Source organism: Caballeronia humi (assembly GCF_001544475.1).
Lineage (GTDB): Bacteria > Pseudomonadota > Gammaproteobacteria > Burkholderiales > Burkholderiaceae > Caballeronia > Caballeronia humi.
The window spans coordinates 1-46,704 of sequence record NZ_FCNW02000048.1 but is presented as its reverse complement, the minus strand read 5'-3'; the positions used below and the strand labels follow the sequence as shown (position 1 = coordinate 46,704).

General features: G+C 62.0%; 45 protein-coding genes and 1 pseudogene. 11 read left to right on the top strand and 35 right to left on the bottom strand.

The window, feature by feature from the left end; translation table 11 throughout:
- Positions 1–530: 530 nt before the first annotated feature.
- From AWB65_RS28080 to AWB65_RS28040, 9 genes are all read right to left on the bottom strand, one after another.
- The gene (locus AWB65_RS28080) at positions 531–1,649 is read right to left on the bottom strand and encodes an asparaginase (RefSeq protein ID WP_087670283.1); all 1,119 of its coding nucleotides are present in this window, start codon (positions 1,647–1,649) and stop codon (positions 531–533) included.
- Between the two features lie 77 nt (positions 1,650–1,726).
- The gene (gene aspA / locus AWB65_RS28075; RefSeq protein WP_087670276.1) at positions 1,727–3,145 is read right to left on the bottom strand and encodes an aspartate ammonia-lyase; all 1,419 of its coding nucleotides are present in this window, start codon (positions 3,143–3,145) and stop codon (positions 1,727–1,729) included.
- A gap of 105 nt (positions 3,146–3,250) precedes the next feature.
- The gene (gene cuyB, locus AWB65_RS28070; RefSeq protein WP_087670275.1) at positions 3,251–4,738 is read right to left on the bottom strand and encodes a cysteate racemase; all 1,488 of its coding nucleotides are present in this window, start codon (positions 4,736–4,738) and stop codon (positions 3,251–3,253) included.
- The gene (locus AWB65_RS28065) at positions 4,735–6,024 is read right to left on the bottom strand and encodes a dicarboxylate/amino acid:cation symporter (RefSeq protein ID WP_087670274.1); all 1,290 of its coding nucleotides are present in this window, start codon (positions 6,022–6,024) and stop codon (positions 4,735–4,737) included. The genes cuyB and AWB65_RS28065 overlap by 4 nt, the downstream gene beginning before the upstream one ends.
- 178 nt (positions 6,025–6,202) lie before the next feature.
- On the bottom strand, positions 6,203–7,117 hold the full coding sequence (locus AWB65_RS28060; protein WP_087670282.1) for a LysR substrate-binding domain-containing protein: 915 nt from the start codon (positions 7,115–7,117) through the stop codon (positions 6,203–6,205).
- A gap of 220 nt (positions 7,118–7,337) precedes the next feature.
- Positions 7,338–8,198, bottom strand: a complete 861-nt coding sequence (locus AWB65_RS28055) for a helix-turn-helix domain-containing protein (RefSeq protein WP_087670273.1) — start codon at positions 8,196–8,198, stop codon at positions 7,338–7,340.
- Positions 8,199–8,234: 36 nt separating this feature from the next.
- Positions 8,235–8,792, bottom strand: coding sequence for a carboxymuconolactone decarboxylase family protein (locus AWB65_RS28050; RefSeq protein WP_087670272.1), 558 nt, complete (start codon positions 8,790–8,792; stop codon positions 8,235–8,237).
- Positions 8,793–8,928: 136 nt separating this feature from the next.
- Positions 8,929–9,114 (bottom strand): hypothetical protein, encoded by a 186-nt coding sequence (locus AWB65_RS28045; protein WP_087670271.1) that lies wholly within the window; start codon positions 9,112–9,114, stop codon positions 8,929–8,931.
- Between the two features lie 39 nt (positions 9,115–9,153).
- Positions 9,154–10,059: a LysR family transcriptional regulator gene (locus AWB65_RS28040; protein ID WP_087670270.1), complete on the bottom strand. Its 906-nt coding sequence runs from the start codon at positions 10,057–10,059 to the stop codon at positions 9,154–9,156.
- A 99-nt stretch (positions 10,060–10,158) separates the two neighbouring features.
- On the opposite strand from AWB65_RS28040, the gene AWB65_RS28035 reads away from it, so the two are divergent.
- The 6 genes from AWB65_RS28035 to AWB65_RS28010 all read left to right on the top strand — a co-directional run bounded on the left by AWB65_RS28035 (position 10,159) and on the right by AWB65_RS28010 (position 14,957).
- Complete coding sequence (locus AWB65_RS28035; RefSeq protein ID WP_087670269.1) at positions 10,159–11,109, top strand: ketopantoate reductase family protein; 951 nt, start codon at positions 10,159–10,161, stop codon at positions 11,107–11,109.
- Positions 11,106–11,492 (top strand): VOC family protein, encoded by a 387-nt coding sequence (locus AWB65_RS28030; RefSeq protein ID WP_087670268.1) that lies wholly within the window; start codon positions 11,106–11,108, stop codon positions 11,490–11,492. The genes AWB65_RS28035 and AWB65_RS28030 overlap by 4 nt, the downstream gene beginning before the upstream one ends.
- A gap of 1 nt (position 11,493) precedes the next feature.
- Positions 11,494–11,952: a MaoC family dehydratase gene (locus AWB65_RS28025; protein WP_087670267.1), complete on the top strand. Its 459-nt coding sequence runs from the start codon at positions 11,494–11,496 to the stop codon at positions 11,950–11,952.
- The gene (locus tag AWB65_RS28020) at positions 11,952–13,172 is read left to right on the top strand and encodes a CaiB/BaiF CoA transferase family protein (protein WP_087670266.1); all 1,221 of its coding nucleotides are present in this window, start codon (positions 11,952–11,954) and stop codon (positions 13,170–13,172) included. The genes AWB65_RS28025 and AWB65_RS28020 overlap by 1 nt, the downstream gene beginning before the upstream one ends.
- Complete coding sequence (gene aroE, locus AWB65_RS28015; RefSeq protein WP_087670281.1) at positions 13,172–14,005, top strand: shikimate dehydrogenase; 834 nt, start codon at positions 13,172–13,174, stop codon at positions 14,003–14,005. Before AWB65_RS28020 ends, aroE begins: the two co-directional genes overlap by 1 nt.
- A gap of 259 nt (positions 14,006–14,264) precedes the next feature.
- Entirely contained in the window at positions 14,265–14,957 is a 693-nt protein-coding gene (locus tag AWB65_RS28010) for an NnrU family protein (RefSeq protein WP_087670265.1), read from the top strand.
- 156 nt (positions 14,958–15,113) lie between these two features.
- Here the strand turns inward: AWB65_RS28010 and AWB65_RS28005 are convergent, their stop codons facing one another.
- Genes AWB65_RS28005 through AWB65_RS27985 form a run of 5 tightly spaced genes read right to left on the bottom strand, consistent with a single transcriptional unit; the run spans position 15,114 to position 21,300 of the window.
- Positions 15,114–15,965: a carbohydrate ABC transporter permease gene (locus AWB65_RS28005; protein WP_087670264.1), complete on the bottom strand. Its 852-nt coding sequence runs from the start codon at positions 15,963–15,965 to the stop codon at positions 15,114–15,116.
- A 10-nt stretch (positions 15,966–15,975) separates the two neighbouring features.
- Positions 15,976–16,890 (bottom strand): carbohydrate ABC transporter permease, encoded by a 915-nt coding sequence (locus AWB65_RS28000; RefSeq protein ID WP_087670263.1) that lies wholly within the window; start codon positions 16,888–16,890, stop codon positions 15,976–15,978.
- A 58-nt stretch (positions 16,891–16,948) separates the two neighbouring features.
- On the bottom strand, positions 16,949–18,187 hold the full coding sequence (locus AWB65_RS27995; RefSeq protein ID WP_087670262.1) for an ABC transporter substrate-binding protein: 1,239 nt from the start codon (positions 18,185–18,187) through the stop codon (positions 16,949–16,951).
- 33 nt (positions 18,188–18,220) lie between these two features.
- On the bottom strand, positions 18,221–20,152 hold the full coding sequence (locus AWB65_RS27990) for a beta-galactosidase (RefSeq protein ID WP_087670261.1): 1,932 nt from the start codon (positions 20,150–20,152) through the stop codon (positions 18,221–18,223).
- A gap of 8 nt (positions 20,153–20,160) precedes the next feature.
- Complete coding sequence (locus AWB65_RS27985) at positions 20,161–21,300, bottom strand: ABC transporter ATP-binding protein (RefSeq protein ID WP_087670260.1); 1,140 nt, start codon at positions 21,298–21,300, stop codon at positions 20,161–20,163.
- Between the two features lie 271 nt (positions 21,301–21,571).
- On the opposite strand from AWB65_RS27985, the gene AWB65_RS27980 reads away from it, so the two are divergent.
- Complete coding sequence (locus AWB65_RS27980) at positions 21,572–22,594, top strand: LacI family DNA-binding transcriptional regulator (protein ID WP_087670259.1); 1,023 nt, start codon at positions 21,572–21,574, stop codon at positions 22,592–22,594.
- A 54-nt stretch (positions 22,595–22,648) separates the two neighbouring features.
- Here AWB65_RS27980 and AWB65_RS36725 read toward each other — a convergent pair whose 3' ends face one another.
- From AWB65_RS36725 to AWB65_RS27910, 15 genes are all read right to left on the bottom strand, one after another.
- Positions 22,649–22,807, bottom strand: a complete 159-nt coding sequence (locus tag AWB65_RS36725) for a hypothetical protein (RefSeq protein ID WP_181505769.1) — start codon at positions 22,805–22,807, stop codon at positions 22,649–22,651.
- Positions 22,808–22,930: 123 nt separating this feature from the next.
- Entirely contained in the window at positions 22,931–24,565 is a 1,635-nt protein-coding gene (locus AWB65_RS27975; protein WP_087670258.1) for an FGGY-family carbohydrate kinase, read from the bottom strand.
- Positions 24,566–24,624: 59 nt separating this feature from the next.
- On the bottom strand, positions 24,625–25,353 hold the full coding sequence (locus tag AWB65_RS27970) for an SDR family oxidoreductase (RefSeq protein WP_087670257.1): 729 nt from the start codon (positions 25,351–25,353) through the stop codon (positions 24,625–24,627).
- 26 nt (positions 25,354–25,379) lie between these two features.
- Entirely contained in the window at positions 25,380–26,663 is a 1,284-nt protein-coding gene (locus tag AWB65_RS27965) for a sugar ABC transporter permease (protein WP_235007799.1), read from the bottom strand.
- Between the two features lie 14 nt (positions 26,664–26,677).
- Positions 26,678–27,481: an ATP-binding cassette domain-containing protein gene (locus AWB65_RS27960; RefSeq protein WP_087670256.1), complete on the bottom strand. Its 804-nt coding sequence runs from the start codon at positions 27,479–27,481 to the stop codon at positions 26,678–26,680.
- A gap of 67 nt (positions 27,482–27,548) precedes the next feature.
- A complete protein-coding gene (locus AWB65_RS27955) occupies positions 27,549–28,607 on the bottom strand; it encodes an ABC transporter substrate-binding protein (protein ID WP_087670255.1) in 1,059 nt (352 codons plus the stop codon).
- Positions 28,608–28,790: 183 nt separating this feature from the next.
- Positions 28,791–29,795: an AraC family transcriptional regulator gene (locus tag AWB65_RS27950; RefSeq protein WP_235007798.1), complete on the bottom strand. Its 1,005-nt coding sequence runs from the start codon at positions 29,793–29,795 to the stop codon at positions 28,791–28,793.
- A gap of 312 nt (positions 29,796–30,107) precedes the next feature.
- The gene (locus tag AWB65_RS36455) at positions 30,108–30,332 is read right to left on the bottom strand and encodes a hypothetical protein (protein WP_235007797.1); all 225 of its coding nucleotides are present in this window, start codon (positions 30,330–30,332) and stop codon (positions 30,108–30,110) included.
- Between the two features lie 26 nt (positions 30,333–30,358).
- On the bottom strand, positions 30,359–30,655 hold the full coding sequence (locus AWB65_RS27940; RefSeq protein WP_125474222.1) for a hypothetical protein: 297 nt from the start codon (positions 30,653–30,655) through the stop codon (positions 30,359–30,361).
- Positions 30,656–30,808: 153 nt separating this feature from the next.
- Complete coding sequence (locus tag AWB65_RS27935; RefSeq protein ID WP_087670252.1) at positions 30,809–32,530, bottom strand: methyl-accepting chemotaxis protein; 1,722 nt, start codon at positions 32,528–32,530, stop codon at positions 30,809–30,811.
- A gap of 365 nt (positions 32,531–32,895) precedes the next feature.
- Complete coding sequence (locus AWB65_RS27930; protein ID WP_087670251.1) at positions 32,896–33,771, bottom strand: sugar phosphate isomerase/epimerase family protein; 876 nt, start codon at positions 33,769–33,771, stop codon at positions 32,896–32,898.
- Positions 33,768–34,796 (bottom strand): ABC transporter permease, encoded by a 1,029-nt coding sequence (locus AWB65_RS27925; protein ID WP_087670250.1) that lies wholly within the window; start codon positions 34,794–34,796, stop codon positions 33,768–33,770. Before AWB65_RS27925 ends, AWB65_RS27930 begins: the two co-directional genes overlap by 4 nt.
- Positions 34,793–35,806, bottom strand: coding sequence for an ABC transporter permease (locus tag AWB65_RS27920; protein WP_087670249.1), 1,014 nt, complete (start codon positions 35,804–35,806; stop codon positions 34,793–34,795). Before AWB65_RS27920 ends, AWB65_RS27925 begins: the two co-directional genes overlap by 4 nt.
- Entirely contained in the window at positions 35,799–37,367 is a 1,569-nt protein-coding gene (locus AWB65_RS27915; protein ID WP_087670248.1) for a sugar ABC transporter ATP-binding protein, read from the bottom strand. The genes AWB65_RS27920 and AWB65_RS27915 overlap by 8 nt, the downstream gene beginning before the upstream one ends.
- Before the next feature lie 113 nt (positions 37,368–37,480).
- Complete coding sequence (locus AWB65_RS27910; protein ID WP_125474221.1) at positions 37,481–38,473, bottom strand: substrate-binding domain-containing protein; 993 nt, start codon at positions 38,471–38,473, stop codon at positions 37,481–37,483.
- Between the two features lie 236 nt (positions 38,474–38,709).
- Here AWB65_RS27910 and AWB65_RS27905 point away from each other — a divergent pair, with 236 nt between their 5' ends.
- Positions 38,710–39,765, top strand: a complete 1,056-nt coding sequence (locus AWB65_RS27905; RefSeq protein ID WP_087670247.1) for a LacI family DNA-binding transcriptional regulator — start codon at positions 38,710–38,712, stop codon at positions 39,763–39,765.
- A 39-nt stretch (positions 39,766–39,804) separates the two neighbouring features.
- Here the strand turns inward: AWB65_RS27905 and AWB65_RS27900 are convergent, their stop codons facing one another.
- From AWB65_RS27900 to AWB65_RS27880, 5 genes and pseudogenes are all read right to left on the bottom strand, one after another.
- Complete coding sequence (locus tag AWB65_RS27900; protein ID WP_087670246.1) at positions 39,805–40,875, bottom strand: ABC transporter ATP-binding protein; 1,071 nt, start codon at positions 40,873–40,875, stop codon at positions 39,805–39,807.
- A gap of 19 nt (positions 40,876–40,894) precedes the next feature.
- Positions 40,895–41,686 carry an ABC transporter permease gene (locus tag AWB65_RS27895; RefSeq protein WP_087670245.1) on the bottom strand — a complete coding sequence of 264 codons (792 nt, stop codon included), beginning with the start codon at positions 41,684–41,686 and terminating at the stop codon, positions 40,895–40,897.
- The gene (locus tag AWB65_RS27890; protein ID WP_087670244.1) at positions 41,683–42,621 is read right to left on the bottom strand and encodes an ABC transporter permease; all 939 of its coding nucleotides are present in this window, start codon (positions 42,619–42,621) and stop codon (positions 41,683–41,685) included. Before AWB65_RS27890 ends, AWB65_RS27895 begins: the two co-directional genes overlap by 4 nt.
- A 20-nt stretch (positions 42,622–42,641) precedes the next feature.
- A complete protein-coding gene (locus AWB65_RS27885) occupies positions 42,642–43,760 on the bottom strand; it encodes an ABC transporter substrate-binding protein (protein ID WP_087670243.1) in 1,119 nt (372 codons plus the stop codon).
- A 58-nt stretch (positions 43,761–43,818) separates the two neighbouring features.
- Positions 43,819–44,313, bottom strand: a pseudogene (locus AWB65_RS27880) (Na/Pi symporter); the annotation flags it as partial.
- Positions 44,314–44,523: 210 nt separating this feature from the next.
- On the opposite strand from AWB65_RS27880, the gene AWB65_RS27875 reads away from it, so the two are divergent.
- The gene (locus AWB65_RS27875) at positions 44,524–44,772 is read left to right on the top strand and encodes a type II toxin-antitoxin system Phd/YefM family antitoxin (RefSeq protein ID WP_087670242.1); all 249 of its coding nucleotides are present in this window, start codon (positions 44,524–44,526) and stop codon (positions 44,770–44,772) included.
- Positions 44,769–45,158 carry a type II toxin-antitoxin system VapC family toxin gene (locus AWB65_RS27870; RefSeq protein WP_087670241.1) on the top strand — a complete coding sequence of 130 codons (390 nt, stop codon included), beginning with the start codon at positions 44,769–44,771 and terminating at the stop codon, positions 45,156–45,158. The genes AWB65_RS27875 and AWB65_RS27870 overlap by 4 nt, the downstream gene beginning before the upstream one ends.
- Positions 45,159–45,435: 277 nt before the next feature.
- Here the strand turns inward: AWB65_RS27870 and AWB65_RS27865 are convergent, their stop codons facing one another.
- Positions 45,436–45,792 carry a DUF1090 domain-containing protein gene (locus AWB65_RS27865; RefSeq protein WP_235007795.1) on the bottom strand — a complete coding sequence of 119 codons (357 nt, stop codon included), beginning with the start codon at positions 45,790–45,792 and terminating at the stop codon, positions 45,436–45,438.
- Between the two features lie 388 nt (positions 45,793–46,180).
- Between AWB65_RS27865 and AWB65_RS27855 the strand changes: the two genes are divergently transcribed.
- Positions 46,181–46,486 carry a hypothetical protein gene (locus AWB65_RS27855; RefSeq protein WP_087670239.1) on the top strand — a complete coding sequence of 102 codons (306 nt, stop codon included), beginning with the start codon at positions 46,181–46,183 and terminating at the stop codon, positions 46,484–46,486.
- The last annotated feature ends 218 nt before the right edge of the window (positions 46,487–46,704 follow it).

The following is a 46,704-nucleotide window of genomic DNA, read 5'->3' as shown; positions in this document are numbered from 1 at the left end:
TAAAGGGCTTCACCGGCGCGTGACCGATCGTACGGAGAGGCTGCAGTCGAATTTGATTCAGTTTTGAACAGACAAGAGAAAGTGGACCGCATGGCTGATCGCCGTCGAGCCTTCGCATGAAAAATCGGTTTATCGTTTGCGCGCCTTTACCGTCCGCGTTTTAATCCGCGGATAAGTCCCATTAGCAATGCTGCTACGAATAAATTCCGAATTGTTTCAGGGCAGATCGATTGGTTAGCTGATATGCGACGCAGGGAAAGAAGTTGTCGCTCGCGGAGAAATGCATCGGCAAGCCACAAAAGGGCTCTATTCGATTTGCGCTTTGCGCGCGCCGGCAACGAGGGTACAAGGCACGCAAATGGAAAACGTTACATGCAGAAGAAACGATCGTGCGTTTTTGTCGAAATCGACTATCGTCTTCGAACGGTCACCGTGTGTGGTCATCGCTGCGGAAGCTCATTCCGCAGCCCGCCCAACCGCCGTGTCGAGCACATAAGTGAAACGACGGAAGGGGAGCCAACAAACGCCAATCACCACGTTCCGCCAAACGCCTGCTGTACTTTTTGCGAATCAGTAACACCGTTCGCAATCAGCAACTGTGTAAGCAACCGGGCCTTTTGCGGATTCAAGTCAAGCGAGACGACGAAACCTCTCTTGTCATCGTCGACCTCCACGTTTCTGTTCACGAATCCGGACATCACACGTGTCGAACGGACGACGACGATCCCCTTCCTGGCCGCGCGGTCGAGCGCAGCGAGCGCTTCCTTCGACGCGTCGCCATCACCCTCGCCCGCCAGCACGATACCCTTCGCTCCGTCGCTGATCGCGTGGTCGATCTGCAGCCCATCCATGTTGCTATGCGCATACACAATCTCGACGCGCGGCAATGGGCCGGCCGCCGGCAAGCCCAGCACGTTGCGCGCCGATTGCGGCGGCGGCGTGACAAAACGCACGCTCGCCGGATCAACATAGCCGATCGCGCCCGCATTCGGCGAAGCGAAGGCCTGCACCGCGGTCGTATTGGTCTTCGTGATCCAGCGCGGCCCGTGAATCTGATCGTTCATCACGACCATCACGCCGCGCCCCTGAGACTTCGTGCTCGCCGCCACTTCGACGGCCTCATAAAGATTGCCGGGACCATCGGCGCTCGTCGAGCCTCCGGGACGCATGGAGCCAACCAGCACCACCGGCTTGTCCGAGCGCAGCACGCTTTGAAGGAAGAACGCGGTTTCCTCGACCGTATCGGTGCCGTGCGTAATCACGACGCCGTCCACCTCGTTCCGGTCGAATGCCTCCTGAATCCGGTGCGCCAGTTGAAACCAGATCTTGTCGCTCATGTCCTGCGAGCCCACATTCGATATCTGCTCGGCGCTGATATTCGCGAGCTTCTCGATGCCCGGAACGCCCCGGACGAGATCCTGGCCGAGCACGTTGCCCGAGTTGTAACCGATCGCGGAGCGCGGATCAGCCGTCCCCGAGATCGTCCCGCCCGTTGCCAGCACGAGAATGCGCGGCGTGCCGGCTGCGGGCGCCGTCGACGCGTCCGGTGCCGCATCAGCGGCCCACGCGCTCGTTGCACTGAGGGCGCTCGCGCCCACCACAAGCCCTGCCACAAGCATTGAACGCTGCACGATGGTCTTGATGCTCATTTCCATTCTCCTCGGTTGATTGGACAGCGCAACGACGGGACGTCGCGGATCGGCGAAGCGCCCCGTCTGATGTTTCCTTACGCAGCGGACGAAATCTTCCTCGGCTGCGTCAGCATGGCGGGCTGCAGGATCTCGTCGAGTTGCAACTGGCTCAAGAGCCCCTTCTCGACTACAATCTCCGCGACGCTCCGGCCCGACGCGAGCGCTTCCTTCGCGACTTCCGTCGAGTGCGTGTAGCCGATGTAGGGATTGAGCGCGGTCACGATGCCGATCGACTGCTCGACGATCGCGCGCAGCCGGTCCCGATTGGCCGTGATGCCGTCGACGCATTTCGAGGCGAGTGTGAGGCACCCCGCCCGCAGGTGGGCGACGCTCTTGAAGAGGCTATGGGCGATGATAGGCTCGAACGCGTTGAGCTGAAGCTGGCCCGCCTCCGCTGCGAAGCTGACCGTCACATCGTTGCCAATGACTTCGAACGCGATCTGGTTGACGACTTCCGGAATGACCGGATTCACCTTGCCCGGCATGATGCTTGAGCCGGCCTGCACGGGCGGCAGGTTGATTTCCCCGAAGCCGGCGCGCGGGCCGCTCGAGAGAAGCCGAAGGTCGTTGCAAGTCTTCGAGAGCTTGACCGCGACGCGCTTCAACACACCGGAAAGCTGCACGAACGAGCCGACATCCTGCGTCGCTTCGACCAGGTTCGGCGACGTCGTGAGTTCGATGCCGGTCACATCGCTCAAATGCCGGCACGCAAGCTGCGCATACTCCGGATGCGTATTGATGCCGGTCCCGATCGCCGTCGCGCCCAGGTTGATCTCGCAGATCAGCTTCGCGGCTTCCTTGAGCCGCTCTTCGTCTTCGCCGAGCATGACCGCGAACGTGCTGAACTCCTGCCCGAGCGTCATCGGCACCGCATCCTGAAGCTGCGTGCGGCCCATCTTGAGGTCGCTGCTGAACTCCCGTGCCTTGCGCTCGAATGATGCCCGCAGCACGCCCATCGCCTCGACCAGTTGCATGATGCCCGCATAGGTGGCGATCTTCAGGGCGGTCGGGTAGACATCGTTCGTGCTCTGTCCGAGATTCACGTCCTCGTTCGGATGCAGAACGCCGTACTCGCCCCGCTGATGGCCGAGATGTTCGAGCGCGAGATTCGCGATGACCTCGTTCGCGTTCATGTTGGTCGAAGTGCCCGCGCCGCCCTGGATGACATCGACGACGAAGTGATCGTGCGCCGTGCCCGAGCGCACTTGTCTGCACGCCTGGACGATGGCTTGCATCTTGAGTTCGCTCAGTAACCCGAGATCGTAGTTGGCGAGCGCGGCGGCTTCCTTCACGCTCGCCAGTGCGTTGACGAGATTCGGATAGACCGAGATAGGGATACCCGTGATCGGGAAATTGTCGAGTGCCCGCAGCGTGTGGACGCCATAGTAGGCTGCGGCGGGCACGGCGAGGTCGCCGAGAAGGTCGTGTTCGATACGTTCGGTAAGCGTGAGCATGATTTCTCTTCCTTTCAAAGTGCGGATGATGCTGACGAACGGAGTCATCCGGCGCACGTCGTGCGCAGGCTGGTCAGCAATATCAATTGGGGTGGATCAGTCGCTTCAGGTTGCTTCGAGCAGCGGGGATGCGGTTAGCGCTGCCGCCGTGCTCGCATACGTGACGCACTGTCTTGCAAGCACGTCGGTCGGGTCGATCAGTTGCACGCGCGCGCCGTTTCGCCCGGTGAAATCAGTCTGCGGAAACAAGAGCGGCAATTCGGTACATCCGAGGATGATGACCTCGACGCCCTCGGTGATCAGCCCATCGATCGCGGCGGCGATATCCTCCTGGCACTGTCCGGTCGTAAAGCCGGCCTTCACGCCCTCCTTGCCGTAGATCGCCTCCATGACGCGAGCCTGTAAGGCGGGCCCCGGAACGATCTGCCGCAAGCCCTGCGACTCGAGCGCTTTTTCGTAGACGCCGCTCGCTACCGTACCCGACGTCGCCAGCACGCCCACTGTGCGCAGCGCTGGAAACGTCTCGCGAAGATATCGGACTGTCACGGTCAGCATGTTCACGATAGGAACGGCGAGATACGGTTGAATGCGCTCGACGAAAGCATGAGCGGTATTGCACGGGATGGCGATGATGTCCGCGCCACCCGCTTCGAGCCTCTTGCAGGTCGCATAGAGCGAGATGGTCGGGTCGGGACCGTTGCCGATCAGGTTCTCCGTGCGGTCCGGAATCTGTGGATTCTGCTCGACCATTAGCTTGATATGGTCCTGGTCGCGCCGCGCGGGTGTGGCGCGCACGATCTTGTGAATGAAATCGACGGTCGCCGCCGGCCCTACTCCGCCGACCACACCCACCTTGAAGATCGTTTCCGGGGACCCGTATTGGCCCGACACCACGTATTGTGCATAGACGAGGTTCGAATCCACCAGCGGGACCCGCAGAGGACCGATGTCCTCGGCGACGAGCGCGATTTCCGTCAGGCCCGGCACGATGACATTGGCACCCTGCGCGATGAGGTCCTCGCATGCCTCGCGCAACAGTTCGACCGGCCGGCCACGCAGATTGCCGCTTTTCACGCCGTCTGGTCCATAGACGGCCTCGGTGACGAGGTCGATGCCTTCGGCCAGGCGCGGATGAATCACTTCGAACTCGGGCGCCGCGAAATACTTTTCGAATAGGCCTATGCGCCGCGCATAGCCGGATGCCAGCACGCCGACACGGCGAACAGCAGGAAACTTCCTTCTTACATGGCTGCGGACCGCCTCGACCATGTCGACAATCTGCAATGGCGAGTTGGCCTTCAGCTCATCGATGAAAGTGTGGCTGAGGAAGCAAGGAAGCACGATCGTCGTCACGCCGCGCTTTTCGAAGCTGTTCAACAGATCGAAGATGTACAGCTTTCGTTGCGTCAACGTCTCGCTGCCTGCATCGGAACCCCGGAAGGGATGCTGCTCGAAGATGGCATCGAGATGATCCCCGTCGCTTGCCGCGGGCATCGACTTGATCAGCTTGAAGAAGACGTCCGCGCTCGCGAGCGGCCCGAGGCCGCCTACGACGCCGAACTTCCGCACGCTAGTCTGACTGCCGTCGCTCATTTCGGCTCGCCTTCGAACTGGCCGAACGTGACCGCCTGTGCAACACGCTCTTCCCGCACCGCGCGCCGGACTTCCCACTTGGCGATGACCGCCGTGGCGATGCTGTTGCCGATCACGTTCGTCGCCGTGCGTCCCATGTCGAGGATCTGATCGATGGCGAGCACCAGTACCACGCCCGAAGGCGGCAGGTGGAACATCGGTGCCACGGCCGCGACCACCACCACCGAGCCTCGCGCGACCCCGGCCATTCCCTTGCTGCTGACCATCAGGACGAGCAACATCAGAATCTGCGTGCCGAGCGGCATGTCGATGCCGAACGCCTGGGCAATGAAAATCGCCGCGAATGCCTGATACATCATCGAACCGTCGAGATTGAATGCATACCCGAGAGGCAAGGTGAAGCCGACGACTTTCTTGTCGACGCCGAATTCCTCGAGCTTCTCGGTCAGGCGCGGATACGCGGCCTCACTGCTCGCTGTCGAAAAAGCGAGCATCGCGGGCTCGCGGATCGCCTTCAGCAGCGCCCAGATCGGGTTGCCCAGAAATGCATAGCCGACCAGGATGAGCGCGGTCCACAGGAGCGCGAGACCTGCATAGAAGCTGCCGATGAGCTTGCCGTAGGTCATCAGCACGTCGAGCCCGTGCACGGTGATCGCGGAGGCGAGCGCACCGAAGACACCGAGCGGCGCGAGCCGCATGACGTAGTCGGTCAGCTTCAGCATGGCGGGCACGAGCGCATCGACGGCCGCGATCAACGGCGTCACGCGAGGGTCAGACTTGATCACGCTCAGGACGATGCCGAACAGCACGGAAAAGACCAGGATCTGGAGGATGTCGTTGCGCGCCATCGCATCGAGGATGCTGGTGGGAAACGCGTGCGTCACGAAGTCCTTGAAGTTCAGGCCGCTGGTGTTGAGGCCAGTCGCCACGTCGGCGCTCGTCTGGGTCAGGTGCAATCCTGCGCCCGGCTGGAACAGGTCCGCGAGGAAGAGGCCGAGCGCAAGCGAGAACAGCGACGCGCACAGGAACCATCCGATCGACCTCAACCCGATTCGGCGCACATCGCTCGTGCCTTCCATGCCGGCGAGGCCGGAGACGAGCGTAGCCAGAACCAGCGGCGCAATGATCATCTTCACGAGGCGCAGGAAGATATCGGTGACGACCGAGAAGTAGCCAGCAATTGCCTTGGCTTGAGCCGCATCCGCAGCCGACCGATGGCAGACGTAGCCGACAGCCACGCCGAGTACCATGCCAGCAAGAATATAAAGGGTGAGTCGATTTTTCATTTGTCTCCGTCCAAGGATGGCGCGCTAGGGTCGCGACCGCTGCGCGCTCGGGGGCTGTCAAGAACGCCAGGGATTGCGCGGCGTTTTTGTGTCTGGACGGAATCTTAGGGAAGCTAGAAAAAAGGTGAATGCTAGTCCTGCATATGGTTATGCGACTTTCGCATAACGCGGGACAACCCTATCCGGTGACGCCGGAAGCGGCGCGAAGATGACGCCAGAGCGATTCCAGAAACTCGCTGTGGTTCGATGCATCCCGGTACACCCGAAGCTCGACTTCGAGTTGCCACTCCGCGGTTCCGGCCGGCACGAGGTCGCCGGCGTCGAGTTCGGCGAGGATGGAGCTTTTCGGCAGCCACGCGACTCCTTCGCCTTCGAGAACGAGCTTCTTGACCACTTCCGCCATGTCCGATTCGTAATGAAGTCGCAAGGCAGGAGCGGCCTTCGCATGCCCCAGCAGCACTGCGAGGCAACGCCCGAAGTAACTGGTTTCCGTGTAGGAGATGAGCGGTAAAGGACGGTCGTTCGTGCCGGGCAGCCGGAATGCGGGAGCGCTTCGCTGATTGGGCTTGCAAACCGGCATGAAGGTGTCGGCACCTACGGTGAGGTATTCGTATCGCGACGGATCCAGATGAAGCGGCAGCTCGGGATGGTGATAGGCGAACATCAACTCGCAGTTGCCGTTGACGAGCATCAGGATCGAATCGTGCACGTTGGCCGGAATGACGCGGGCGCGCACCTCGTCGAAATGTGAAGAGAGCGCTCGCAGCCAGGCAGGCAGAAAGTTGAGCGCGATGGTATGGCCGGCCGCGATCTGCACCCCCTTGCCGGCGATGCGCTGCTCAGTGCGAATGATGGCGCGCGTGTCGAAGAGCTTCTCGATGATGTCCTCGGCCGCTTCGCGAAAGAGTTGTCCCGCTGGCGTCAATGTAGGCGGAAAGCTGCTTCGATTGATGAGATCGGCGCCGACCCACTGCTCGAGCGACTGAATCCGCCTGCTAAACCCGGACTGCGTCACGTTACGAAATTCCGCCGCTCGCGAGAAGCTTTGATATTGCGCGAGCGCGATGAAGTCTTCGATCCACTTGATTTCCATGACCTGTCCGTATCGGTTCCGGCGACAAGGCAGATCGGCCGCCAGGAGACCTCGAAATTCTACGCTGACGGAGTGTTCGTGGAAGCTGGCCACCGGCATCGTCACTATCGCAGTGCGTGCGGCGATGCTGAGCGTCGGCACGTCGCTCATGTCGGTCGCCCTGGTCCGCTGCTGCGAATCAACGCATCGCCGAGATCCTCACCCCACGGCCCTCGCCTTCTCAATTTCCAGCGGTCTGGCGTTTCTTCGACTCCGCTTCGAGCAATTGCAGATGGCGTGCTTCCGTTGCATCGTCGGCGGGGAACATGCATTCCAGACGAAGTTCCTGCGCGGCCACGGTTTGCGGCGTTCCAACGCTCGTCACCAGCGAAAAATAACGAAGCACGGCGCCTTCGCTGATGAAGCCCAGCGGAATGACCGGCATGGTGGGCGTATCGGACGGCGCATGATGCGCTTTCCAGTCGCGCGGCACGTCGGGATACGCGAGCAGTTCGTCGAGCAAACGCCCTGTGTCGTCGTCGATCACGTGACCGACCGATTCCCGATACACCCGCTGCAGCAAGCTTCGGCAGACGTTGTCCCAATCGGCCACGAACGGACGCATGCCCTGTGGATCGAATATCAGATGCAGCATGTTGCGCGGCCCCTGCCGCGAACTCATGTCGATGAAGTGGTTGAAAAAGCGCGGCGCGGCGTCGTTGGTCATCAGCACGTTCCAGTGACGGTCCATCACCATCGCCGGATACGGCTCGTGCTGACGAACCATCCGTTCGAGCGCGCGGACGACGCTTTGCATTTCATGCGCATTCCACGGCGCCTCTGAATACAAGGGGGCGTATCCAGCGGCGAGCAGCAGGGCATTGCGCTCGCGCAGCGGCACTTCGAGCGTCTGCGCGAGAGTCAGGAGCGTGTTCCGGCCCGGCACGCTGCGTCCGCTTTCAATGAAACTGATCTGCCTCTGCGAGATTCCCGTTTCCAGCGACAGATCAAGCTGGCTCATGCCCCGTACATCCCGCCAGTAACGCAACAGATCGCCAAGTTCGCTCGACGATACCTTCGAATTAGGATGCGTAGGGTTCATCGGAGTCCCTGACTCATGCGGATGACGAATACAGACTCAGGATGCGGGCGCGTGCCAGGCGAATTCCTCGAACGGCGCTTCAAGGACCGGCTTGGTCACGCTCGCGGTGTAGTTCGTGATCGTGGATGCGGCGACCACAGCGATGACTTCGAGCAGTTGCTCCGGGCTGAACCCTGCTTCAAAGAAGCGACTCTGTTCCGATTCGGCAAGACGCCCGCGCTTGTCGATCAGCGCGCGCGCCAGCGTCGACAGCGCGGCCAGTCCCGCGTCATCGGGCAGGCCGCCGTGCCGCATTGCATCGACATCGGCAGGACGTACGCCTTGCTTCAACGCGAGCGCGGTGTGAAATGCGACAGGCCACTCGCTGGCGTTCGTCACCGCGTTGGTCAACAACAGCGTCTGGATCTGCGGCTCCGTCAGACTGCTCGCATGCACGCGCTCGAACAGGCCGATGAAGCCGTTGATCAGCACCGGTGAAGTAGCCATCGCGGCCGCGATGTTCGGGATCAGGCCGAACGCCTGTTGCAATTGCTTTAGCACGGGCTTCGATTGCGCCGGGGCGGACTCGATCGTGTGGACGGTATGGTCGGACATCTTAACTCCTTGACTGGAAACGCCACCGGATTGGTGACGCGACAGCCAAAGAGTAGCGATGCTGGTTCATCACGCCAATTACATGGGAGGTAATCATTAGCCCACGCATACCGAAATGAAAACCCTCTCCGATGCCTTACGGGTGGACCGCCTTCGCAACAGCGGGTTGTGAAGAACGCCGCGCGCCGACGAGCAGCAACGCCGCAAGCACCACCACACCGCACAACAGAATAAGTCCTGCCACGCTGGAGCCGGAGCTCGCGGCCGCTAACGCCTTCACGTTCGGCGACACGAAATTGCCGATGTTGCCGATTCTATTCAAGCGGATAGTTCGCTCTGTGGAAGAGTCAGGCGTAACAGGTCAGCGCAAGCTGCTGAACAACTGAGCCACCACCTCGCGCAGCCAGCGATTACCCGCTTCATGGTGATACCTGGCGTGCCAGTGCTGCCGCACGGCAAAGCCGTCCACGGAAAACGGGCATGGATGGATCGACAGTTCGTTGACTTTTGCCAGCGTCTGGCCGATGTGCCGCGGCAGCGTGGCAATCAGGTCTGTCGTCTGGATGATCGCACCCAGTCCGAGAAAGCCCGGCAACTCCAGTACGACGTTCCGCTGGATCTGCTCGCGCAAGAGCGCCTGTTCCAGCAACTGGGCGCCCGTCCCCGCCGCGATCGCAACGTGTCCCTCGGCGCGGTACTGCTTCACGCCTAACCGGGTCCGCAAGCGCGGATGGTGTCGATTTGCCAGGCATACCCAGTCCTGCGAATACAACTGCTGCTGATAAATCCCTCCGCCGAGCCATGGCACATGGCCGATCGCGAGGTCGGCCTCGCCGGACTCCAGCGCCCGCTCAGTGTTCCCATCGATCCTCGCTACCTCCAGACGAATGCCCGGCGCCTGCGCGCGCATGTGCGCCAGCAGTCGGGGCAGCAGCGTGACGTGACTCGCATCGGTCAGACAGATGCGGAACCGTCTCTTCGCGGTGGCGGGATCGAAAGCAATTTCCCACGCAGCGAAACGCCGCAACGACTCCAGAATCTCGCGGCACGGCCCGATCAGGGCGTCGGCCTGCGGCGTCGGCGCCATGCCGCCGGGCGTGCGGATGAACAAAGGGTCTTGCAGAAATTCGCGCAGACGCCCGAGCCAGATGCTGACCGTCGGCTGGCTCTGTCCCAGTTGCTCCGCCGCGCGAGTAACGCTGCGTGTGTCGTACAGCAGGTCGAAAAGCTGCAACAGTTTGAGATCGGGTAGCTCGCCGGTAGTCATGGCCGTTATTCGATTTACGCAATGACCTCATTGTAGTCATTGAATTGCCACGATGAACGGCAACTTCTATCGTTGCGTCAACACATCAAGGAGACGCAAATGAAGATCGCAATCCTGGGGGCCGGCGCGCTGGGCTGCGCCATCGGTTCCACCCTGAGTCAGGGTGGTCACGAGACCTGGCTGATCGACCGCTCGGCGGCACACGTCGGAGCAATGTGCCGCGACGGCTTGTTAGTCGACGATGCCGATGGCTCCCGGTATGTCAAGGTCCGCGCGACGACGCAGGCCGCGGAAGTTGGCGCGGTCGATCTCGTCGTCGTGCTGGTCAAGTCCTTTCACACCGATTCGGCGATGCGCAGCGCGCTCGGTCTCATCGGCCCGGACACGCTCGTGCTGTCACTGCAGAACGGACTCGGCCACGAAGACGTCCTCAGCGAGATCGTCGGACGTGAGCGCGTGCTGGCGGGCAAGACCTACGTCGGCGGAGTGCTGCGCGGTCCCGGGCATATCCAGTCCGGCGTTAGCGGAAAACTCACCTACATCGGCGAGCTCGATGGGCAGATCACGCAACGAGTGCAGGCGATTGCCGAAGCGTTCAACGCGTCGGGTCTGAGGACGACCGTGAGCGACAACATCCTCGGCACGATGTGGGACAAGTTGCTGATCAACGTCGCGACGGGCGCAGTGACCGGCATTACCCGTCTCACATACGGGCAGCTTTACGAAGAACCGGTTCTCAAGGAAACCGCGCTGGCCGCCGTGGCCGAGGCGATGGCTGCTGCGAAAGCAGCCGGCATCAGGCTGTCGATGACGGACGCGGAGCAAGCGTGGACATTGGCGGCCGAAGGCCTTTCGCCTGAGTTCAAGACGTCGATGCTGCAAAGCCTCGAGAAGGGTTCGGTCACGGAAATCGACTTCATCAATGGCGCGGTCGTGCGCTGGGGCGAACGGCTCGGCGTACCGACCCCGGTCAATTCGACGCTGGTTGCGTGCGTCAAGGGCATCGAGCGCGCCATGACGGACCGGCAAGCCAAGGAGACAACAGCATGAAGAAGGCCTATCTGGAACACGTCGCCATCTGGGTGAAGGACATCCATTGGCACATTCGCTTCTTCGAAGACGTGCTCGGCATGACGATGCGCGAGGTCGACGGCACTGTCGACGAACCTCGTCAGTACTGGACGCTCGGAGGCTTGCAATTTATCCACAAGCCCGACTACGGGAGTCCCGAAGGACGGCTCGCCCATCTGGGCGTGATGTGCGAGGACCTTGAAGCAGCGCTTACCGCCGCGCAACGTTATGAAGTCAGCGAAATGCCGCAGGGACGCAACTGGATTCGCCTCCCCGATGGACTCGCCGTCGAACTGATTCAGGCGAAGCCAGTTTCGTGCGTGGCGCAGGCGCTTTCGATCAACCCGCGTGCGGAGGCATGACATGACAATCATCGATAAATACTGGGACGACGCCCGCGAAGGCGACGAGTGCACGAGTCCGGCCTATACGGTCACCAAGGAACGCATCCTGGCTTATGCGGACCTCACCGGCGATCACACGCCGGTTCACGTGGACGAGGAATACGCGAACGCCAGCCACTTCGGTTCGATCGTCGCACACGGTCTCTTTGGCTTGTCCGTCGCCGACGGTCTCAAGACCCAAAGCGAATACCGCTTCCTGCCGGGCATGTCGCTCGGCTGGACGTGGGACTTCAACCTGCCGATCAAGGTCAACGACGTGTTGCACGTCAAGTTTCGCGTCGGCTCGATGCGCGCGAGCAAGAGCCGTCCCGACTGGGGCATCGTCGTGCTGCCGTCGGATCTGATCAATCAGGACGGCCAGGTCGTCCAGCATGGCGAGCATCGTCTGATGGTGCCGCGCCGGCCGGGAGCGTTCTGATGCAGGCACGTCCTCTCGAAGGGATACGCGTCGTCGACTACAGCCACTTTCTGGCGGGGCCGTATGTCGGACGCTGTCTCGCGGCACTCGGCGCCGAAGTCATCAAGGTCGAACGGCCCGTCAGCGGCGACGCGGGCCGTCAGCACGCCACCGTGCTCGACGATGAACAGAGCGCCTACTTCCTGCAACTCAACATGGGCAAGCGCGGCGTCAGCGTGAATATGCGTGATGCGCGCGGCAAGGAGTTCATGCAGCGCCTGTGCGACTCGGCGGATGTGTTCGTCGAAAATTACCGGCCGGGTGCGCTGAAGAAGCTCGGGCTCGGTTACGACGAACTGTCCGCGCGCAATCCGGGTCTCGTTTATTGCTCGATCTCGGCGTACGGCCATACTGGGCCCGATGCGCATCGCGCAGGTTTTGGCCTGATCGCCGAAGCGAAGAGCGGGATCATGCAGATGATCGGCAATCCGGGGGAGCCGCCACCGCTGATGCGCATCTCCCTGGGCGACATGTACACCGGCATCCACGCAGTCGCGGCGATCAACGCGGCGCTCCTCGGTCGCGTGAAGAGCGGCCGGGGTCAGCATATCGACATGGCGTTGTACGACACGCTCGTGTCGATGCACGAATACGCGGTGCAGTATTACACGATGCAGGGCATCGTCCCTGAGCAGACCGGCCACGATATGCCGACGTCGACGCTCTACGGCGTGTTCCGTGCAGCGGATGGCGACCTCGTGATCGCCGCACAGGTGGACGACGCGTGGAAGCGTTTCGCGGCCTTGGTGGAAACGCATGGCGGCCCGGCTGGCTTCGGCACCGACGCACGGTTTCATACGCTCAACGGGCGCAATGCGAATCGGCTGGACATATTGTCCGTGGTGAAGCCCTGGGTCGCGGCGCGGCCGGTCGCCGAGGTGCTGAGTCTGCTCGACAGCATCGACGTGCCCTGCGCCAAGGTGCAGCGCATCGATGAAGTGCTCGCCGATCCGCAGATCATCGCGCGGGGCATGGTGGTCGAGCAGGAGCATCCGCGGTTCGGGACCTTGCGCCTGCCGAACCTGCCGTTCCGCTTCTCCGACTGCGACACGACCATCCGCGAAGTCGGCCCGGACCTCGGCCAGCACAACGCGCAAGTCGCGCAGTCGCTGGGTTTCGATGCCGCCGAAATCGACGCAATGCAAACCGACGGTGTGCTGTACTCGAAAGTGAGGCCATGATGAGCGACCAATACGCAGTGATCGGCAACCCGATCGGACACACGAAATCTCCGCTGATACATGGCCTCTTCGCAGAAGAGACACGGCAGGACTTGTCCTACACGGCGGTCGAAGGTCCACTGGAGCCGCAGGGCGCGTTCGCTGAGACCGTGCGCGCGTTCATCGCCAACGGCGGCAAAGGGATGAACGTAACCGCGCCGTTCAAGCTGCAGGCGTTCGCGATGGCGGACGAACGCAGCGAGCGCGCCGAACTGGCTGGCGCCGTCAACGCGATGAAGTTCGAAGGCGGCCGCATCATCGCCGAGAACTTCGATGGGATCGGACTCGTGCGCGACATCGAACGGAACCTTGGCTTGCCGATGGCTGGCAAGCGCGTGCTGATGCTCGGTGCCGGCGGCGCCGCGCGCGGGGCGTTGCTGCCATTCCTCGCGGCGGGGCCAGCGGAAATGGTCATCGTCAATCGCGACGTCGAGAAGGCGAAGGCGCTTGCGGCCACGGTCGGCGGACGTGGCGCCCTTCTCGCCTGCGCCTACAGAGATCTCGAAACAATGGGACGCTTCGATCTGGTGGTCAACGCGACGTCGGCCAGTCTTACCGGCGGGTTGCCACCGGTTCCGCCAAGCGTCTTCAGCCCGGAAGGGGCAGCCTACGAACTCGCTTACGGCAAGCGATTGACGCCCTTCCTCCGCTTGGCGCGCAATGCGGGCGTGCGCACCATCGCGGATGGCGTGGGCATGCTGGTGGAACAGGCAGCGGAAGCTTTCGACTGGTGGCGCGGCGTGCGGCCCGAGACGCGGACCGTGATCAATCGACTTACCGTGCCGCTGGACTAAACGTGCGAGAGTTCAGTGACGGGAGGTGCGTCGACGCTCTTGGGAATTCGTGGAGGCCGAGGTGAATCTGCCGCGATGTCTGCGCGCCTATTAGAATTGATCGAAGACCCCGATCCTCGACAGTCCTTGGGCGCCGTTACCTGTGCAACTGGCTCGCTGATCGGCGCACAATCAAGCTTGCAACACGATCGATGACAACTTGGCAACTCGGACGGTGACCACCCCGAAAATCGGATCTGTGACAGATGGAGGCGCATTCATGGGAAGCACCAATGAAGTCGTGGCGGCGGCAGTCGCCTTCGTGGGTAGCCACTTTCTGTTGTCCCATCCGCTGCGCGGTCGGGTGGTCCGCGCGGTAGGCGAAGCGGGCTTCCAGGGCGTCTATTCGCTCGTCGCGATCCTGACGTTCGGCTGGCTGATCCTGGCCTACCGCAAGGCGCCCATGACGGCACCACTATGGCCGGTAGGCAACGCACTCTGGGCGGTGGTGACCGCCGTCATGCTGATCGCGTCGATCCTTCTGATGGGCTCGCTGATCCGCAACCCCGCCCTTCCCACCGGAGGCCGCACCGGCTCGTTCCCGGAAGCCGCCCGGGGCGTCTTTGCCATAACACGCCACCCGATGATGTGGTCGTTTGCTCTTTGGGGGCTGTGCCACATCGCCGTGTTCCCGGTGGCCAAGAACATCGTCGTCGCGACGGCAATGGTCATCCTCGCGCTCGTCGGCGCCGCGCTGCAGGACCGGAAGAAGGAGCAGCTCCAGCCTGATCTCTGGCCCGCCTGGGAGTCGAAGACGAGTTTTCTGCCGTTCGCGGCGGTCGCCGCTGGCCGCGCGCGGCTCGGCGGCTTCGGCTTGCATGCGCTTTTGGGCGGTCTCGTGGTCTGGCTCGCAGCGACTTGGGCCCACATCCCGTTGACCGGCTGGGCGGCGGGCATCTGGCGCTGGCTTTAGCAAAGGCCATCACGTCCAATGCTTCCGGCCCACCTGATGTCAGGTTCGAGGCACCCGTTTCCGATGCGGCGAAGCGGGCCGAGCGAATAGACTTGCCGCATCCGTAGACGCCCCAAAGTTGCGCTGAAGTTGCGCTGAAGCTGAGGCGGCCCTCATTTACCCTTTGGTCGCTCCGAACGTCAAACCCGCCACGAAATGCCGCTGCATGGCGAAAAACATCATGACCGACGGGAGCGCTGCAAGGATCGACCCGGCTGAGACGAGATTCCACGCCGTGACCCACTGCCCCTTCAACGCGGCAACCCCTACGGTGATCGGCGCGGCTTCATCGCCTTGCGTGAGGCAGAGCGCCCAGAAATAATCGTTCCAGACGAACGTGAACACGAGGATTGCGAGCGCGGCGAGTGCCGGACGAATCAGCGGCAGGATGATCTTGAAGAACACCGTCCATTCGTTTGCGCCTTCGATACGCGCCGCTTCGATCAGTTCGAACGGCAACTGCTTGATGAAGTTACGCAGAAACAGCGCGCAGAATCCCGTCTGAAACGAGACGTGAAACAGAATCAGCGCGCCGACCGTGTTGAACAGGCCGAGTTGCAGCGAGAGATCGCGCACTGGAATCATCAGGATCTGGATCGGCACGAAGTTGCCCGCGACGAATGTCGCAAACAGCACCGAGTTGCCCCTGAAACTGTAGACCGCCAGTGCAAATCCGGCCATCGCCGCAAGCGCAATCGATCCGACGACAGCAGGCACCGTAATCAGCACGCTGTTCCAGAAGTAATGAAGCATCGGCGACGCCGTCAGCGCCTCGCGATAGTTCGCGATCAGCGAGAAATGCTCCGGCCAGCCCCAGTAGTTGCCCTGCACGAGCTCGTCGGCCGAGCGTATCGAGGTCACCATCACGGCGATCAGCGGCAACAGCCAGATGACGAGCGCAAGCGGCAGCGACAACTTGTAGAGCGCCCGGTTCGCGGGCTTCCATTTGGCGATGGGTGTCGGAAACACGGCCTGCTCCTTAACTCTCGGTGCGCAGCATCCTGCGCAAGTGATAGACGATGTACACCATCATGATCGCGAACAGCACCACGGCAATCGCGGCCGAATAGCCGATGCGGTAGTACTTGATCGCCTGGTCGTACATGTAATAGGCGAGCACCGTTGAACTCTCGAACGGCCCTCCTCCGCTCATCACGGCGATCAGATCGAAGCTGCGCAACGCGCCGATGATGGTGACCACGATCGCCATGAAGGTCGTCGGTCTCAATTGCGGGAGGATCACGTGCCAGAGCATCGTCCACCCGCTCGCGCCCTCCATGCGTGCCGCCTCGATCTGCTCCGCATTCAGCGACGTCAGCCCCGTCAGGTACAGGATCATGCAATACGCGGTTTGCGGCCAGAGCGCCGCGAAGATGATGCCGAACGTGACATAGCGCGGATCGCCGAGGACGGGCACGCCGTGTCCGAGAATCAGCTTGAGCAGGCCGAAGGTCGGGTCGTAGAACCAGCTGAACATCAGGCCGACCACCACGCCCGAGAGCACGAAAGGCGCGAAGAACAGCGACTTGACCACGCGGATGCCGGCCACCGCCTGATTCAGATACAGGGCGACGGCGAGCCCCATTGGCGGCGCGAGCAAAAAGAGCACGAGCCACAGCACGTTGTTCTTCAGCGCGGTGTAGAACGTCGGCGCCTGAAACAGTTCGACGTAGTTGCCGATGCCGACGAATGTCTTCTCGGCCATCCCGTCCCAGTTATAGAAACTGAGCCCGATACTCGATACGATCGGCCATATCACGTAGATGCCGACCATCACGCACGCCGGCGCTAGAAAGAGGAACGCGGCGAGCCGCTGCTGACGCGCCGTCGCTGTTGCGCGACGACGGCCACGCCGCTTTGTCGAAGGCAGAGCGATAGTGTCGGTTGATTGCATGATCGTGCTCCTTGCAGGCTGGACGACGCACCTGAAGCGCGCCGTCCAGCCGCGTCCGTCACTTCTTGTAGATGCGCTGGCGAGTCGCTTCGAGCTGCGCAAGGATCGAATCGAGCTTCGTCGGGTCGGAGATGAACTGCTGCATGCCCTTCATGCCTTCGTCCGCCATTTCTTTCGTCATGTCGCGATCGTAGAACTGCGCGATTCCGCCCTTGGTGTTCGAAAGAATCTGGAAGCCGATCTTCGAAATCGGCTCTTCCGGCTCCGGCGACTTGCTATTCGCCGAAAGCGACCCCAACCCCTTCGCCAGTTGCGCCCCGATCTCGGGCGTCTCCATGTACGCGAGGAACGTGTGCGCGTCGGCCTTGTTCTTCGCCTTCGCGGGAATGTGCATCGACTCGACCGGTCCGTCTTCCGCCGTCGGCACCTTGTCGTCGATGATCGGGAACTGGAAGTAGCCCATCTCCGGCTTGACGTTCTGCGGAAAGCCCGCGGCGATGAACGTGCCCATCAGCATCATCGCGGCCTTGCCCTGGAACAGGAACGGCTGAACCGCATCGAGATCGTAGGACAGCGAGTTGTCGATGAACACCTTGTCGTCGATCAGTTCCTTCCACGTCGTGTACACCTTCTTCACGCGCGGATCGGTGTACGGCACTTCGCCCGCCATGAGCTTCTGGTGAAACGCGTTGCCGTTGATGCGCAAGTCGAGATAGTCGAACCATCCCGCGAGCGTCCACGCATCGCGGCCCGCCACCGCCACCGGTGCGATGCCCGCCGCTTTGAGCTTCTTGCACGCTTCGAGGAACTCGGGCCACGTCTTCGGCTCGCCCGCGATGCCCGCCTTCTGGAACAGGTCCTTGCGATAGAACATGCCCCACGAGTAATAGACGGTCGGGGCGGCGTATTGCTTGCCGTTGTACGACGAAGCCTCCTTCGTCGATGCGTACATCGAATTCCAGTTGTTCTTGTTCCAGTCGTTCGTGAGGTCCTCGAACAGACCGCGCTTTGCGTAGTACGCCATGCGCTCGCCGTTGTGCCAGGTCACCACGTCCGGCGACACGGTCGTAAGCCAGCCGGGCAATTGCACCTTGTAGGCTTCTTCATCGACGAAGGCCACTTTCAGGTCGATTTCGGGATGCGCCTTCTTGAACTGGTCGAAGATCTGTTGCCAGACCACGCGCTGCCCGGCCCCTTTGAACGCGACATTCACCGCCAGCGTCCCCGCCTGCGCCGTTCCCGCCAGCGCGGCCGCGAACGCAGCGCCCGCCAGTGCCTTGCGAATCGTGTGTTTCATGCGTGTCTCCTCATTGATGAGTGTGTTCTGGTGTTAGTGCGAGCGATAGATCGAGACGCCCTGCGGTGGCACGTCCTGCTGTCCCGCGACGAAGCGCGCCGCTTCCTCGATTCGATACGGCGTCACGCCGTAGTTGAAGACATAGGTCAGCGGGCCGCGACGGCTCACGCGCACGCCTTCGGGCAAGCGGCGCGGCGCGAGCCCCGCTGCTCCCGCGATGCGTTCGAAGACCTGTTGCGTGTAAGCATCGTCGAAGAGGCTTGCGAGGTAGCTGATCGACCCGTGCGACACGACGGCCGGATGCCCGTCGGCGAAGCGCGCCTGCACTTGTACGCCCTCGCCGCACTCGATGAAGTCTCGCCAGTGACGCGACTCGCCGCCGCCGTCGACCGCTTCGGTCACGTTCGGCCGCATCGATTCGACGCGCCATACGCGGATCGGCAGCACGTCGCCGGGCGGAAGGGTTGCGGGGATCGTGAGGCTTGATGTCTTCGATCCCGTGCGCGGGCCCAGCACGATTTGCGCATTCGACGAAGCAAGCCGCGCCGCCAGCGTCGCCGGCAGGACTGGCAGCGGCGGAACGACAATCATGCTGTAGCCGTCGAGCGGTGCATCGGCCGGTATCACATCGACGTCGAGTCCGAGGCTGCGCAACGCGCTGTAGTATTCGAACGCAAAGCGCGGATAGTGGAAGTCGGCACCCTGCGGATGAATCTCGAAGAGCCACTTCGCTTCGTAATCCCAGATCAGCGCGACTTTCGCGGCGACCTGCGATTCGCCGTCGGCCTTCAGCACGTCTGCGATCTCGCGCGCCACGGTCTGCGCTTCGACGCCGCCCACGTCGAGCCGGTTGTCCGGCCGGTTGAGCCCCGCGTGCATCTGCTCCTGCCCGAACGGCACCTGTCGCCAGCGGAAATACGACACGCATCCCGCGCCATGCGCGAACGCTTCCCAACTCCACAGGCGCACCATGCCCGGTAGCGGCGCGGGATTCCACATCGCCCAGTTCACCGGGCCGGGCTGCTGCTCCATCACCCAGAATGGCTCCTTCGACATGCCGCGATACACGTCGTGGTTGAACGATGCGAAATCAGGATGCCCGGTGCGCAGCCACTTCGCCTTGATCGACGGGTCGAACCACTGTTCTTCGAGCGCCCCGAGCGGATAGCTGTCCCATGTTGCGATATCGAGATCGGCGGCGACCTTGTAGTGATCGAACTCCGTGAAGAGCTGCATGAAATTGTGTGCGACAGGACGTCCCGGCGAATACGCGCGGATGATATCGACCTGCATGCGGTTGTAGCGCACGACTTCGTCAGAAGCGAAGCGGCGGTAGTCCAGCCGGTGTGACGGATGCGCTTCGGTCACGGTCGCGACCGGCGGATCGATCTCGTCGAAACCGCGGTATTCCATGCTCCAGAACACCGTGCCCCATGCGGCATTCAGCGCGTCGATGCTTACGTAGCGCGCCCGCAGCCACTCGCGAAAGCGCTTCGCGGCTGCGTCAGAATAGCTGACCACCGTATGGTGGCAACCGAATTCGTTATCGGTCTGCCAGTACGCGACTGCGGGATGCCGGCCGTACCGCTCGGCGACCGCGGTACAGATTTTCGCGGATGCTTCGAAATACGACGGCGATGAAAAATCGTAATGACGCCGCGAGCCGAAGTTGCGCGCGCGGCCATCGGCGCCCACGGGAAGAATATCGGGATGAAGATCGATCAGCCACTTCGGCGGCGTGGCGGTCGGCGTGCACATGACGACCTTCAGGCCCTCCCCGGCGAGCGTTTCTATCGCACGATCGAGCCAGTCCCAGTCATATTCGCCCGGCGTCGGCTCGATCCGGCTCCATGCGAATTCGCCGATCCGCACGCGATCGATGCCGAGCGCCTTCATGCGCGCGGCGTCGTCCTTCCACATCGATTCAGGCCAGTGTTCCGGGTAATAGCAAACTCCAAGACGCATGTGCGCTCCTACGCAAATTGGGCAACGTGAGCCGAAGCGACGGCGAATCCGTCTTCGGTGAAGAGGTGACACGACGAGCGCGGCACGTTGAACGCGACCGTATCGCCCTGGCGCGGCGTGCAGTCGCCCGGCGCCTTCGCGATCAGGACGGCACCGCCCGGCTGGTCGAGATGAAGGTAGCTGTGCTCGCCCAGTTGCTCGACGAGCGACACCGTGCGCCTGATGTGTTGCGCACCCGGTGCAACGAGCGGATCGAGATGTTCGGGACGAATGCCCAGCGTGACGGGCAGCCCGGGAACCAGCCCCGAGCCGTCGATGTCGGTATCGATCGGCTCGCCCGTGCCGTCGAGCGCGATGCGCACGCCGGTGCTTCGCGCCGACACCACGCGCGCCGGCAGGAAGTTCATCCTCGGCGAGCCGATGAAGCCCGCGACGAAGAGACTTCGCGGCCGGTGATACAACTCGAGCGGCGTGCCGACCTGCGCAATGCTGCCGTGCTTCGCGGTGTCCGCGCCCGCATGGAGGAGGACGATCTTGTCGGCGAGCGTCATCGCTTCGATCTGGTCGTGCGTGACATAGACGACGCTGGCCTTCTCGAACTGCTGGTGCAGCCGCGCAATTTCGACGCGCGTCTGGCCGCGCAGCGTGGCATCGAGATTGGAAAGCGGTTCGTCGAAGAGAAAGACGCCCGGGCTGCGCACGATCGCGCGCCCGATCGCCACGCGTTGCCGCTGGCCGCCCGACAGCGCCTTGGGCCGCCGCTCCAGCAGCGCTTCGAGTTGCAGCACGCGCGCGGCCTCGCGTACCTTGCGGTCGATTTCGTCCTTCGGCGTCTTTGCGAGCGTCAGGCCGAAGGCCATGTTCTCGTAGACGGTCATGTGCGGAAAGAGCGCGTAGCTCTGGAACACCATCGCGACACCGCGCCTGGCGGCCGGAATGTCGTTCACGAGGGCCGAGCCGATGTACAGGTCGCCGTCGGTGATGTCCTCCAGGCCCGCGATCATGCGCAAAAGCGTTGACTTGCCACAACCGGACGGTCCGAGAAACACGCAAAACTCGTGTTCGCCGATCTCGAGATTCACATCGCGAATCACCGGCGCGTGATCGCCGTAGGACTTCTGAACCGAACGCAACGAGATGCTCGCCATGCTGTCGTCTCCGTATTTCTACGCGGAGACTTTTAAAGGTTAAGCGTTTAACCTAATGCCCGTCAAAAAGCGATCTTGTTTAGGGATCGCTCGGGCTGTCTCCGTCTGTATTTTTGAACTGCTTTGCTGGCGAATTTAGCGCTATGAGTCAGCGGATGCAAATGCCGGGACGTCATCCCAAATTTTGGTCTCACACCTGGAAGATGTACATGAATCGTTCACGACGGCACAGTGCGCTCGATAAAGACAAACGCGAGCCAGCTTCCGACCGATGACGACCCTTACCGAAGTGGCGAAACTCGCCGGTGTAACCGCGGCGACTGTCTCCAATGTCCTGCGCAATCGCGGCAAGGTGGGCGTGGCGACGCGTCAGCGCGTGCTCGAAGCCGTCGATACGCTCGGCTACCGGCCGCATCTGACCGCGCGCGCGCTCGCCGAAGGCAGCGCTCCTACCCTCGCGCTGATGGTGTCGAGCATCGCCAATCCGTTCTATCCGGAGTTCGCGTTGGCGGCAGAGCGGGCGGCGCGACAAAGCGGTCGCTTTCTCATCGTCTGCAACACCAACGAAGATCCCGCGATCGGCCGGGCGTACCTCGAACAGATCGCGGGTACGCTCTCCGAAGGCGTGCTCGTGATGAACGCAAACCTCGATTTCGATGACCTTCGCAAAACACAGGCACGCGGCACGGCAGTGGTCCTGTGCATGTGGGAGCGGCCTGATGCGCCTCCGGGCATGCCGTGTATCGCGGTGGACTTCTTTGCTGCGGGCGCGCTGGCAGCGCGGCATCTGCTCGACCTGGGGCACAAGCGGATCGGGGCGATCATAGGCAGTCAGGCGGATGGCGTTCACGCGGCACGCTACGAGGGTTTCTGCGCGACATTGCGCGAGGCCGGTATCGCGCATGTTCCGGCCGAAGCCCGTTTCACCCGCGATTCGATTCAGGGTGGCTACGAGGCCGCGACGGAACTCCTCACGGCATTGCCTGAAGTGACTGCGATCTTTGCGACCAATGACCTGCCCGCACTGGGCGCGATGCATGCCGCAGCGGACCTCGGCCGTAAAGTACCGGAGGATCTTTCGGTTATAGGCATCACGGACATTCAACTGGCGCGCGAGTCGCGGCCCGCCCTCTCCACGGTGGCGGTGCCCACGGAAGCCGCCGCGACGATGGCGGTCAGATTGCTGCGCGCCTTGATCGACGGGTCTGCGGTGGGCGCGCTGATGCAAGTCGCGCCTGCGCCAGAACTGGTCGTCCGTGCGTCAACGGGTTCGGCGCGGAACCGGCGCTCGTGAAACGCTGCGAGAGCGGTTCGGCTTGAAATTACGCGGAGGCCGGCGTCGTTCGACTCAGGGCCGTCGATGTACCCAGTCCTTCATCGGATGAGTGTCGAGCCAGCGAAGCTGCTGGTTCCGGTGATGCTCGCGCCGGTAGTGCTCGATCACGAGTATTCCTGCGAGTGCAAGAACGACTAGCCCCAACAGCACGACGGTCATCGATTCGGCCATGACAGACTCCCGAGGTTCGCGAAGTAAGTCGATTGTACTGCCGTCATGCCGCAAGCGCTGGCGAAACGAGCGGACGTGGCCTTGCCCGCGCGAGACGCCGCGGGCATTCCGTCGTCGACGAAACTAGCGTATTTCTCTCGCCACGCTCTGCAACCGCTGAAATGCGCGAAACCGTGCCTCGTGCAATGCCGCAATGTCGCCCGCTTCGGGCTCATAGGTCCTGCTGACCCGCGACATGGCGGCCATCGCCGAGCGCACGTCGTCGAACAGACCGGCCGCTACGCCGCCCAGAATCGCGGCCCCCAGAAGCACCGGCTCTTCCGCCTGCGTGGCGAGCACCGGCTTTCCTGTCGTATCCGCGAGCAGTTGCCGGACGAGGTCGAGCCGTCCAGCGCCGCCACTGATCACGACCCGCTCAATCGGCGCGCCGGCCACGGCCTGCACTTCGATGATCTGGCGAAGGCCGTACCCGATACTGCAGATGCCCGCAACGTAGAGCGCAACGAGGCTTTCAAGGTCGCTCTCCATCCCGAGGCCCGCGATGACCGCTCGTGCGTGAGGGTCGGCGTGCGGAGCGCGGTTTCCCAGAAACTCCGGAACGACATGCAAGCCGCGCGCCGCCATCACCGCCCCCGAGAGGCCGTCAGCCGCCTCGGCAGCGAGACCCGCCAGCATGACCGGCACGGATTGACCCGCCTGCTCGGCGAGGCGTCGGGCCTCGGGCGCTGCCGGGTGCATCGAGATCAACTGTTCGATGGCCGCGCCCGCGACCGATTGACCTCCCTCGTTGAGCCATGCGTCGGGCACCATCGCCGAAAAATACGGCCCCCAGACGCCAGGCACGAAGACCGGACTCCGGGTCGTGGTCATCGTGCACGACGAGGTGCCGAAGACGTAGGCAAGGCAGGATTCGGGCTCACCCTCGACGCCGACCGTGCCGATCCCGCCAGCATGGGCATCGATCACGCCCGCCGCGACGGGCGTCCCGGTGCGCAGGCCGAGTTCCGCGGCGGCGCTTTCCGTCAGGCCGTTTCCAAGCGGCGTTCCCGGGTCCACGACGCTCTGGCCGATGCGCGCGAAGGCCTCGTCCGCCAGCACGCCGAGCCCGACGCTGCAGAAGTAGCTTTCGTCCCAGCGCCTTTCGTGCGCCAGATAAGTCCATTTGCACGTGACCGTGCACGTCGATCTGGACAGATCGCCGGTCGCGCGCCAGGTCAGGAAGTCGGTCAGGTCGAAGAATTGCCAGGCCGCCGCGAAGACGGCCGGCCGGTTTTCGAGGAGCCACAGGAGCTTCGGTGTTTCCATCTCCGGCGAGATCTTGCCGCCCACGAATTTCAGCACTTCGTGGCCCGCGGCGTTGATGCGCTCCGCCTGCTCCAGGGCGCGGTGGTCCATCCAGACGATGATGTCGCGTTCGGCTTGCTCGGACGGGCCCACGGGCAATGGCTGCCCGCCCTCTCCCAGGACGACGAGCGAGCAAGTGGCATCGAAGCCGATGCCGGCGATCTGATCGGGCGACACCTTCGCCTGCGAGAGCGCGTCCTTCACGGAACGGCACACGGCGCTCCAGATTTCGCCGCTCGACTGCTCGACGATGGAGCCGCTCGCATGGAACAGCGTGATGTCGTGCTTGGCCGACGCCAGCATGCGGCCGGCCAGATCGAAGATGCCAGCGCGGGCGCTGCCCGTGCCCACGTCCACGCCGATGACATAGCGCGGGCTGTCCGCCGCGCCGGAGTTCGGGCTATTCGAGGTCATAGCTCACTGTCTGTCGTAGGAATAGTCCCGGCCGACAGTACGCCGCGCCGGGCCATGTTCTAGAGATCGACGCTATTCGGAAGGATCACCAGGTCGCGAATGGTCACGTTGCGCGGCCGCGTCAGCATGAAAAGTACCGCATCGGCGACTTCTTTGGGCTGCATCAGGCTGCCCGAGGCGAGCGCCTCGTCCATCTTCGCCTTCGGCCAGTCATCGAGCAGCGCGGTGACGACCGGCCCCGGCGCCACCGCGCCGACGCGCACGCCGTGCTTCGCGAGCTGGCGCCGGGTCGTGTGGACGAAGGCCTGCACCGCGAATTTGGAGGCCGTGTAGATCGGCTCCCACACCACCGGGACGATGCCCGCGATCGAGCTGGTGAAGATGATGTCGCCCGATTTCTGCGCGACCATGTGCGGCAGCACGGCGTGAACCGACCGGAACGCAGCGTTGACGTTCAGGTTCAGCACGCGATCCCACTCGTCGGGATTGCCATCGAGCACGTCGCCGCCGATGTAGGCGCCGGCGTTCGCATGAAAGATGTCGAGGCCGCCAGCCAGATCGAGGATTTTCGGCAGCAGCGCGGAAACCTCCGACGGCTGCAGCAAATCCACGACCAGCGGCAGCGCGTTCGGCCCCAGTTCCGCGCAAAGCTGCTCCAGCCGCTCCTTCGCACGATCCACCAGAACGACCTTCGCGCCTTCCGCGATCAACGCACGCGCGCACTCGAGGCCGATTCCCGACGCCGCACCCGTGATGGCGGCGGCCTTTCCCTTCATCGATTCAGACATTGACTGCTCTCCTGGATTCTCTGGAATTACGCGCGGCCATGCGAGACGCGGGACTGCCGGGCGAGCGAGTCGACGATCACGGCGATCGCCAGCACCGCGCCCGTGATCATGAAGCGCAGCGAGGACGACAGGTTCAGCAGCGTGAGGCCGCTCGCGATCGACTGGATCACGATGATGCCCAGCACCGCCGAATACGCACTGCCCCGGCCACCGAAGAGACTGGTGCCGCCGATCACGGCCGCTGCGATCGCGTTGAGGTTGACGTCGCCGGTGCCGGCCTGCTGGCTGGCCGACGCGAGCCGCGCCGCAGTCAGCACGCCGCCGAGCGCGGCGAAGCTCGCGCACAGCACGAACGCGCTCGTGTAGATCGCGCCGACCTTGATCCCCGCGCGCCGCGCGGCTTCGTGATTGCCGCCGACCGCGTTCATCGACCGGCCCCAGCGAGTCCGCTTCAGCGCGTAGTCCATCGCGACCGCGAGGCCGAGGAAGAGTCCGAACATCAGCGGAACGCCGCGTCCCTGATTGAGATACGCGACGACGATCTCCAGAAGCACCGTGATCGCCAGACTGCGTACGAGCAGGCTGCCCACCGAGGGCGCCGAAAGATTGGACGCACGACGGCGTTCGCGCGTGCGCAGCCCGATCAGCAGGGTCAACGCGCCCGGCACCAGCGCAAGGACGTACGAGACGATGGCGGGAATGACCATCAATTGCCCGAGGTTCACCATCGTCGACCCGTACGGCAGGTTGATCGAACCGGTTGCGCCGAGGACGTACAACTGCATCCCGAGGATCGCGAGCAGCCCTGCGAGCGTCGCGACGAAGCTCGGCATGCCGAGTTTGTTCAGCAGCAGCGCGTAGAGGGCACCGACCACCGCGCCGACTACGATTGCCGCCACGATGGCAAGCAGCACCGGCCAGCCGTAGTTGACCCAGAGCGTGCCCACCAGCGCCGAAGCGAAGCCGCTCATCGAGCCCACCGACAAGTCGATCTGTCCCACCATCAGCACGCAGACGATGCCAAGCGAGATCACTCCGACCGTCGAACAGTCGAACAGCAGGTTCACCAGGTTGTTGGCCGAGAGAAATACCGGATTCAGGCTGGTGAACACGGTCCAGATGATGACGAGGCCCGCGATGACCGGGAGCGAACCCAGATCGCCCGATTTGACCCGCTCGACGAAGGCGCCGACGGCCCCGCCGACTCCGGCCGCGTGCTTGACGCGGACATCGCTGCGATCGAGCAGCGTCGATTTTTGCGGAGCGACCTGCGTATCGCGCGGTTGACCGCCTTGCATTTCATTGCTCATGATCGTTCCTTGGTCTATACGCCCTGTTCAGCCTGGCGCCGGCCGGCGCGGCGAGACACCGCGTTTTCCGTGGCGCCGGTGATGGCGGCCACCAGTTCCTGATTCGAGGAGTCGGGATAAAAGACGCCGTTGTTGCGGCCGAGCCGCAGCACCACGATGCGGTCCGCCACGGCGCGCACGTCCTCCATGTTGTGGCTGATCATGATGACCGCGTGGCCGCGATCGCGTACCCGCTCGATCAGGTTCAGCACCTCGGCGGTCTGCGCGACGCCGAGCGCGGCCGTCGGCTCGTCGAGCATGATCAGCTTGGGATCGAGCAAGAGCGAACGTGCGATCGCCACGGTCTGACGCTGCCCGCCCGAGAGCGAAGCGACCACGTCGCGCACGCTCGGGATGCGCGCCGACAGCTCGTTCAGCAGCGTCCAGGCTTTCACTTCCATCGCGACTTCGTCGAGGCGCAGCGGACTCAGCTCGCGCCCGAGGTAGATATTCGCGACGACGTCGAGGTTTTCGCACAGCGCGAGATCCTGGAACACCGTCGCGATGCCGAGATCGAGCGCCGCAGCCGGATCGGGCAGCGTGACCTCCTTGCCGCGAAAGCTGATCGTGCCCGCGCTCGGTTGATGTACGCCGGCGAGCACCTTCACCAGCGTCGATTTCCCGGCCCCGTTGTCGCCCACGAGGGCGACGACCTCGCCGGCGTGGACGTCGAGTTCGATATCCGTCAGGGCGGAAACCGCCCCGAAGTGCTTCGAGACACCGCGCAGGCTCAGCACCAGCTCGCCTCGGCCGGATCGTGTCGTGGAGTTATCAGTCATAGGACGGCTACCTCTTGATGAATTGAGGGATCAGGCACGAGCCGATCCCTTCGAGCGTCGTGCCGGATCAGTTCGCAATTCCCAGGCTCTTGCACCCTTCGGCATAGCGGCCGGTACACAGCTCCTTCGCGCTCACGATCCCTTTGTCGACGACATCCGACTTGATGTTTTTCGCGGTGATCACCGTCGGCGTGAAGAGCTGGGACGGGGTCTTGAAGAGCGTCCTTTCCGCTTTCGGCGCCTGGCCCGACAGGAAGCCGACCGCCACCTTCGCCGCCGCCGCCGCGACGATCTCGCTCGGCTTCAGGATCGTGTTGTACTCGTCGCCGGCTACGATCAATTGCAGTCCCGCGAGCGTCGCGTCGTTGCCGGTCACCGGGGGCAATGGGTTCACACCGGCTGCCTTGAAGGCCGCGACGGCGGCGCCGCCCGTGCCGTCGTTGGCGGCGACGACGCCGACGATCTGCGCCCCGAAGCGGGTGATCTGACCGCTGACCCATTGCTGGGCCTTCGGCGGCGCCCAATCCGGCGTGTCGTACTCGGCGAGCGTCTTGTAGCCGCTGCCCTGCAACCCGGCATGAATGCCGTTCTTGATGAGTCCCGCGGCAGCGTCGGTCGGCGAGCCGTTCACCTGGAGCACGCCGCCCTTGTCGGTCGGCACGCCTTTTTCTTTCAGATGCTGGACGAGCGATTGCGCGATGGCCTTCCCGATGCCTTCGTTGTCGAACGACACGTAGTAGTCCGCCGGCGTCGACGGCACGGGGCGGTCATAGGCGATCACCTTGATTCCCTGGCTTTGCGCCAGATGAACGAGGGACGCGGCAGCGGTCGAATCGACCGGGTCGAGGACGATCACCTTCGCCCCTTGCGAGATCACGGAATTGAACTGCTGCTGCTGCGTCGCGACGTCGGCGTTGGCGTTCTGGTAGAGCACTTTGCAGTCGGGGCAGAGCTTCGTCATTTCAGCCTTGAAACCTGGAAAGTCATGCTGTTCGTAACGCGTCGAGGCCTGGTCAGGCATCAAAAAAGCCACCGTGCCACTGGGCGCGGCCAGTGCCGGCGTGCCGCTCAAGAGGCTGAGGGTCAGCGCGCTGGCGCAGATCAGATGGTTCGAAAGTCTGGTCATCGAAATGTCTCCGTTTTTCTAAAGAATCCGGCGCAAAGCTGCCGTAGTTGAGCCTCAGGGGCTTCTTGCTGGTTGCATGAATTCTTGATGGCGGCGTCGGGCGGAGAATCGCAAGGACGAGTTCGCCCTGCGCGATGCTTCATACGAGCGTCGCGTTCCGTTGCCTGCCGATGGGAAATCCCGCTAGCTGAACGCTTCGATTGCGTTCGTGACGTCGGGCGTTTCAATCGCGCTGGCTGCATTGAGTTGCTGATACGCCCGCCATCGGGAGGGCGACATGTCCTTCAACAACAGGAACTGGCGATTGAAATTCGAGAGATTGTTGAAGCCGACCTGATAGCAGATTTCGGTGATGCTCAGTTCGCCCGACATCAGCAACTGGCAGGCCAGATTGATGCGCAACCGGTTCACGTACTGCACGAAAGGCACGCCGGTATGCCGCCGGAAATAGCGCGAAAAGGCGCTGGCACTTTGTCCCGCGAGCTCGGCCAACTCCGATTCCCGCAAATCCTGCGACAGGTTCTTACCGATATACGAAAGCACATGGTTGATACGCGTTTCCGCGTAGCGCGCAGGGTCCGCGTGGTAAGCGGCGCTTGCGAGCTTCAGCGGCTCGGCACTCTGCACGAGCAGATCGAGCAACGTAACGAACAGCGTGATGCGCCGCATGCCTTGGGCGACGAGCATCTCGCGCAGGATCGGTTCGGCGGCAGCGCCCGTTTTCGGTGTGAACAGCACGCCCCACCTCGATGCATCGAGCAAGGACTCCACACGCTTGAGCTCCGGGAACACCTCGATCGCGCGCGCGATGAACCCGGTATCGAACTGGAGGATCAGGCAGCGCTCATCGACACGCTCGCCCGGCGGCACGTTACTAACCCAGTTGTGCGGCAGGTTGGGGCCGGTCATGACGAGGTTTCCGGGCTCGAAATCGCCGATGTAATCGCCGACGAAGTATTTGCCCGTCGTTGCCGTAATCAGTTGAATCTCGAATTCAGGGTGGAAGTGCCAGCGCACCGTGCGATAGGGATAACCATGCGACCATGCCTTGAATGACTCGTCATGCGGAACGGCGACGAGTTCGAGGTCCGGCTGGACGATGTTGGCACGGCGTGCATCGGTACGCGCGACACGGCAGTAGCCGCATGTGCCGCACTGACATGCCGTCGCCCGCATGATGGTATCCATTGTCGTCCTCCTGACCAGCTTTTGTTTTCGGGCGATTTGCGCAAAAAGATATTTGCGCCGCCATGCGTGAACATTAGCTCCCCCCGGGCTAATTCACTACCGAAATTGAAACCGGTCACCGATACTTTTTTGCATCCGGGTAAGTCCGTACCGCATCAAAAGTCAACTTTTGTGCAAAGCAGCAACGCTTGCGTATGTCGAAATGGTCGCTCGGACTGGTTTCGACGAGCGGGGGTCGGGGTTAATCGACGCCGCAACGCTGACGCTGGCTCGCGCCGGACAATGAGGCGCCCGTCTGCTTCGTGGGAAGATTCACTGCACGTCGGCGATCACCTGCGCATGTGCGTCCTGCACGACACTCCTGACGAGGCTCCCGACCATCTCCAACGAAGATAACTGCCCGTACGTCTCGCCGCTTTCGGCGTCGATCACGACGTAAATGTCGTCCACGCGCTTTATCGCGGTCACGAAAAAAACATTCATCCCTCCACCCTCGCTATCACTCTCGGCCGCTGAACCGGCGCCGGCATGGCTCATTCGACATCGCCCGATATCGCTCTGTATCAGACCGTCAAGAGCCATCCCTTTTTCCTGCTGCCGTCAATCGAATGCTCGAAGCCCGCATCGAATCGCCAGTTCCAGCTTGGTTCGGGCATCTCCAGATCGGCCGATTTCTTACACGCGTCGATTTGCTGCTTCGCCTGATGCGGGTTCGCGAAGAACTTCATGCTCCCGAACACGACGCTGTACAGAGGGACTGTGGCGTCGACCAGGAAAATGATCGCCCGCCGCCCCGGCGCGAACTCATAGGTCGTGGTCGCACCGACCGATAACGGAAACAAAACTTCACCAGAGGACATAGTGACTGCTCGAATACAAAAATGGATGTTAGGCGCTGTGGTCGAGGAACCAACCGCGTCATGCGTAGTATTGCGGTTAGCGCGTGAACCGAACGCTGCCTTGCCCGGGGTCAATGTGACGCGACATACTTCATTGGCGTAGCCCGCTCCAACTCAGAATGTTTGCCAATCGGAATGACTTCCTGCCGTGGCACCGGCGAGCCTCGCAGAGGTCGTAGCGCGAGTGGCGAGTTTCGTTGTCACGCTTGCCGGTCGTTTGGTTGCTGGCGCGTGACGTGACGTGCCGGTGAAACGCTCGGTTGCATCGACTTCAAGGCGGAAGAACGATACTGCCTCTGTCAAGTGACGGCCCTGATCTTCCAGCGACTGAGAGGCGGCCGCCGCCTCCTCGACCAACGCGGCGTTCTGTTGGGTCACCTCGTCCATCTGCGTGATCGCCAGGTTGACCTGCTCGATGCCGCGACTCTGCTCTCCCGAGGCGGCCGCGATTTCGCCCATGATGTCGGTGACCCGCGCGACCGCCTGCGTCACTTCCGCCATGGTCTTTCCGGCCTCGCTGGCAAGCACGGAACCGTCCTGAACCTTTTGCACCGACGTGTTGATCAGGTCCTTGATCTCCTTGGCGGCGCTCGACGAACGCTGTGCGAGACTGCGCACCTCGCTTGCCACCACGGCAAAGCCACGACCCTGCTCGCCCGCACGCGCGGCCTCGACTGCGGCGTTCAGCGCAAGAATATTGGTCTGAAACGCAATCCCCTCGATGATGCCGGTGATGTCCGCAATCTTCGTCGAGTTCTGGCTGATGTCACCCATCGTATCGACGACCTGGCTCACCACGTCGTTGCCCTTCTGCGCCACGTCCGACGCGTTGGCGGAAAGCGCGCTCGCCTGTTGAGCGTTCTCAGCGTTCTGCTTCACGGTCGCGGTCAGTTCCTCCATGCTGGAGGCCGTCTCCTGCAACGACGACGCCTGCTGCTCAGTGCGCGAGGACAAATCCACGTTGCCCGTGGCGATCTGGCTCGACCCGGTCGCGATGCTGTCGGCGGCCGTGCGAACCTGGCCGATCAAGTCGACGAGGCTGCGCTGCATCTCACCCATCGATGCGAGCACGCTTCCCGCCGGCGCATGCTGCGCACCCGGAATCGTGCTGAGATCGCCGCCTGCGACGCGCTGCGTCACTTCGCCGAGTGCTGCGGGCTCGGCTCCCAATGAGCGCGTCAAACTGCGCGTAATCAACACTCCGGCCGTGACCGCGGCCAGAATCGCCGCGAGGCAAATCGCGATCAACAGATTTCGCTGGCTCGCATAGTGGTCGGCTGACTCCCGCACCAACTGCGCTTCACGCTCGCTGGTGACGTCCGAGTAATTCTTTGTCGCCTTGATCAACGCGTCGAGCAGCGGCCGGCACTCGGCATTCATCTTTGCGATGGCCTCGTCATGCTTGTTGTTCAAGGCGAGATTGACGATCGCCTGCGCAACCGGCCCGTACAACGATTCGACACGATCGATTTCGGCGACGAGTGCCCGCGCCTGAGGGCTCGCGTCACTCGCGGTGCCCATCAGGTCCTTGAGCTTGCGAAGGTTCGCCTGCACGTCTTCGTGCGCTTGCGTCACGGCGGCCTTTTCGAGTTCGAGGTCCGGGGCTGTCGTCACCAGCACCAGGTTACGCGCGGCGATGGCACGCCGGTCAACCGCTGTCCGCACGTGCTCGGCCGCATCTGCGCGTGCGTTGATGCCGGACATATAGTGAGAGAACCGCTCGTTGGAGTCGCTCAGCGCATTCAGCGACATGCCGGAGATCACCAGAACAGCGGCAGTGAGCAAACCGAATCCCACCGCCAGCTTCGCCTTGACCGTCATTTGTTTTGTATTCATCTCGCCCCACTCCCCTCTTGCCATGGATTCACCGCCTCGACCCGCTACTGGCGCGAAGAGACGCACACGTATCGGATAAGCGCGTTCCGCGACGAAGTCGACGGGAACCGCTGCGTGACCATGATTACGACGGGTTTGGTGATTCCTGAAGCTAGACAAATCATCGATTCATTGCCGCAAACGTTATCTGCGGAAAATAAAATCGCGCGGAAAGCGGATTTTGCTCTACTTAATCACTTATGACAGATTGGCTATACGGAATGTCGAGCGAAGCGGCGCACGGTGAAGGCGTCTATCCCTCGCCGCCGCCAAATTTGCGGACCATACAATTCGGCGGCCGCGCCGCCTAAATCACTCGACGAAGCTCAGTGGTGCTCGCGAGCCTTCGCCGCAGCGTTGATGCCGCCGGCCATGAACTCGTGAGCATGTCTGGCCAGGTCCATGCCGTCGTCCCACAAGTTGCGCCAGATGGCCAACGCGTTGGAAAGCTGCTCGTTCACGACCGTGGACGAGAAGCTTTCGAACGTCACGACACCCTTGTAGTCGATCATGGCAAGCGCATGGAAGAATTGCGAGAAGTCGATGGTGCCGGAACCGAGATAACCCCGATTGCTTTCACCGATGTGCACGTAGCCGAGGCGGCTGCCGCACTCCAGAATCGGCTGCATGAAATCGGATTCTTCAATGTTCATGTGGTAGGTGTCGAGGTGAACGACGACATTGGGCGCGTTGACTTCGTCGAGCATCGCGAGCGCTTGCGAAGCGGTGTTGAGCAGGTTGCTCTCATAGCGGTTCACGACCTCCAGCCCAAGCGTCACATTTTTCTTCAGCGCGAAATCAGCAATGCGCTTGAGGGAGTCGACGGCGTTCTGACGCCCCTTCTTCGTGACGGGCGCGTTGTACTTGCCCATCGCACCGTACAGAATCCCGCCGAAATACTTGCCGCCGATTTCCGACGTGATGGCGATGCCTTCTTCCAGCAGCGCGACACCGCGAGCGACCGTGGCGGCGTCGTCGCTCGACACGTCGGCGTCGAAGGTCAGACCCCGCGAGCAGCCGACCTCCAGCTCATGCTCCTGCACCAGATCGCGCGTAAGAGCCAGGTCCATCACCTTCGGGCCGTGCAGGGACAACTCAGCGACGTCGAATCCAGCGGCCTTCGTCGAGCTCAAAACCTTGCGGGTCGACTCCGGCGAGAGATCACCCGCCCATACCAGTGCGTGTACGCCAAGCTTGTTCATCGTGCAACTCCTTGAGAAGCGGTCACGCGCCTGCGGACCAAAGTTTTGGAAAGACCGTTCGCCCACGCCCAGCGAAGGAGCATCACGGCAAGCAGGAAGACGCCCCACAGCGCGGTCGCCAAATGCTGGTTGGCGCCGAGCAAATTGAGACCGGATGCGATGACCTGAAGAATGATGAGTGCAATCACGACGGGAACCACACGCCCGAAGCCACCGAAGGGATCGACACGACCGAGGAAACACGCCAGCACCGAGATGAGCAGGAATGCCTCGCCGTGGCCGACGCGAACCGAGTTGAATCGCGCGGCCATGACGACGCCCGCGATACCGCACATGAGCCCCGACAACATGTAGATTCGCGTGACGGCGCGCGTGGTGGCGATACCCGAGTACCGCGTGGCTTCCAGATTCGACCCGACCATGCGCGTCGCGAAACCCAGCCGCGAGCGCGTCATCACGATGTGCCAGAGCAGCGCGCACGCGAGAAAGATCAGGAGCGGAATGGGGATGCCAAAGAAGAAGCCGTTGCCCATCTGGCGCACAAACGGCGGAAACCCTGAGATGTCTCCACCGCGCGTCAGAAATTCGCCCAGGCCGCGAAGAAAAATCATCATCGACAGCGATACGAGGATCGGGCTTGCCCCAGTACGAGCGATGACGGCACCCATTACCCAGCCCGCAGCGGCGCCGGTCGCCAATGCGGCGACGATGCCAAGAACGATGACTGCCGCCCCCGCGTCCGCGCCGCCGTGGGTTTGAATCACGTACGCCATTGCCAGACCCGAGATGTTCGCCGTAAAAGTCACGGCGAGGTTGAACCCACCCGAAATCAACGGCATCAGCATGGCCAGCGTGAAGAAGCCGAGTTCCGGAAGCTGGAACGCCACTGACACAAAGGTGCTCGACGAGAAGAAGCGATCGGAGGCGATGCTCAGGACCACGATGACGATCGCGAGAAATCCGAGCAGCCCAACAACGTCGGCCGGTACGAGCGGCGCAGACGAGCGATGAGATGAGGTATTCATGACGAGGCCTTTACGCTTTGTGACGTGAATCGCGTTCCCACGAGCTTGGCGAAGCCGCCGCTGGACAAGGTGATGGCGATAAGGATGATGGCGCCGATGATCATCTTGAACGCGTACGGCGAGATGCCAAGCAGGTTCAACCCGTTCGCGGTAATCGCGGTCAGCAAGATGCCGAGGATGGAACCGAGGATGGTCCCGCGTCCGCCGCCCAGGCGAGCGCCGCCCAGCACGACTGCAGCCAGTACGTCGAGCTCACGTCCGTACAGCGCATTCGGCACGACCTCTTGCACGTAATGAGCCTGCATCAGTCCCGCAATCCCCGCCATCATGCCGAGCCAGCCGAAGGCGACGTAATGCATCGCTCCGAGATTAACGCCCACGCGTCGTGCGGCCTCCGGGTTGTCGCCCATCGCGTACAGTTGGCGGCCGGTCGTGGTGCGACGAAGCAGGAACCACGTGGCAACGACCATCACGACCATTACCGCAACGGGCAGAGCCAGATTCGCATTGCCGCTTGCCGTGTTGAAGTGGACGATCGACACTCTATTGATCCACCAGTCCGGCAAGTCGTAGATGGACACGCCACCCGTCACGAACATCAACCCGCCGAAAAACACATTGAACGTCGCAATCGTCACCACAATGGAGACGATCTTGAAACGGTAGATGATGGTGGCGTTGATAGCACCGAGCATGAAACCAAAAAACGCGGCCGCGAGAAACCCCAAAGCCCAGTTCCCACCGCCCAGTCGCATTACCGTCAGTGCCGTCAGGTACTGGACTACCGACGCACCTACCGCAAACGAGATGTCAATCCCTCCCGCAATCAATACAACCAACAATCCGACCGCGAAGATGATATTGACGGAACTCTGGTTCAGCAGGTCAAACAGGTTAGGCAGGGTAAAAAAGGTCTTGGTAGTCAGGCTGAGGCCAATCACCATGATGGCGATGACAAGAATCAGGAGGGCCTCGATCGAACCGATTCCGAGTTTGCGAAAATCAGGCATGGACGTCTCGCTCGATCTGTTCCATGGTTGTCTTGCCCGGCACGTACTCGGTGACGATCCGTCCGTCGCGCATATGCAGAATACGGTCGGAGTTGAAGTAGACCTCCGGAATCTCGTCAGAGATAAGCAGGATAGCCATGCCCCCGGCCGCGAGCTTATGAATGATGGCGAAGATGCCAGCCCGGGCGCCCACGTCGACACCGACGGTGGGCGAATCCAGTATCAGGAACTTCGGGTTCGTCGCCAGCCACTTGGCGAGCACGATGCGCTGCTGGTTGCCGCCCGACAGTGTCGAGACCGCGTCATCGGGCTTGCCAATTTTCACGGCGAGTTGCTGAATCCAGTCGTGAATCAAGGCGTTGCGCTTCCTGGACGAGATGAGTTGAGTCGAGTCCAGAAGGTCGTTCAATACTGTCGAAACCGTGTTGTCCCCGATCGATTGCTGCTGAACCAGCCCTAGCTGGAGGCGGTCCTCCGATACGTAAGCGATGCCCGCGCGAATCGCATCCCGATTGGACCGGGGCGACAACGCCTTTCCTTCGATGCGCATCGACCCGGCCGCTGGTCGCGTCATTCCGAACAGAGACAGCGCGACTTCGGTTCTTCCCGCTCCAAGACGACCCGTCAGCCCCAGAATCTCGCCTTTCCTTACTTTGAACGAGACGTCCCGATATTCACGCCGGCGAGACAAGCCCTGAACTTCGAACACGACAGGAGCGGCCGAGAGGTCGGTGCTCCGGACTTCATAGTCGAAGGTCCGCCCGGTCATGAGTTCGGTGAGGCGCGTTTGCGTCATCCCTTCCGTCGGGAATGTGCCGACGTACTGGCCGTCACGCAAAACGGTCACGCGCGTGCAGACATTGAGCACTTCGGCAAGACGGTGGCTGACGAACACGACGGCGATTCCATCGGCCGAAAGTCGCCGAACGATCTTCAGCAGCGCCTCGGTTTCTGCGTGGCTGAGCGAGGCCGTCGGCTCGTCCATGAAGACCAGGCGGGCGTCTCTCACGAGCGCGCGCGCGATGGCTACGATCTGGCGCTGCGCGATGGGAAGAGAGCGGACCGAACGGTTCAGATCGATGGAAACACCGAGCCGCTCCAGAATTCGACGCGCTGCCTCTTTCATCTTCCCGTAGTTCACCACACGCGGCCGGGGTCCAAGGTTCTGTTCGAAAGCAATGTTCTCCGCGACTGTCATCTCCGGGAAAAGCGCCAGGTCCTGCCAGATGACCTGGATACCAAGGTCGCGAGCACGCGCCGGGTCGAGGCCTTCGATGGACTCACCGTCCATCTGCATCACTGCACCGGGTTCGGGTGTATAGACGCCGCTGATGATCTTGATGATGGTGCTTTTACCGCAGCCGTTCTCGCCCGCGAGACAGAGCACTTCGCCGGGCATGACGTCGAACTTCACTTCGCGCAGCGCCCGGACGCCTCCAAACACTTTGGAAATGTTTTCGAGCTTCAACAGCGGCGTGCGGTCGGCTTCGAGAATGGGCGGGGCAAAATCGATGTCGCCTCGTTGCGAGTCGACGGAATGGGTGGAGGCGGGTTGACTCATGGAAACGCTCCGATGGTACTGGCGTGTGGCCGTTGCGCGCTCGCGCGCGACTTACCCGTAACCGCCGGGTGAGCGTCGTCGCGGTGCCCACCCGTTCGGAAAAGGAGTTGTCGTCAAAGACCCATCTTCGCGAGGTCATCAACGGTTTTTGCGTTGAGGTCGACGAGTTGGTCGACGATCAGGTTGTGACCATCGGGATGAACGACCCCCAGACCCGGAATGTTCGTGCCGTCCTTGATCGGTTGTCCCTTGACCAGCATCGTTCCCAGCGTCACGAATACTTCGCCGGCGACGGACGGGTTCCACATGTAGCCGCCCGAGAGCACGCCATCGTGAACGAGACGCCGGCCTTGCCCCGGTGAGAACGGACCGAGAACCTGAACCTTGCCCTTGGCCTGCTGTTCGGCAACGGCGCGAGCGGCGCCAATCGGACCCTGGCTGCCGAATGCGAGAATGCCCTTCAGGTCAGGATGCGCGCGCATCAGATCGAGTGCGGTCTTGCGCGACGCGTCGACGTCTTCCGCAACGCCGTAGCGGTCACCTACCAGCTTCATGCCCGGATAGTTGGCCTTGATGTAGGCGATGGCTGCATCGGCCCACGCGTTATGCAGGGGCACAGTCAGCGAGCCGACGAAGACCGCATACTCGCCTTTGCCGCCGAGCGCCTCGCCCAGACGCTTGCCATACGCCTCGCCGAAGCCCTTCACTGAAGCCAGTTCAAAGTCCCAGTCGACGTTTTGCTGTTTCGGCGACTCGTGCGTGATGACCTTGATACCGGCCGCGCGGGCGCGCTGGAGAACAGGCTCCAGAACCTGGGCGTCGTTAGGTACCACACCGATGACATCCACGTGCTGCGCAATCAGGTCTTCGATGGCACGGACTTGCAGCGCGGGGTCAGCGCTCGTGGGGCCAACCATGAATGCCTTCACGCCGAGCTGATCTGCGCGCTTCTTGATTCCCTGCTCCATGGCATTGAACCAGGGAATGCCGCCGATCTTCACAACGACGCCGATGACCGGCTTGTCCGGCGACGCAGAAGCCAGGTTCGTGGCCAAGGCAAACGCAATGGCGCCGACGCTCAACGTACGGATGATGTTTTTGAACATGTCTCCTCCGAATTACGCCTGGTCATGGCACCAGACGCTGGAAAGTGAATATTGGACACCCCGGATTTTGATGGCCTGCTAAATGTTGCTAAATCCATTTAGCAATTCGGGTTCGTGTATGCTGAATCTATTTAGCAAACCGGTCGACTCGTGCAAACCCTGATATTTCGCGCTTTCTCAAACGGGATAACTTTCACGGATTACGACCGGCGGGAAATCGCCCTCGGAGCACTTTGATGGCAAGCAGTAACCCCACACGCAAATCCACGATTTACGATGTCGCGAAGGCGACAGGCTCCTCGACGGCGACCGTAAGCATGGTGCTCAACGGCACTTGGGCGCGCTATCGGATCAGGGAGGAGACCGCGAATCGGATTCTCGACGCCGCGCAGAAACTCGGCTACGCCGTCAACATGAAAGCTCGCGGGCTCCGTCTCTCGCGCTCGGGTTTGGCCGGCATGATTCTTCCGCATTACCGGAACCGGTTTTTCGCGGCACTCGCGGAGACCTTCGAGGTCGAGGCGCGCGGCCGTGGACTTTGTCCGATGGTGGTGGGTACACAGCGTGACCCCACGGTCGAAGTCAGCGTGACTCAAACACTTCTGTCGCAACGAGTTGAATTGCTCTTTATCGCCGGCGTGCGTAATCCAACGCCGCTGAACGAACTGTGTGCCGCTGCCGGCGTACCTTGCATCAACCTGGACCTGCCGGGCGACGGAGCACCATCGGTTGTTTCAGACAACCGCAAAGGCGCTCGGGCGATCACCGATGTTCTGATCGAAAAGCTTCTGGCTGGCGGCCATACGCCGGATGAGTTGATCTTGCTGGGCGGGGTTGCGGGTGAATACGCAACCGAGATGCGGATCGCGGGCTTTAGAGATGCGTTTGAAGCGCGCGGCTTGTCGCCAGCAAGAGACGCCATCGAATGTTGCGGGTATAACGCGGCCGCTGCCAAGCGCGCGCTTGCAAAGCGCTACACGACGCTCGGACGCCTTCCAGCGGGTTTGCTATTGAATTCGATTACCGCGTTCGAAGGGATCGTTCAGTTCACGGCGACATTGCCGCTGGAAGCGTGGAAATCGGCGGTAGTCGGTTGCTTCGACTGGGACCCGTTCGCGGCGTATCTTCCGTTCGATGTGACGATGCTGCGGCAAGACGTTGAAACGATCATTTCGGAAGCGTTCAGGTTGGCAGAAAGCTACGATCCGAAGGACAGGTCCCTCATTCTTGTGCCGACCGGACTGGGGAAAATGTTCGAGGAGGCCGAGCAGACGAAGGAGTTTGACCGCTAGACGTCACCGGTCCTCAGCTGATCGCAGAGTGCCTCTCGCCTAGACGGCGTTCTCGTCCAGCACGAGCAGGTTGTCGTGCGAGAAACCGAGAGAGACTGGCTGTCCGCGTTCCGGCAAGACGCGGTTAGGATCATTGAAAACATCGAGCGAAATGACGGAGTCCCTCACCCGCGCGCGAATGCGCACGATGGCGCCAAGAAAACTGATTTCCTCGACCGTAGCTTCGAGCGAGTTCCGTCCGCTCGATGGCGGCTCCAGCAGGACTGCCTCGGGTCGTAGCGCCAGCAGACGCTCCTTGCCGGCATCGTCTGGCGGGAACGGCCGCGAAGTCACCAGTTCCTGACCATTCACGGCGACGCGTCCCGTTGCCGGATCGATCACGAGGCCGGTCAGGATGTTGAGCGTACCCACGAACGACGCGACGAAGCGTGTGCGTGGAAAGTTGTAGATATCGAGCGGCGAGCCCGTTTGCTCGACACGCCCGTCGTTCATCACGACGATCCGGTCCGAGATCGACAGCGCTTCCTCCTGATCGTGCGTGACGAAAATCGACGTGATGCCGAGTTCACGCTGCAGCGCCCGAATGTCCTCGCGCAGGGAGACGCGAATTTTCGCGTCGAGCGCGGAAAGGGGCTCGTCGAGCAGCAGCACCTGGGGCTTGCGCGCCAGCGCACGCGCCAATGCCACGCGCTGTTGCTGTCCGCCCGACAACTGCCACGGATAACGCTCGGCCAGATGCGGCAGCTTGATCAGTTCGAGCATTTCGGCAACGCGAGCGTCCATCTCCCTCGGCGAACGCTTTGCGACCTTCAACGCGAATCCGATGTTTTGCGCCACCGTCATGTTCGGAAACAACGCATAGGACTGGAACACCATGCCGACGGCGCGATCGCGCGTGCGCACATGCGTGACGTCACGCCCATCCAGGCGGATCGAGCCGCGCGTGGGTGTCTCGAATCCGGCGATCATACGCAGCACGGTGGTCTTTCCACAGCCAGAGGGGCCGAGAAACGTGATGAATTCCCCTTGCGCGATCTGCATGTCGAACCGATGCAGCGCGACGTTCGGCCCGAACGCCTTATGGAGATTGTCGATCTCGAGGAATGCCATGGGTCGCGGCCTCGCCGGCTCAAGTTTTGTGGCCGGCCAGCGCGCGCGCCGAGCCGAACACCTGGATCAACCCCATCGACGCCCACGTGACAATGAAGGCGATGATCGCCAGCGCCGAGGGCTCATAGGCACGGTTCGCGCCGACCAGTTGCAGGTACGGTCCGAACGCCGGGCGATCCAGCAGGCTCGCAAGCGTGAATTCGCCGATCACGACGGCAAACGTCAGGAACGCGCCGGACAGAATCCCTGAGCGCACGTTCGGGAAGATCACGCGAAACAGGATCGTCATCCAGCCCGCGCCGAGGCACTCGGCGGCCTCGGTCAGCGAGCGGACGTCCACGGCGCGCATACCGGCATCGACGGCGCGGTACATGTAAGGCAGCGAGAGCGTGACGTAACCGAACACGAGCAACAGATCGGTCGCGCGTTCGTTGCTGGTGAGCGGCAGAATCGAACTGCTGTTGTAGATGCGCAGGTAGCCGAAGACAATCACGATGGCCGGTATCACGAGCGGCAGCAAGGTGATGAACTCGACGACAGGCCGCAGCTTCGGCAAGCGCAGTTGTACCCAATACGCAGTGGGCACGACGAGCACTACGCCGATCACGACGGTAAGCAACCCCATGAGCACCGAATAGCCGAACGAAGCCTGAAATTGGGGATCGCCGAGGACGACGCGATACGCGTCGAAGCTGTAAGCGTCACGACGCATCCGCAGGCTGAACTCGAAGGTCGCAGCAAGTGGAATAAAAAAATACAGTGTTCCGATGATCATCGCGACCCAGGCGCCGGCGCGCGATTGCGATTTCATCGGCGTCCCCTTTCCGCTCGCGCGCGCAACCAGATGTAGCCGCCGTTTGACAAGCCCGTGACCACGACCATGCCGAGCGCGAGTGCATAACCGAGATTCTGGTTATGCAGGACGTCGCCGCGAATTTGCGCGTACAGCAGGATCGGAACGATATTGAGCGAACTGCCGGTCAACGCGTAAGCCGTGGCGACCGCTCCGAACGCGTTGGCGAACAGCAGCAACGTCGCACCGAGCAGGCTCGGCCACAAGACCGGCAAAGCGACGTAGCGCCAGTACTGCGCCGCCGTTCCCCCGAGGCAGTCGCACGCTTCCCGCCACTCCCGCTTCAGACCATCGAGCGCCGGAGTGATGATGAGGACCATCAACGGAATCTGGAAGTAAAGGTACGTGATGGTCAGTCCGAAGAAGCTGAGAATGCTGAACCCGGTGGAATACAGATTGAAGCCGAGGTATTTCCTCGCCAGCACCGTTACGAGGCCCACGCGACCCAATGTGCAGATGAAGGCGAACGCAAGCGGCACGCCCGCGAAGTTGGACGCGACGCCCGAAAAGGTCATGAGCGTCGGCCGGATCCACGCGGGCAACCGGCCGTGCACCGCGGCCCAGGCGAGCAGCGCGCCGAACAGCGCGCCGCCGGCGGCGGATGCGACGCTCACCTTCACGCTGATCCAGTAGGCATCGAGCACGGCAGGCTGAAACAGCTCGCGAATATTCGCTAGCGTGAAGTGCCCCTGCGCGTCCTGAAACGCGCCGATCATCAGAAAGGCAGTTGGCAACAGAAGAAACAGCAGCGCGAACGCGAAAAACGGAACGACGCCAGCATAAGTCAGCCAACTCGCTCCGCTCTCCGCCCGCACGGGTCCGGGCTTCGGCGCAGGCGCGGCCGGCGCCAGCAAGTCCGGGCCTGAAGCGCCTGGCTGCGGAGATGCGCTCATCCCGGCGGTCTCGTCCGCGCCTACTTTACGTTCGCGCCAACGACCTGGTCCCAACCTTTGGTCACGGCGTCCTTCGTGGCGTTCTGCTGATCGAGCGTCGGGAAGACCGCGTTGCCATAGGACGATGCAGGCGGCAGCTTCGCGAGCAGCGCCTGCGGCACCTTTTTCTGCGCGACGAGTTCGTTGTAGCGTATCGGATGGCAGTATCCGGCAAGCCAGCCGAGCTGCCCTTCGTCGGAATAGAGAAATTCCATCCACAGCTTCGCGGCATTCGGATGAGGCGCGTAGGCGCTGATCGCCTGCACGTAGACGCCCGCAACCACGCCCGTCTTCGGCACGATCACCTGTACTTTCGGATTGCCTTTGAGCGTGTCACGATCGGCAAGCGCGTTGTAATCCCAGCGGACGATGATCGGCGTTGTGCCCTGCGCGAGCGACGCGGCCTTGCCGATCACCGGCACGAAGTTGCCGCTTTTGTTCAGATCGGCGAAAAACTTGAGACCCGCCTGGTCGGCTTTGGCTGCATCGCCCTTGCTCTGCGAGAGGCCCGCCGCATAAACGGCCTGAATGGCCTGATTGGCCGAGCGCGGGTCGCCTGCAAGCGAAACCGCATTGCGATAGTCGGATTTGAGCAGATCGCCCCAATCGGCAGGCGGCTTGTCGATCATGTCCGCGTTGACTTCGAACGCGAGCACGCCGTAATAGTCGCCGTACCAGTAGCCGTCCGCATCCTTGGAAGCGGCCGGGATCGCGTCCCACGTCGATACCTTGTAAGGCTGCAACAGGCCGTCCTTTTTCGCGGACGGACCGAACGACAGGCCGACATCGATCACGTCGGGCGCTTGCGGTCCCTTGTTGCCTTTGTTTGCCTTGATCGCTTCGATCTCGTCGCCCGAGCCTGCATCGGGGTTGAGTTCATTGACGTGGATGCCGTATTTTTTCTGGAATGCGGCAATCAGCGCACCGTATCCGCACCAGTCATGCGGCAGTGCGATCGTGGTCAACTGCCCTTCCTGCCTGGCCGCTGCGACGAGCGCGTCGGGTGGCGCAGCCGATGCAGGGTTGATGCCGCCACCAGTCAGTCCTGCCGCTGCTGAGATCGAAAGGATACGGCCTGCCCAGACACGCTTCATCGTCATCGCTGTTCCCGAAAGGAAGGTAGTGCGTTGAAGAGATCCGCCGATTGCCGATGCAGGCTAAATTCAAATCTCCAGATTTGCAAGCTACCAAAAAGGGACGGCTTCGCGTTTTGACGGATGGCATCGCGAAGCCGGCGCCCACCAGTGCATCGAGCATCGTGTCGCCTGTGAGCGCGCCAAACATCACGCGCACGCCCGCGCCCTGCATCATCGGCTGCGCCGCTTCGACAATGAGATGAAGCGCGAGAAGAATCAGTCCTAGCCCGATGATCGTACGCCCTACCTGACCGCCCCGGGTCTGTTTGCGAGTAAGAAACAGCGGCACGCCAAACAGGATCAGAAGCGGTGAGAGCCAGGAAAGATCGAGCGTCAGCACGCGCGCCATCAGCGCGGTGCCGACGTCCGCTCCCAGCATGACGGTCAGACCAGCGGCCAGTGGCACCAGACCTTGCGCCGCAAACGACGTAATGATGACGGCCGTCGCATTACTGCTTTGTACGAGGCTCGTGACGCCGATGCCCGCCAGAAATGCGCGCTTCTTGTTGCCGGTGTTAGCTTGTTATGCAGTTCGTCGTATCCGGCCTCCGCATGGGGGACGAGCGGCGTGTAGCCGAACGCTCGCGTGCACGTACCCTGGTCAAACGGCTTATGACCCGTTGTGACGTATGGGGTTTTGCCCGCTGGGATCAAAGCGAAAAATGCCTTGCCAATCTCCAGCGGCATGATTAAACTAAGTCCATTGAACTAAGTTTGACGGGCTATCATGCAAATCTACAACATGCACGACGCCAAAACCAATCTCTCGCGGCTGATCGAGGAAACGGTCAATGGCGGTGAGCCGTTCGTGATCGCCAAATCCGGGAAGCCATTGGTCAAGGTGGTCAGGATCGATGCGGAACCCGAGAAGCCGCTGCGGCGCATCGGGTTCATGAAAGGCCAGATGAAAGTGCCCGCCGATTTCGACACGATGGGCGCGGACGAAATCAGCAGCATGTTCGAGGACGCCAAGTGAAGCTTTTGCTCGACACCCACCTGCTACTTTGGGCTGCGGCGGATGATCCTGCATTACCTCACGAGGCACGCGTCGCCATCGAAAACGTGGAAAACACGCTTTTTTTCAGCGTCGCGAGTATTTGGGAGATCATCATCAAAAGCGCGCTGGGCCGCGACGACTTCAAGATCGACGCACGGGTGCTGCGTCGGAACCTGCTGGATGCCGGCTACGAAGAACTTCCGATCGAGGCTCCGCACACGTTCGAAGTTGCGCAGCTACCGCCATTGCATAAAGATCCGTTTGATCGTGTTCTCATCGGACAGGCAATGGCCGAAGGAATCGTGCTGCTAACGCACGATGAACTCATAAAGCAATACGATGTCGCGCCAGTACGCTTCGTTTGAGACGAGACAAGGGGGCACAGTGTGCGACCCTTTTCGTCAGACCGCCAGCGCGAATCTTTTGCTTGTTTGACAGCGCCAGCGACCGGCCTTCGCCGACACCACCCGTCGAACTCGCGCGCCACCCGCGTGCGATTGCCCGATCAACGAACGCGTACCCAGTGCCGCCCCGCACTGCGTGTCAAAGTCGTCTCAGTCACGTTGTCGAACATCATTCACCCATGGCGGCCGGCACAATCTGCATCGACCATCCATCACCCGGAGTTTTGCGAGCAAGCATTCACTGGGACGCTTCCGCCTGCAGTCTCTCGAGCTCCGCATGCGCCTTGTCGACCTTGCGCTGCCGGTCGGCGATTTTTTTCGCGCTTTTGCCGTCGGCCTTCGCTTCTCGAAGGTCTTGCTCGCACTCGGAAAGCTCCTTTTGCGCCCGCGTCACTTTGCGTTGTGCTTCGCTGCGCAATGAAGCATCGGTGCAGTTCGCGTTCATTTCAGCGAGCGCGGTTTCGAGGCCATCGACACGCTTCGCATTGCCGTGCGCCTGCGCATAGGCGATCTCTTGCTCTATCGAGTGGCGCTTCGCATCGCAGCTGCTCGGTTGAGCGGAACACAGCACCGGAAAGACGACGATGCCGAGCAAGAATCCTTTGACCAGTTTCAAGAGAAGCCTCCGGGTGCCTGTGCTTTTCGATGTCGAGATTCGACGCGGCAATAGTACTTCCAAACGCGACGACGGTTGGCGAGAGAACCAAAGCACAGATGGTTTCTGAGTTTCCCGCTGGCGTAATCGCCGTTCTGCGCCCGCCTAGCCAGTCGAACCTGCGTCTCAAGCTTCGCTCATCAAGCGAGTGTCCTCGCTCCAACGATTCATGATCCGTCTCACGAAGGGCTCGCTCGTCGGTTTGCTACCGGCTGAAACGCAAGGTTGACCGCTGATCCGCGTCCTCATTCTTCGCTCATTGTCGGCCGCCATAATCCTTCTCAAGCGATGCGCACTTTCGTCGCACCCGGTTTCGAGGAGAAAAATCATGATAAAGATCGGTCATGCCGTCGCCGCTGCGGTGCTCGGCGTCGGGCTCGTCAGCGCCGCGCAGGCGCATGTGTTCGTGGGCGTGAACGTAGGCTTGCCGGTCGTGCCTGTGGCGCCTGTCGTGATGGCGCCGCCCGTCGCGATGGTCGCGCCGATGGTTCCCTATGCGCCCGTCGCGGTATATGCGCCGCCAGTTCCCTATTACGCGGCACCCGTGCCCGTCTATGCCCCGTCAGTCGCGGTCGGCTACTGGGGACACCCGGGCTGGCCAAGCCGTCACTACGCAGTCGGCTACTGGCGTTAAGCGCGTCGATGACCAAGACCCGGTCCAATTCCGGACGCGACGAGCGCGTCTGGTTGGGACGACGCGCTCACATCGACGCTCGGCTCGCTGCGCATTGCAGTACTGGAACTTCACGTAGAGCCAGCCGAACGGAGCCAGAGTGGCTGACGGTCTGACACGCGCATAAGCTTCGCAACTACGCAGCGACCGCCGTTTGACGCGCGCTCGGCAGCATGCGA

Bases quoted from the DNA above. Each gene is read 5' to 3' on its own strand.
- AWB65_RS28080 (WP_087670283.1), bottom strand. From the start codon at position 1,649: ATGAGCATCAAGACCATCGTGCAGCGTTCAATGCTTGTGGCAGGGCTT.
- aspA (WP_087670276.1), bottom strand. From the start codon at position 3,145: ATGCTCACGCTTACCGAACGTATCGAACACGACCTTCTCGGCGACCTC.
- cuyB (WP_087670275.1), bottom strand. From the start codon at position 4,738: ATGAGCGACGGCAGTCAGACTAGCGTGCGGAAGTTCGGCGTCGTAGGC.
- AWB65_RS28065 (WP_087670274.1), bottom strand. From the start codon at position 6,024: ATGAAAAATCGACTCACCCTTTATATTCTTGCTGGCATGGTACTCGGC.
- AWB65_RS28060 (WP_087670282.1), bottom strand. From the start codon at position 7,117: ATGGAAATCAAGTGGATCGAAGACTTCATCGCGCTCGCGCAATATCAA.
- AWB65_RS28055 (WP_087670273.1), bottom strand. From the start codon at position 8,198: ATGAACCCTACGCATCCTAATTCGAAGGTATCGTCGAGCGAACTTGGC.
- AWB65_RS28050 (WP_087670272.1), bottom strand. From the start codon at position 8,792: ATGTCCGACCATACCGTCCACACGATCGAGTCCGCCCCGGCGCAATCG.
- AWB65_RS28040 (WP_087670270.1), bottom strand. From the start codon at position 10,059: ATGACTACCGGCGAGCTACCCGATCTCAAACTGTTGCAGCTTTTCGAC.
- AWB65_RS28035 (WP_087670269.1), top strand. From the start codon at position 10,159: ATGAAGATCGCAATCCTGGGGGCCGGCGCGCTGGGCTGCGCCATCGGT.
- AWB65_RS28030 (WP_087670268.1), top strand. From the start codon at position 11,106: ATGAAGAAGGCCTATCTGGAACACGTCGCCATCTGGGTGAAGGACATC.
- AWB65_RS28025 (WP_087670267.1), top strand. From the start codon at position 11,494: ATGACAATCATCGATAAATACTGGGACGACGCCCGCGAAGGCGACGAG.
- AWB65_RS28020 (WP_087670266.1), top strand. From the start codon at position 11,952: ATGCAGGCACGTCCTCTCGAAGGGATACGCGTCGTCGACTACAGCCAC.
- aroE (WP_087670281.1), top strand. From the start codon at position 13,172: ATGAGCGACCAATACGCAGTGATCGGCAACCCGATCGGACACACGAAA.
- AWB65_RS28010 (WP_087670265.1), top strand. From the start codon at position 14,265: ATGGGAAGCACCAATGAAGTCGTGGCGGCGGCAGTCGCCTTCGTGGGT.
- AWB65_RS28000 (WP_087670263.1), bottom strand. From the start codon at position 16,890: ATGCAATCAACCGACACTATCGCTCTGCCTTCGACAAAGCGGCGTGGC.
- AWB65_RS27995 (WP_087670262.1), bottom strand. From the start codon at position 18,187: ATGAAACACACGATTCGCAAGGCACTGGCGGGCGCTGCGTTCGCGGCC.
- AWB65_RS27990 (WP_087670261.1), bottom strand. From the start codon at position 20,152: ATGCGTCTTGGAGTTTGCTATTACCCGGAACACTGGCCTGAATCGATG.
- AWB65_RS27985 (WP_087670260.1), bottom strand. From the start codon at position 21,300: ATGGCGAGCATCTCGTTGCGTTCGGTTCAGAAGTCCTACGGCGATCAC.
- AWB65_RS27980 (WP_087670259.1), top strand. From the start codon at position 21,572: ATGACGACCCTTACCGAAGTGGCGAAACTCGCCGGTGTAACCGCGGCG.
- AWB65_RS36725 (WP_181505769.1), bottom strand. From the start codon at position 22,807: ATGGCCGAATCGATGACCGTCGTGCTGTTGGGGCTAGTCGTTCTTGCA.
- AWB65_RS27975 (WP_087670258.1), bottom strand. From the start codon at position 24,565: ATGACCTCGAATAGCCCGAACTCCGGCGCGGCGGACAGCCCGCGCTAT.
- AWB65_RS27970 (WP_087670257.1), bottom strand. From the start codon at position 25,353: ATGTCTGAATCGATGAAGGGAAAGGCCGCCGCCATCACGGGTGCGGCG.
- AWB65_RS27965 (WP_235007799.1), bottom strand. From the start codon at position 26,663: ATGAGCAATGAAATGCAAGGCGGTCAACCGCGCGATACGCAGGTCGCT.
- AWB65_RS27960 (WP_087670256.1), bottom strand. From the start codon at position 27,481: ATGACTGATAACTCCACGACACGATCCGGCCGAGGCGAGCTGGTGCTG.
- AWB65_RS27955 (WP_087670255.1), bottom strand. From the start codon at position 28,607: ATGACCAGACTTTCGAACCATCTGATCTGCGCCAGCGCGCTGACCCTC.
- AWB65_RS27950 (WP_235007798.1), bottom strand. From the start codon at position 29,795: ATGGATACCATCATGCGGGCGACGGCATGTCAGTGCGGCACATGCGGC.
- AWB65_RS36455 (WP_235007797.1), bottom strand. From the start codon at position 30,332: ATGAGCCATGCCGGCGCCGGTTCAGCGGCCGAGAGTGATAGCGAGGGT.
- AWB65_RS27940 (WP_125474222.1), bottom strand. From the start codon at position 30,655: ATGTCCTCTGGTGAAGTTTTGTTTCCGTTATCGGTCGGTGCGACCACG.
- AWB65_RS27935 (WP_087670252.1), bottom strand. From the start codon at position 32,530: ATGAATACAAAACAAATGACGGTCAAGGCGAAGCTGGCGGTGGGATTC.
- AWB65_RS27930 (WP_087670251.1), bottom strand. From the start codon at position 33,771: ATGAACAAGCTTGGCGTACACGCACTGGTATGGGCGGGTGATCTCTCG.
- AWB65_RS27925 (WP_087670250.1), bottom strand. From the start codon at position 34,796: ATGAATACCTCATCTCATCGCTCGTCTGCGCCGCTCGTACCGGCCGAC.
- AWB65_RS27920 (WP_087670249.1), bottom strand. From the start codon at position 35,806: ATGCCTGATTTTCGCAAACTCGGAATCGGTTCGATCGAGGCCCTCCTG.
- AWB65_RS27915 (WP_087670248.1), bottom strand. From the start codon at position 37,367: ATGAGTCAACCCGCCTCCACCCATTCCGTCGACTCGCAACGAGGCGAC.
- AWB65_RS27910 (WP_125474221.1), bottom strand. From the start codon at position 38,473: ATGTTCAAAAACATCATCCGTACGTTGAGCGTCGGCGCCATTGCGTTT.
- AWB65_RS27905 (WP_087670247.1), top strand. From the start codon at position 38,710: ATGGCAAGCAGTAACCCCACACGCAAATCCACGATTTACGATGTCGCG.
- AWB65_RS27900 (WP_087670246.1), bottom strand. From the start codon at position 40,875: ATGGCATTCCTCGAGATCGACAATCTCCATAAGGCGTTCGGGCCGAAC.
- AWB65_RS27895 (WP_087670245.1), bottom strand. From the start codon at position 41,686: ATGAAATCGCAATCGCGCGCCGGCGCCTGGGTCGCGATGATCATCGGA.
- AWB65_RS27890 (WP_087670244.1), bottom strand. From the start codon at position 42,621: ATGAGCGCATCTCCGCAGCCAGGCGCTTCAGGCCCGGACTTGCTGGCG.
- AWB65_RS27885 (WP_087670243.1), bottom strand. From the start codon at position 43,760: ATGACGATGAAGCGTGTCTGGGCAGGCCGTATCCTTTCGATCTCAGCA.
- AWB65_RS27875 (WP_087670242.1), top strand. From the start codon at position 44,524: ATGCAAATCTACAACATGCACGACGCCAAAACCAATCTCTCGCGGCTG.
- AWB65_RS27855 (WP_087670239.1), top strand. From the start codon at position 46,181: ATGATAAAGATCGGTCATGCCGTCGCCGCTGCGGTGCTCGGCGTCGGG.